This window comes from Desulfocurvus sp. DL1XJH-121 (genome assembly GCF_054819825.1).
Map to the genome: position 1 here is coordinate 54,678 of NZ_JBTVWW010000008.1, position 54,461 is coordinate 109,138.

Genomic DNA, 54,461 nt, shown 5'->3' on the forward strand with positions numbered 1-54,461 from the left:
GCTGTCGAAGGCCAAGAGGCCCACGGGCTCCCGGCCCTCGGACTCGGAGAACAGGAACCAGGCCTGGTCCGGGCGGCGCAGGCCCGCGGCCACCAGTCCGGGATTCAGCGCCACTCCCCGCAGGTTGGAGGTCAGGAGCCGGTTGATTTCCGGGGTGTTCAGCCAGGCGCAGATGCGCTCGGCGTCGTCCAGGGTCGCCCTGCGGAAGTGCGGGCTCAGCCCCGGGCTTAGCCCTGGAGCGGGTCGCCGCTGCGCCATGCCTCGTAGTCCTCGCGCAGTCCCCGGGGCCAGGCCGCGGGGTCCATGCCGTGCTGGGCCAGGATGGCCAGGGCCAGACGCTCCAGGCCGAAGCCCAGGCAGCCCGTGTTGATCAGCCGTCCGCCCATGGTGATGTTGAAGGCCTTGGAGAACGTCGGTCCGTGCAGGTTGGAGGACATGATGGCCAGCCTCTTGTCCTTGCCCGGGATGAGCATCCGGTATTCCATCTTCATTGCCAGGCGGTGCTGCTGGGCGCTTTTGGCCTTGTAGTCGTTGGTGAAGAAGGGATCGTTGGAGGCCGTGAGCTCGCCGTACAGGGTCCAGTCCTCGGCCAGGGCCTGCACCAGATCGAGAGTCTTGGCGCGGCAGTCGCGGATGTAGTCCGGCTCGCCCAAAAAGACCACCTCGCGCATGGAGAACTCCAGCAGCCGGCCGTATTCCTTGTGGTTGGCGGCCTCGAAGCGGTGGCATTTGGTGATCACGGTCAGGGCGGTGTTGGCCTCAAGCGTGGTGTTCTCTCGCGCGGCGTAGCAGTGGTAGCAGGTGGAGGGGTTGTTCACCAGCCTGGCCTGCGCCGGGGCCGGGATGTCCACCTTGTTCCAGCTGGTCACGCCCTTGGCGTTCTCGGCGAACTCGTCCAGGATTTCCAGGTCCTGGGGCAGGTGCGCCAGGAAGTGCAGGTGCTCGGGAAAGGAGGAGAAATGGTTGGCGCGGCCCAGGCCGTCCACGGGGATGCAGTTGGGGTAGATCTCCTCGCTGGCCCCGAAGAATCTGGCGAAGCGCCTGAGCACCATGTCGTCCAGGAATCGCAGCAGTACGCTCACGGGCTCGCGCCAGATGAACAGGCCCGGGTGGATCTCCTGGATGGGGGCCGTGCCGCCGCCCGACGCCGGGCGCGCGGGCCAGACCGCGTCCTCGGGCGGGGTCACGGCGAACACCGGGGTCACGGTGTCCGGCACCACGTCCTGGTAGCGTCCCACAAGGGTTTCCAGGCCCCCCAGCAGCTTTTCCTCGGCCACCGGGGCGTCCAGGGTGAAGATCCAGGTCCCGTCCTCGTAGGCCACGTCCGTCACGGCCGGGTCGATGAACGAGGCGGAGTAGATGACCTGCCCCAGGCCGTGGCCGGCAAAGGGGCGCTGGACCCGCACGGTGATGGCGTCAGGCATTGTCGGCGTGCTCCTCGATATACGCGGCAAGCTCCTGCATGGTGCGGAAGCCGTCGGAATAGAAGTCCACGGAATCCATGTTCAGGCCCCAGGTCTCCTTGACCATCAGGGTGAAGCCCACGATGCCGAAGGAGTCCAGATAGCCGTAGTCGAACAGGTCCACGTCGGGGGTGAAATACTTGTCGCCCGGGTCGACGTTCATGTTCTCGCGCACGAACGTCATCAACTGGTCGAGAATGCTCTGTGGCACGGAAAGGTCCTCATGAGTCTGCCCGGGGCCGCGCGCGCCGGGTCGCGGCGCGGCCAAAACCCCCGGTGTTTACAAGCCTCATCCTGTAGCCGCTTTACCCCAGGGTGACAATACCCCAGTGTTTCTTGCCTTTTTTGACAAGCAGAATCTCGCCGTGCAGGAAGTCGCCGTCCGTGGGCGCGAATCCCTGGTCCGTGACCGGGGCCATGTTCACGCGCACGGCCCCGGCTTCGATGTCCTTGCGGGCCTGGCCCTTGGACTTGACCAGCCCCAGGTCGGCCAGAATCTGCGGCAGGGCCGGGACCTCGCCCGGGGCGTAGGCCACGCTGGGCGCGGAGTCCAGGGCCGCGCGCAGGGTGGCGGCGTCGGCCGTGGCCGGGTCGCCGGAGCCGAAGAGCACGTCCACGGCGTTCTGGACCTTGGCCAGCTCGTCCGCCCCGTGCACCAGGATGGTCATGTCCTCGGCCAGGACCTTCTGGGCCTCGCGCAGGTGCGGGGCCTCGGCCACGCGCGCCTCCAGGGCCTCGATCTCCTCCTCGCTGCGGAAGGTGAAGAACTTGAGGAGCTTGACCACGTCGCGGTCGTCCGCATTGACCCAGTACTGGTAGAACTCCCAGACCGGGGTCAGGGACGGGTCCAGATAGATGGCGCCCTTCTCGGACTTGCCGAACTTGGCCCCGCTGGCCGTGGTCAACAGCGGGAAGGTCAGGGCGTAGGCCTGCCCGGCCGAGCGTTTACGGATCAGCTCCGTGCCCGCGGTGATGTTGCCCCACTGGTCCGAGCCGCCGATCTGCAGGCGGCAGTCGTATTCGCGGTAGAGGTGCTCGAAGTCCATGCCCTGGAGCACCTGGTAGCTGAATTCGGTAAACGAGATGCCCACCTCGTCGCGCTCGATGCGCTGGCGCACGCTCTCCTTGCCCATCATGGCGTTGACCGTGAAGTGCTTGCCCACGTCGCGCAGGAATTCGATGACCGTCATTTCCCGCGTCCAGTCGTAGTTGTTGACCACGCGGGTGCCCTCGCCGAACAGGGTCTGGACCTGGGAACGGATGTTGTCGATGTTGGACTCGATGGTTTCGTAGGCCAGGAGCTGGCGCTCGGCGTCCTTGCCCGAGGGGTCGCCGATGCGGCCCGTGGCCCCGCCCATGAGCACGAGGGGGTCGTGCCCGGCGCGCTTGAACCTGAGCAGGGCGAGGAGCGGCACCATGTTGCCGATGTGCAGGCTCTTGGCCGTGGGGTCGAAGCCGCAGTAGAGGGTGCGGCCCGGGGTGGAGAACCAGTCGCGAAGGCCGTCCTCGTCGGAGGTCTGGAAGATCAGGCCGCGCCATTTGAGTTCGTCGATGATATTCACGAAATATTCCTTTTATGGGGCTTGGCGCCACCCAAGGCGCGCCGTGGATGCGATGCGGGTCCGGATACGGGGGGACGAGGGGGCTTGCCCGGCGCCGGTCCCCAGGGGAGCGCCGGGCTAGCGATACGCCGCGCCGCGCGCGAGGGCGCGGGGCAAGGAAGTGGTGCGTGTGCGGATCGTCGTCATCGGTTCCCCCGGATTGGTCGCTCTGCGAAGGCCGTTTGTAGCCCCGCCCGTCGCCGGAGTCAAACCGTGGGGCCTTGCGGCGGGCCGGGGTCGCCCCAGGGCGGTTCCACGTCCTTCCTCGCGTCCGCATGCGGATTTTCCATGATGCGCGGGCCTTGGCGTGATACACTGTCTGATCATGGGGAAAGCATGGGAATGCAGTATTGGCAGCTGTTTTCCATAATGATATGGATCGGTAATCTCGTGCTCGAAAGAGCATGCCCACAACGGAGGCTTCGGATGCAGGGTCGCAACACCAGGATGCGGATCAAGATTTGGCTGGAGCAGGAGGGGCGGATGGCCTTCGGGCCGGGCTGCGCCATGCTCCTGCGCGCCATCGAGAACCAAGGGTCGCTGGCCGCGGCCGTGAAGGGCATGGGCATGTCCTACCGGGCGGCCTGGGGCCACATCAAGAAGGTCGAGGAGACCCTGGGCCTGAGCCTGGTTGCCAAGGAAGGGGGCAACAGGAAGGGCTACAGCCTGACGGACGAGGGCCGCCAGCTCATGGAGGCCTACGAGAAGTGGCTGGCGGCAGTGGAGGCCGAGTCCGTGCGCCTTGCGGACGAGCTGTTCCCCTGGCCCGTGTCGGGCTGAGATCCGCCCTCGTTTCCGTTCCCGCCGCTGCAGTTCTGATCCCACCATCCCGGGCAGATGCGCCCCTCGTCCAGGGCCACCACCCTGTCGCCCAGCTGCCTGGCCTCGTCCAGGTCGTGGGTCACGTGCAGGATGGGGATGTCCAGGGCGGTCTTCAGGTCGGCCAGCTCCGCGCGCAGGGCCTTGCGCGTGGACGCGTCCAGGGCCGAGAAGGGCTCGTCCAGGAGCAGCAGGGCCGGGCCGCTGGCCAGGGCCTGGCAAAAGGCCGCGCGCTGGCGCTCGCCCCCGGAGATGGCCGCGGGCTTCTTGTCCGCCAGCCGGGCGATGCCGAACATCTCCAGCAGTTCGCGCACCCGCGCCTTGTCCCTGGCCGCCACGCCCACGTTGGCCGCCACGGTGAGGTGCGGGAACAGGGGATAGTCCTGGAACACGAAGCCCAGGCCGCGCTTGCGCGTGGGCACGAAGGCGCCCTTTGCCGTGTCCACCCACACCGCGTCGTCCAGGGTCACGGTGCCCGTGTCCGGGCGCGTGAGGCCAGCGGCGATGCGCATCAGCGTCGTCTTGCCCGCGCCCGATGGGCCCACCAGGGCGGTGAGGCTGCCGGGCGGGCAGTGCAGCTCGGCTTCCAGGGTGAAGTGGGGCAGGCGCTTGGCCACGTTGAGTCTCAGGCCGGGCATCTAGCGCCTCCCGTTGACATGGTTGATGACCATCAGCGCGGCGAAGCTGACCGGGATGAGCGCCAGGCACATCATCAGGGCGTCGTCGTAGCGCAGGGCCTCCACGGCCTCGAAGATGGCCACCGAGGCCACCTTGGTCTTGCCGGGGATGCTGCCGCCCACCATGAGGATCACGCCGAACTCGCCCAGGCTGTGGGCGAAGACCAGCACCGAGGCCGCGCAGATGCCGGGGATGGAATTGGGCAGCACCACCTGGAAGAAGGCCCGCGTGCGGCTCATGCCCAGGACCTCGGCGGCCTCCAGGAGCCGACGGTCCAGCTTCTCGAAGGAGGCGCGCAGGGGCTGCACGGCGAACGGCAGGTTGTAGACCAGCGAGGCGATGAGGATGCCCGCGAAGTTGAACACCAGCCGTTCGCCGAACAGCGCCTCCCACCCCCGGCCAATGGGCGCGCGGGGTCCCATGGCCACCAGCAGGGCGAAGCCCAGAACCGTGGGCGGCAGCACCATGGGCAGGGACGCGAGCGCGTCCACCAGGGTCTTGCCGGGGAAGCGGAAGAAGGCCAGGACGTAGGCCAACGGTGCCGCCGCCACGGGAATGAGCAGTGTCGTCGCCAGGGCCAGCTTGGCCGAGAGCAGGAGCGGTTCGGTCATGATCTATTTGTATCCGTACTTGGCCTTGATGGCGGCCACTTCGGGGCCGGCCAGGAATTTAGCGAATTTGGCGGCGGCGTCCTTGTGCTCGGCGTTTTTCAGCACGCAGGCGGCCTGGACCACGTTGGGGGCCTCGGGCACCACGGTGTAGCAGCCCTTCTTGCCCTCGTCGGTGAAGACCGAGGAGTAGGCGCAGAATCCGGCGTCAGCCGACCCGGTGTGCGCGTACTGGAAGGCCTGGGCGATGCTCTGGCCGAACACCAGCTTGTCCTGCACCTTGTCCCAGATGCCCACGGTCTGCATGGCCTTCATGGAGGAGGTGCCGTAGGGCGCGGTCTCGGTGTTGGCGATGGCGACCTTGGTGGCGGTCTTGCTCAGCACGGCCTCGGGCCAGGGCATCTTGCACAGCTCGGGCTTGCTGGACCACAGGACCACCTGGCCCAGGGCGTAGACGAACGGCTTCTCGCACTGGCCGTCCTTGAACAGCTTGGCCGGACGCTTTTCGTCGGCGGCCAGGAAGATGTCGAAGGGCGCGCCGTTGACGATCTGGCCGTAGAGTTTGCCCGTGGAGGTGTAGGTGGCCTCGGCCTTGATGCCCGAAGCCTTTTCAAAGGCCGGGATGATCTCCTGCATGGCGGGCATGAAGTTGGCGGCCTGCGCGATGAGCAGGTCGGCCGCCAGGACCGGGGCCGGCAGGGCCAGTACCAGGACGACGAGTAAGGTGGCAAAGCGTTTCATGAAATGCTCCGGGTGTTGCGGTTGTGAGCACGATGCGGCACGTTGCTTTTTCCGAGTGAGTAGCATTACGTTCTCCGGACGGCAGGGGCAAAGGTATCACGCTTATGGTCGAAACCGTGACTTCTGGAGGCCGCATGGGTGTTGAGGACGCTGGTCAGGGCGCTGGCGGGAAACTGGACCCGTGCCAGGTGTTCACCGTGCCCGACGGGGTGCGGCACATGGACGGCGCGCAGCTGGCGCGCATGGAGACCTCCTTCCGCCATTGGTGCGAGGCCACGCCCCGGGCGGACGTGCGCCGTTCGCGCGAGCGCATGCGTTTGTTCTTCCTTCTGGTGCGCTACAGCGGCGCGCGCCTGGGGGAGGTCGTGGGCCTGGACGACGCCCGCGACCTGGACCTGGAGAGGAGGGAGGCCGTGTTCGGCGCGCCCGGGCACGAGCGCACGGTGCCCCTGCCCCAGGGGTTGTGCCGCGAGCTGAGAATCTTTTTGGAGGGGCCCATGGGCGCGAGCCTGCGCGGCAAGGCTTTCGTCATGGATTCCGGATACGTGCGGCGCGTGTTTTACGCCCGGGCCGAGGACTGCGGCGTGCCCCGGGAGCTGGCCTCGCCCCGGATCCTGCGCGCCTCGCGCGCGGTGGAGCTCCTCAGGAGCGGCGTGCCGCTGACCGTGGTGCGCGATGTGCTCGGCCAGTCGTCCACGGACCTCACGGCCGTGTTCCAGGCCTATACCAGCGAGGACGCGCAACACATCGTGCGCCGCCTGGCCCCCGACGACCTGCCCCTGCGCACCAGCGCGCGCAACACCTTCCCCTGCCGTGTGGAATCGGTGCTGCGCGACGGGGTCATGGCCGAGGTGCGCCTGGCCACCTACGGCGGGCTGCCGCTCTACGCCATCATCACGGCGGAGAGCGCCCTGAACCTGGGCCTCGGGCCAGGGGTGCCCGTGGCGGCCACGATCAAGGCCCCGCTGGTGGAGGTGGTCTGCGCGGACCGGAACACGGGCTCGGCGCGCAACAGCTTCGCCGCGGTGCTCACGGATGTGCGGCGCACCGAGATCGTGGCCGAGGTCGTGGGCGAATCCGCCGAGGGCGTGTCCCTGTGCGCCCTGGTTTCATCCGCGTCCCTGGACGAGTTGGGCGTGGGCCCGGGCGATCTGGTCCAGTTTCGGTTCAAGGCCATGGCCGTGGTTCTCAACGCCCTCTAGCAGACCGTCCCAGCGGCGCGATCTGCTTCGTCAGCGGGAAAATCCAGACCGCTCATGTATATTTAATACACAGCGCGCCCTGGATTTTCCCGTTTCCTCGCATCTCACACCTCTGGAACGGCCTGCGGGATGGGACTGGAATTTTTGTGCGGCCGGCCTAGTCCGCCCGGTGTTCCTCCAGGCATTTTTCCACGGCCAGGTTCCATTCCGTGTTGTAGCGGCCCTTGTGGAACTGGTCGGCCTGGGCCCTGCAGCGGATGAGCAGGTCCTCGTCGTCTCGGGGGCCGCTTCCGGCGGCGCAGCCCGTCAGGAGCAGGGCGGCCAGCACGGCGGCCATGCAGATAGTCTTCATCGTGTCCTCCCCGGCCATCAGTCGATGCGGTTCCAGAAGGTGCGCGCCACGGGCTGGAACCCGTCGCGCTGCATGAGGATGTCCAGGGGCAGCAGCCCCAGGGCCGTGACCTCGGCCACGGGATCCTCGTCGGCCTGCGTGGCGTCGTAGGTCGTCAGATAGCGGCCGCAGGCGCGGCAGAGGTCCGCGCGATGGCGCTCGTTGTTCTCCAGGCGGAAGTATTCCAGGGTGCCGTGCTTCTCGTTGCCGCAGTGCGGGCAGGCGTGGCGCTTGAAGCGCCATTCGGCCGCGCAGCGCGAGCAGCTCAGCCAGCGCTGTCCGCCGTGGCTCTTGAGGTAGGCGTCGTCCTGCCCGGCCTTGCGCAGGACGGCCACGCTGGGCCCGCCCCCGCACAGGGGACAGTAGCCCTTGCCCCAGGAACCCATGTCTGCGGAGGCCAGGACGTCGCGCCCGGCCGCAAGCAGCACGGGGCGCATGACCAGGGTGGCCACCAGGGAGGCCGTGGCCGGGGCGATGCCCGCCCGCAAGGCCTGGGCCTCGATCCCGGGCTCGTTGCCCACGATGTTGTCCTCCATGAGCGGGGCCGGGTCCAGGGCGTCGGATTCCAGGGCGTACATGGCCTTGCGCAGCTCCTCGGACAGGCCGGGGAAGGCCTGGGCCATGGCCGGGACGATCTTGCGCGACGCCGCCAGGAAGGCCTGGGCGTAATCCCCCATGGGCGTGTCCACGTACAGGGGCATGCCCCGCGCCATTCTGCCGTCTCCGTCCCCGGTGGGCCGCAGGCCGGCGGCCAGGAGCGCCGCGTGCATGCGCACCAGTTCCTTGTACAGCGGCTCCAGGGATTTGAGGATCGGCGTCAGGGTGGCGTCGCGGTTGCCCACTTGTGTTGTCCAGGCGTGCAAGCGCTTGAATTCTTCCGTATTCTTCATGTTTCGCTCCTCGTGGGGGGGGGCGGGGGCGCGAACGCCCCCGCCGCCGGGTTGGGGTGGAGGTGTCTACCCCAGTCTGGCCAAAGGCCTAGCCAGCCTGGCGAAGAGCGATTTGCGGGTCATGGGCCCCATGGCCGCGGCCACGGCGTTCTTGTGCAGACGCTCGGGCTTGTCGGCCAACAGGTAGATCACGGCCACGTCGTCGGGATCGGCCAGGGAGGCGTTGGGAAAGTCCGGCTTGACCTTGGCCAGGCGCTTTTCCGCCAGGGCCAGCATGTCGTCGCGCTCCCCGAACTGCATGGCGCCCATGGCGCAGGTATGCACGCAGGAGGGCAGGCGGCCGTTCTTCACTCGGTCGATGCACATGTCGCACTTGGACACCAGGCCCGTGCCGCTCTCGCGCCGGGGGATGTCGTAGGGGCACGCTTGGCGGACCTCCTCGAACTCCTCCTTGCTCAGGTGGCGGGTCAGTTCGGTGTACAGCACCGCCCCGGTGTCCTCGTCCTTGACGATGGCGCCGGGAACATAGTCCTCGGCCGTCATCAGGCAGGGGGGCTGGATGCAGTGGCGGCACTGGTCCGGGAAGAAGTACCAGCGCACCACGCCGTCGATGAGGTGCTCCGAGAAGCGCACCAGCTTGTAGTTGTAGGGATTCAGGTCCGGGGGATTCTGGTGCGTCCCCCGCTGCTTGGTCTTGACCACGGGCAGGTTGTGCCACTCTTTGCAGGCCACCTGGCAGCCGCGGCAGGCCGTGCAGCGCGTCGTGTCTATGAGGAATGCCTTGGGCATGGTTTCAACTCCTTGTCATGCCCGGCCATGGGCCGGGCCGTTGGCTACAGCTCCGTGACCTTGTGGGCCTTGCGGACGTTGACCAGGGACGCCTTGAATTCCGGGATGGTGGTGTTGGGGTCGCCCACCGAGGGAGTCAGCCGGTTCACGGCGTCGCCGCATCTGGGCGTGGTCCAGCCGAAGCAGTAGGGCATGCCCACCTCGTGGATGATGCGGCCTTGGACCTTCATGGGGCGCATGCGCACCGTGACCATGGCCACGGCCTCCACCTGGCCGCGCGCGCTCTCCACGATGACCACGTCTCCGTTTTCGATGCCCTTTTCCTTGGCCAGCTCGTGGCTCATCTCCACGTATTGCTGGGGCTCGGCCTCAAGCAGCACCGGGGTGTTGCGGGTTTCGCCGCCGCCGCACCAGTGCTCCGTCAGCGAGTAGGTGGTGAGCACGATGGGGTAGCGCTTGTCGCCGTTCCTGGCCAGGACATCGGCGTCGCTGTAGGCCACCTTGGCGCAGGGGTTGTTCATCTGCGAGGAGAACGGGTTGCTGGTCAGCGGCGTCTCCATGGGCTCGTAGTGCTCGGGGAAGGGGCCGTCCTCGCGGCCCGGGCCGAACAGTTGGCCGTGGCCCTCGGTGTGCATGATGAACGGGTAGCGGCCCTTGCCCGAGGCCAGGGGCGGCCAGCCGCCGTCGGGGATGTCGCCCACCCATTTGCCGTCCTGCCAGTCGATGATGGGCAGTTCCTTGTTCCAGGGCTTGCCGTTGGCGTCCACGGAGGCGCGATTGTAGAGCATGCGCCGGTTCATGGGCCAGCACCAGGCGAAGTTCGGGAACAGGCTGACGTTCTTCTGCATGGGGGTCTGGCTGTGGTCGCGGCGTTTGGCCAGGTTTTCGCCGGCTTCGGTGAAGGAGCCGGAATACAGCCAGTTGGCGCAGGCCGTGGAGCCGTCGTCCGCGAGTTTGGCGAAGCCGGGCACCAGTTGGCCCTTTTTGAAGGCCTTGTCGCCGATGGTCACGTCCCTGGTGAACCAGCCGTTGATGCGCTTGGCCATATCGTCCGGGTCGAAGGCCCGGGGCCAGTCCATGTTCAGGATGGGCTCGGGGAAGACCCCGTCCTCCTCGCGATAGAGCGTGCGCACGGCGTTGAAGATGTCCACGGCCATGTGGCCCAGGGAGATGGACTGGCCGTAGGGCTGCTGGGCTATGTAGTGCCACATCAGCCAGCGGCCGGAGTTGGTCACGCTGCCCGCCTTTTCGCCGCGCTGGCAGCTGGGCAGCAGGAAGACCTCGGTCTTCACGTCGCTGGGGTTCACGCCCGGGCCGTGCCAGAAGTCGCTGGTCTCGGTGTGGTGCAGTTCGCCCACCACCATCCAGTCGAGATTCTGCAGGGCCTTGCGGGCCTTGTTGGTGTTGGGCACGCTCTGGGCCGGGTTGGTGCCAAGCACGAACCCGCCCTTGATCTCGCCCTTGTACATGCGGTCGAACAGGAAGATGTAGGAGTAGTCGCCCCGGTGGTCGCCGCGCGGCAGCCAGTCGTAGCCGAAGCCGTTCTCCGCCGTGCCCTTGTCGCCGAACCAGTTCTTCAGCAGGCTGGCCATGTACTTGGGCTTGTGCTGCCACCAGTTGGCGCTCTGCGGGTCGTGGCTGACCGGGGTGTTGGCCTTGTTGTACTCCGTAAGGGAGGGCCACTGGGCCCTGGGCAGGGGCAGGTAGCCCGGCAGGATGTGGTAGAGCAGACAGTGGTCAGTGGACCCCTGCACGTTGGGCTCGCCGCGCAGGGCGCTGATGCCGCCGCCGGCCACGCCGATGTTGCCGAGCAGCAGCTGGACCATGGCCGAGAGGCGGATGTTCTGCACGCCCACGGTGTGCTGGGTCCAGCCCAGGGCGTACATGATGGTCCCGGCCTGGTCGGGCTTGCCCGTGACCGTGTAGGCCTTGTACACGCGCAGGAGGTCCTTCTTGGCCACGCCCGTGGTGCTGGACACGCGGTCCAGGGTGTAGCGGGAGTAGTGCTTCTTGAGCAGGCTCATGACGCAACGCGGGTGCTTGAGGGTCTTGTCCCGCACGGGCACGCCGTTCTTGTCCTTCTCGAAGGCCCATTTGGTCTTGTCGTATTTCTTGCCCTTCCTGTCGTAGCCCGCGAACAGGCCGCTGTTGAAGGAGAAGTCCTCGCCCACCACGAAGGCGGCGTTGGTGTATTCGACGACGTACTCCTTGAAGTACAGCTCGTTGTCCAGGATGTACTTGAGCATGCCGCCCAAAAACGCGATGTCCGTGCCCGAGCGCAGGGGCACGTGGAAGTCGCAGCGCGCCGAGGTGCGCGAGAACTTGGGATCCACGTGCATGACCGTGGCGCCCTTGTCCTTGGCCTTGAGCACCCATTTGAAGGAGATGGGATGGTGCTCGGCGGCGTTGCTGCCCATGATCAGGATGGACTTGGCGTACTGGATGTCCTGCCAGTGGTTGGTCATGGCGCCGCGGCCGAAGGACTCGGCCAGGGCCGACACCGTGGAGCTGTGGCAGACGCGCGCCTGGTGGTCCATGTGCACCACGCCCAGGCCCCGGAGCATCTGGTGGGACACGGCGAGCTCCTCGTTGTCCATCTGCGAGGAGCCGAGCTGGAAGATGGCCTCCAGGCGGTTGACCACCTGGCCCTTGTCGTTGACGCGCTTGAAGTTCTGGTCGCGGGTGTCCTTGACGCGGCGGGCGATGCGTTCAAGCATCCAGTCCCAGTCCTTCTCCTCCCAGTGGTCCGAGCCCGGGGCGCGGTACAGGGGCCTGTCCAGGCGGTGCTCGTTGACGTGCATGGACAGCAGCGCCGCGCCCTTGGCGCACAGCCCGCCCTCGCTCACCGGATAGTCCGGGTCGCCTTCCACGTTCACGATGGCGCCGTCTTTCACGTGCATCAGCACGTTGCAGCAGCAGGCGCAGAAGGGACAGATGGAGATGACCTCTTGTGCGCCTTCGATCTTCATCTCAAAGGCGTGCGCCTTGACCGGGCTGAGATCGAAGCCGAGTTGGCCCAGGGACAGGCCCACGGCCCCGGCTCCTGTGACCTTCAGGAAACCTCTTCGCGTGATCGTCATACAGCCTCCTCCGTAGTTGCCGCGCCGCCTTTCAAGGCATCTGCGTGCGCGGGTTCGCGGCCGTTCCGCATGGACCGCGAGGTCCCCCGGGACGGTCATTTTCCTGGCGGGCCGTTATTATGCTCCTTGGAGCATAGTAACGGCCGCGCAGCACGACCTGGACGGAGCGGCCACCCGGACGACCCGTCCTGTTATATAAAAATCTGATAGTGTTCTATGGATGCTGTCTATGGACGTCAAGCAACACGGGAGGTAGGCAGATTTTTACACAGGGAAAACTGAAAAATCGTTGAACAACAGGCTGGATATTAACAGGGAAAGGTTTGGGGGCGTGTGTTGGGAAAAGAGGGAAAAATGAGGAGCGGCCGGATTTTTTTACAAAGAATCAGGGGCCCGGCCGCTCCGTGTGGGGGCTTGAGAGGGCGTGGTCAGCGCGTCCGGCTCTCCCGGAGGCACTGGTCCACGGCCCGGTTCCATTTGTCGGTGTAGCGGGCCTTGTATTGCCGGTCCGCCTCGGCTTGGCACCTGACAAGGGCCTCGTCGTCGCCGCCGCCGCCCATCAGGGCGCATCCGCCCAGGAGCAGCGCCGCCAACGCCGTGGCCAGCAAGAGTCTGTTCATATCGTCCTCCCGCGGCGGGGCCGCCGGTCAGTCGACGCGGTTCCAGAGGGTCTGCGCCACGGGCTGGAACCCGTCGCGCTGCATGAGGATGTCCAGGGGCAGCAGCCCCAGGGCCGTGACCTCGGGAACGGGGTCCTCCTCGGCCTGCGCGGCGTCGTAGGTCGCCAGGTAGCGGCCGCAGGCGCGGCAGAGGTCCGCGCGCTTGTGGCGCTGCCCTTCCAGGTGGAAGTATTCCAGGGTGTCGTGCTCCTCGTTGCCGCAATGCGGGCAGGCGTGGCGCTTGAACCGCCACTGGGACGAGCAGCGCGAGCAGACCAGCCAGCGCTGGCCTCCGTGGCTCTTCAGGTAGGGGTCGTCCTCCCCGGACTTGCGCAGGATGGCCAGCCCGGGAGCGGCCCCGCACAGGGGGCAGTAGCCCCGGCCCCAGGAGCCCAGGTCCAGGTTTTCGACTATGTCCCGGCCCGCCGTCTGCAGCACGGGCCGCATGGCCAGGGCCACGGCCAGTTCCAGAGCGGCCCGCCCCGCGTCCGTGGCGCGGGCCAGCTTCTTCAGGGCCTGGGCGTCGCCGGACATGGCGGCCTCCATGAGGGCGGCCGGGTCCAGGGTCTCGTTTTCCAGGGCGTAGAGGATCTTGCGCAGGTCGTCGGCGATGCGCACGAAGGCCCGGCCCGTGACGGGCAGGACCGTGCGCGCGGCCGACACGAAGGCCCCGGCGTGGCCGCCCAGGGGGGCGTCCACGAACAGGGGCACGCCCCGGCCGAGTTTCTCGCGGTCCATGGGCGCGGGATCGGCGCCCTGGTCCAGGAGCCGCGCCCTGGCCCGGGCCAATTCCATGAGCAGGGGTTCGAAGGCGCCGAGGATGGGCGCCAGGCTGCGGTCCTTTTCGCGCAGCCGCCTGGCCCCGTCCTGAATGCGTTGGGCGTCCCGTGTCTGTTCCATGTGCGTCACCATGCTGGTATGCGGCGGCGGGGGCCTCGGCCCCCGCCGCCCGATTCGGATGGAGGTGTCCGTTGCGGTCGTCTAGCCGAGCTTGGCCAGCGGACGCCCCAGCTTGGCGAACAACGCCTTGCGGCTCATGGGCGGCAAGGCCTGGGCCACGGCGCGCTCATGCAGGCGCTGGGGTTCGTCGGCCAGCAGGTAGATGACCGCCACGTCGTCCGGATCGGCCAGGGAGGCCCTGGGGAACTCTCCCTTGACCTTGGCCAGGCGTTCCCGGGCCAGGGCCAGCATGTCGTCGCGCTCTCCGAAGTTCATGGCCCCCATGGCGCAGGTGGCCACGCACATGGGCAACTTGTCGTTCTTCACGCGGTCGATGCACATGTCGCATTTGCTCATCAGGCCGGAGGCGGTGTCGCGCCGCGGGATGTCGTAGGGGCACGACTCGCGGACCTCCTGGAACTCCTCGGCGGACAGCCGCTTGCTGAGGTCCGTGTAGATCACCGCTCCGGTGTCCGAATCCTGGATCACGGCCCCCTCCACATAGTCCGAAGCCACGGACATGCAGGGCGGAGCCAGGCAGTGGCGGCACTGGTCCGGGAAGAAGTACCAGCGCACCACGCCGTCGATGAGGTGCTCGGAGAAGCGCACCAGTTTGTAGTTGTAGGGGTTCAGGTCCGGGGGATTCTGATGCGTCCCCCGCTGCCTGGTCTTCACGGCTGGCAGGTTGTGCCATTCCTTGCAGGCGACTTGGCAACCGCGGCAAGCCGTGCAGCGCGTGGTGTCGATAAGGAATGCCTTGGGCATGGTTCGACTCCTTTTGGCTTTGCCGACGGGTCAGGGGCCCGCCGGCCTGTGGTTGCTACAGTTCCGTCACCTTGTCGGCCTTGCGGATGTTCACCAGTGACGCCTTGTATTCCGGTATGGTGGTGTTGGGGTCGCCCACGGACGGGGTCAGCCGGTTCACGGCGTCGCCGCATTTGGGCGTGGTCCAGCCGAAGCAGAAGGGCATGCCCACCTCGTGGATGGTCCTGCCCTGGACCTTCAGGGGCCGCATGCGCACCGTGACCATGGCCACGGCCTCCACGCTGCCCCGGATGCTCTCCACCACGACCACGTCGCCGTTCTTGATGCCCCTCTCCTTGGCCAGCTCGTGGCTCATCTCCACGTACTGCTGGGGCTCGGCCTCAAGCAGCGCCGGGGTGTTGCGGGTTTCGCCGCCGCCGCACCAGTGCTCCGTGAGGCAGTAGGTGGTCAGCACGATGGGGAAGCGCTTGTCCCCGGGCTTGGCCAGGGCGTCGGCGTCGCTGTAGGCAATCTTGGCGCAGGGGTTGTTGAGCTGCCCGGAGAACGGGTTGCTCGTAAGCGGCGTCTCCATGGGCTCGTAGTGCTCGGGGAAGGGGCCTTCCTGCCGGCCGGGGCCGAACAGCTGGGCGTGGCCTTCGGTGTGCATGATGAACGGGTAGCGGCCCTTGCCCGTGGCCAGGGGCGGCCAGCCCCCGTCGGGGATGTCGCCCACCCACTTGCCGTCCTGCCATTCGATGACGGCCTTGGCCGGGTTCCAGGGCTTGCCGTTCTTGTCCACGGACGCGCGGTTGTAGAGCACGCGCCGGTTCACGGGCCAGGCCCAGGAGAAGTTCGGGAACAGCCCGATGTTCTCCTGCATGGGGGTCTGGGAGTGGTCGCGGCGCTTGGCCAGGTTGCCGGAGTCGGGGTACGAGCCGCATTGCAGCCAGTTGGTGCTCACGGTGGACCCGTCGTCGGCGAGCCTGGTGAAGCTCGGCACCTGCTGGCCCTTCTTGTACGCCTTGCCGCCGATCTCCACGTCCCGGGTGAACCAGCCGTTGTTGCGCTTGGCCAGCATGTCCGGGTCGTAGGCGACGGGCCAGTCCATGTTCACGATGGGCTCGGGGAAGACCCCGGTCTCCTCGCGGTACAGCTTGCGGACGGCGTTCATGATGTCCACCACCATGGCGCCCATGGGCTTGGACTGCACGATGGGCTTCTGGGCCATGTAGTGCCACATCATCCAGCGGCCGGAGTTGGTCACGCTGCCTTCCTTTTCCCCGCGCTGGGCGCTGGGCAGCAGGAAGACCTCGGTGCCCACGGACGCGGGATCCACGCCCGGGCCGCGCCAGAAGTCGCTGGTCTCGGTGTGGTGCAGTTCGCCCACCACCAGCCAGTCGAGGTTCTGCATGGCGCGGCGCACCTTGTGGCTGTTGGGCGCGCTCTGGGCCGGGTTGGTGCCGAACACGAAGCCGCCCTTGACCTTGCCCTTGTACATCCTGTCGAACAGGAAGATGTACGAGTAGTCGCCGTCGTCGTCGCAACGCGGCAGCCAGTCGTAGCCGAAGCCGTTCTCCGGCGTGGCGTAGTCGCCGTACCAGCCCTTCAGGAGGCTGGCCATGTACTTGGGCTTGTGCTGCCACCAGTTGGCGCTCTGCGGGTCGTGGCTCACCGGGGTGTTGGCCTTGTTGTAGGCCTCGAGGCTGTCCCACTTGGCCCTGGGCACGGGCAGGTAGCCCGGCAGGATGTGGTACAGGATGCAGTGGTCCGTGGACCCCTGCACGTTGGGCTCGCCGCGCAGGGCGTTGATGCCGCCGCCGGCCACGCCGATGTTGCCGAGGAGCAGCTGCACGATGGCCGAGAGGCGGATGTTCTGCACGCCCACGGTGTGCTGGGTCCAGCCCAGGGCGTACATCACGGTGCCGGCCTTGTCGGCCTTGCCCGTGGCCGCGAAGGTCTCGTAGACTCTCTGCAGGTCCTTCTTGGCCACGCCCGTGGTGCTGGATACGCGGTCCAGGGTGTAGCGGGCGTAGTGCTTGCGCATCAGGTTCAGGACGCAGCGGTCGTTCGCGAGGGTCTTGTCCCTGACGGGCACGCCGTCTTCGTCCTTCTCGAAGGCCCATTTGGACTTGTCGTACTTCCTGCCCTTCTTGTCGTAGCCCGCGAACAGGCCGCTGTTGAAGGAGAAGTCCTTGCTGACCACAAAGGCCGCGTTGGTGTAGTCCACCACGTAGTCTTTGAAGTACTTCTCGTTGTCCAGGATGTACTTCACCATACCGCCCAGGAAGGCGATATCGGTGCCCGAACGCAGGGGGACGTGGAAGTCGCTGCGCGCGGAGGTTCTGGAGAATTTGGGATCGACGTGCATCACCTTGGCGCCCTTGTCCTTGGCCTTGAGCACCCACTTGAAGGAGATGGGATGGTGCTCAGCCGCGTTGCTCCCCATGATGAGGATGGCGTCAGCGTTGGCGATGTCGGTCCAGTGGTTGGTCATCGCGCCGCGTCCGAACGACTCTGCCAGAGCCGCAACAGTGGCGCTGTGTCAGATACGGGCCTGGTGGTCCATGTGGACGACGCCCAGGCCTCTCAGCATTTGATGCGAAACAGTGCATTCCTCGTTGTCCATCTGGGACGTGCCCAGTTGGAAGATGGACTCCACGCGGTTGACCACCTGGCCCTTGGCGTTGAGCTTCCTGAAGTCGCTGTCGCGGGTGTCCTTGACCTTGCGGGCGATGCGCTCAAGGGTCCAGTCCCAGTCCTTCTCCACCCACTCGCTGGAATGGGGGGCGCGGTACAGGGGCTTTTCCAGGCGGTGTTTGCCCGTGTGCATGGACAGAAGCGCCGCGCCCTTGGCGCACAGCGCGCCCTCGCTCACGGGGTAGTCGGGATCGCCTTCCACGCTCACGACCTTGCCGTCCTTGACGTGCATCAGCACGTTGCAGCAGCAGGCGCAGAAGGGACAGATGGAGATGACCTCCTTGGCCCCCTCGATCTTCATCCCGTAGGCGTGGGCCTTGACCGGACTGAGATCAAGCCCCAGTTGTCCCAGGGACAGGCCTACAGCTCCGGCCCCCGTGACTTTGAGAAACCCTCGTCGAGTGATCGTCATAAGCCTCCTCCGTTGTTGCCGCGGGTCCGGGGAAATCCCCTCGGGACCGCGCGGATGAACTGCGGGCGTCCGCCCGGGTTGTGTTCTGCGCCGGGCCCCGGTCTTGTTATGCTTGCGTAAGCATAACACAGGGCGGACCGGGCCGATGTCGAGGCCGCAGGGCCGCCCGAGGCGTTTAGCCCTGGCGGCCGGTCCTGGCCGGACTGCGCGGAAAACGCCGCCGGGCCTGTGGCGCAGAGTCTTTTCCCAACTCGATCCTAGTCTATGGGATAGGAGGAAGAACGAGTCAACAAATCCGTAACTAGGCAGTGTTTTACACTGCGAGAAGCCGGAAAAATTGAATAACCATCCGATATCGAAATGGAAAATATGGAATCGTGATGTTGGGGCTGATACTTTGGGGTGCTATATAGGGGACGGAATATGCCGGAATCATGTCTGAAAGGTTTCCCGCGCCGCATGCCGGAACATGCGGCGCGGGGAAAAGAGGTCGTCCGTTATTTGCCGAAGGGGCATTTGGGGAACGTGCAGGTCTTGCATTCCATGCACAGGCCGCCGTGGCCCAAGGCCGACAGCAGCTTGCGGTCGAGGGTCTGCCCGGCCAGGAGCCTGGGCAGGATCAGGTCCAGGCTGGTGGTCTTGTAGAACAGGGCGCAGGCCGGGACTCCCAGTATCTGGGCCGTGCCGATGCGCGCGGTCAGCGTCATGGCCCCGGGCAGGATGGGCGCGCCGTGCACCAGGTCCTCGGCCCCGGCGTCCATGATGGCCTGGCGGGTCACGTCGTCGGGGTCTACGGACAGGCCCGCCGTGGTCACGATGAGGTCGCAGCCCTCGTCCAGGAGCGCCCTGATGCCCCGGCTTACGGCCTCGCGGTCGTCGGGCGCGACGATGGTCCGGAGCACCTCGCAGTCCAGGGCCTTGAGCTTGCCCGTGATCACGGGCTCGAATTTGTCCTCGATGAGGCCCTGGAAGACCTCGGTGCCGGTGATCAGGATGCCCGCCCTGGCCTTGCGCATGGGGCGCACGTGCAGGACGGGCTTGTCCCCCAGGACGTTCACGGCCTTGTGGAACACGTTCTCGGGCAGGAACAGGGGGATGGAGCGCGTGGCCGCCACCCGGGTCCCGGCCTTGAGCACGCTGCCGTCGTGGCGCGTGGTCGCAATGACCCCGGTGAGGCTGTTGAAGGCCGTGAGCGCTTCCGTGTCCACGGTGAGCAGGCCGTCGCGCGTGGCCACGAGGTTGGCCTTGCCCTCGCGGATGTCTCCGGCGATGGCCACGCCGCCGCCGCACAGGGCGTCGGCGAAGGCCTGGGCCGCCGCGTCCTCGTGCACCCAGCCCGGGGGAATCTCCTGGCCGTCCTCTACGTAGACCCGGTTGCGGCCCATGGACTGCAGGCGGCAGATGTCTCCGCCCGTGATGACCTGGCCCCGGGTGAAGGCCGGGCCCTTGTCCTCGCCGGGCACGATGCGCGTCATGTCGTGCAGGGCCGTACGGCCCTCGGCGTCGGTGACGGCCACGGCCTTGAGGTTCTGGGGCCCGTCCAGGAATTCCTGGCGGGAATTGTTCTCGTAGGGAGTCTCCCCCTGGCAGAGGCGGCAGATGCGGCCGTGGATCTTGGGGTAGGGCTGGCCGCACAGGGGACAGACCGCGATGGCGCCCTTGGACTTGCGCGCCACCTTGGGGATGTGCACCAGCACCGGCTCCACGCGGCAGATGCTCGCCCCGGCCGTGCGGATGTCCTGGCGCAGCTGCACGTCGTCCTGCTCGCGCTTGGGTTTTTCCTTCATCAGCCAGACGCGGTATTCCGGGTAGTTGCAGAGCAGTTCGTAGTCCACGCTGACGCGCACGCCCACGCCGTTGGACTTGTCGTACAGGGTCACGGCGTAGAGCCCCAGGTTCAGGACCTTGAGCCAGCCGTTGCCCACAGTGCAGGGGGTCAGCATCTGCACGGCGTCGGGCAGGCACCAGGGCGTCTCGGAAATGGCGTCGAAAAGGATGCCCTTGGGCAGGCGGGCCTTGGCCGCCTCGACCATGAATCCCCCCAGGAGCAGACCGGGAGCGGGGTAGCCGTGAAATCGGCGGGCTCGCTCCACGAATTCGTCGAAGGTCTCGTTGCCGATGCAGTCGCTCAAGAAGATATCCTCCGTGCAATGGGTGCGTGGATTCATCACAGGTAGAGGAAGGAAAATACCCCGTCAAACAGAAAAAGACTAGGCAGGGTTTGACACTGGCGGGGCCGTGGGGAGCCGCGTCGGGTGGGGATTGCGGGGGGATGCGTGGAAGGCGTCCCCGGCCCGGGGCGAACCCGGGCCGGGGAGCCGGAACGATGTCGTCGGGCCTAGCGCTGCAGGCTCGGGCCGTCCGTGCCGAAGGTGCCCTTCCAGGCGGCGGTGAGCGCCTCCACGGGCTGGTCCAGCACCGGGGCCCCGTCCCTGGTCAGGATCAGGGCCTGGTTCGCGGTGACCTCGCCGATGCGGGCCATGTGCTGGCCGGCGAAGCGGGCCTCGAAGGCCTCGCGGTTCTCGGGGCGCACGCTGACCAGAATCCGCGAGTTGGACTCGGAATAGAGCAGGTCCGTGGTCTCCATGGCCGGGCAGGTGGGCACCTTGGCCAGGTCCGCGCCCGCGCCCAGGCGGCCGCCGATGCACATCTCGGCCAGGGCCACGCCCAGGCCGCCGTCGGACAGGTCGTGGGCCGCGCTGATCAGGCCGTCCTGGATGGCGCCGTGCAGGGCCAGGTAGCGCTCGCGCGCGCTGACCACGTCCACCTGGGGCACGTCGGAGAACGGGGCCTTGAACAGTTCCGAGACCTCGCTGCCGCCCAGCTCGGGGCGGGTCAGGCCCAGGATGTAGACCAGGTCGCCCGGGGCCTTGAAGTCCGAGGTCACGCACTTGTTCACGTCCTGGACCACGCCGAGGACCGAGAAGAGCACCGTGGGCGGGATGGATATCTTGGTCTCGCCGCCGGTGTAGTCGTTCTTCATGGAGTCCTTGCCGGAGATGCAGGGCACGCCGAAGGCCTGGCAGAAATGGGCCAGGGCCTGGTTGGCGCGCACCAGCTGGGCCAGCTTGTAGTGGCCGTCCGGGGTCTTCTCGGACTGCACCGGGTCGCACCAGCAGAAGTTGTCCGTGCCCGCCATGTGGCGCGGGTCCGCGCCCGTGGCCACGGCGTTGCGCACGGCCTCGTCGATGGCCGAGGCCATCATCCAGTAGGTGTCCAGGGCCGAGAACTTGGGGCAGATGCCGTGGGAGACCACGATGCCCCGGTCGGAGGACAGCACGGGCCGCAGCGCCCCGGCGTCGGCCGGTCCGTCGGCCTTGGCGCCGGTGAGGGGCTTCACGGCGCTGCCGCCCTGGACCTCGTGGTCGTACTGGCGGACGATGTATTCCTTGGAGCAGACGTTCAGGCGGCCGAGCATCTTCTTCAGCAGGTCGCCCTGGTCGGCAACGAACAGGGGCATGTAGGGCTCGTCCTCGCCCGGGCGCTCCCACACGGCCTTGAGTTCCATCTGGGGCACGCCGTCGTGCAGGAATTCCATGGGCAGGTAGGCCACGGGCTTGTCCCCGTAGGTCACATGGAAGTAGCCGGAATCCGTGAACTCGCCCAGGTGCGAGGCCTCCACGTCCATTTCCTCGGCCAGGGCCATGAACTCGGGGAGCTTGTCCTGGGGCACCGCCAGGGTCATGCGCTCCTGGGCCTCGGAAAGCAGGATCTCCCAGGGCCTGAGGCCGTCGTACTTCAGCGGGGCCTTGGAGATGTCCATGCGGCAGCCGCCGGACATCTCGGCCATCTCGCCCACGGAGGAGGACAGGCCGCCCGCGCCGTTGTCCGTGATGGCGTTGTACAGGCCCATGTCCCGGGCGCGCATCAGGAAATCGTACATCTTGCGCTGGGTGATGGGGTCGCCGATCTGCACGGCCGTGGCCGGGGAGCCCTCGTGCAGCTCCTCGGAGGAGAAGGTGGCCCCGTGGATGCCGTCCTTGCCGATGCGCCCGCCGGTCATGACGATGGCGTCGCCGGGCAGGGCGGCCTTCTCGTGGCTGGGCTTGCCCGCCACCTCGGCGGGCAACAGGCCGATGGTGCCGCAGAACACCAGGGGCTTGCCCAGGTACTGGTCGTGGAAGACCAGGGAGCCGTTCACCGTGGGGATGCCGGACTTGTTGCCGCCGTGCTCCACGCCCTCGCGTACGCCCTCCAGCACCCGGCGGGGGTGCAACAGACGCGGGGGCAGCTCCTGGGACCAGAAGGGCGAGGCGAAGCAGAAGACATCGGTGTTGCAGACCAGGTTCGCGCCCATGCCCGTGCCCATGGGGTCGCGGTTCACGCCCACGATGCCCGTGAGGGCCCCGCCGTAGGGGTCCAGCGCCGAGGGGCTGTTGTGGGTCTCGACCTTGATGCACACGCTGTGGTCGTCGTCGAACTTGATGACGCCCGCGTTGTCCTTGAACACGGAGAGGCAGAAGTCGTCCTCGCCCTTGGCCTGGCGGATGGCCTTGGTGCTGCCCGCGATATAGGTGGAGAACAGGCTGTCCACCACGCTGCGCGTACCGGTCTCCTTGTTCTCGTAGTCGATCTTGGCGTTGAATATTTTGTGCTTGCAGTGCTCGGACCAGGTCTGGGCCAGGCTCTCCACCTCGGCGTCGGTGGGGTTCTGGGGCAGGCCGGCCTTGGCGCGGGCCGCGCGCACGTCCGCGCCCCTGTAGTGCTCGCGGATCATCCGCATCTCGGTCAGCGACAGGGCCAGGGTGTTCTCGCGGGAGAAGGCCATCAGGCCCTCGTCGTCCATGGCCTCCAGGTCGATCTCGCGCACCTCGTCCATGGCCTCGCCCGTGACCTGGGCCGCGCGGGCCGTAAAGCCCGGGGCCGCGGCCCAGTCCGCCGCGCTCTTGACTTCGAAGCGTTGGATCAGCTCGTTGGCCAGGTAGTCACGGCCGATGCGCTCGGCGTCCGCTGCCGAGAGGTCGCCGGAGAGCAGGTACTGGGTGGAGGTGTACACGGCGATGGACTCGGCCTTGGCCTTGCCCAGGCCCAGGACCAGGGCCACGGATTCGCGGGCCGTGCGGCCCTCGTTGTCCGTGACGCCGGGGCGGAAGCCCACCTCGATGATCCAGTCGAAATCCCTGGCCGCGGGCGTGAGCGACGCCTCGTGCAGCACCGGGTCGTGCAGGGCCCCGTTGTCCAGGATGGCCTGGATGCCCGCGTCGTCCACTCCCTGGACCGTGAAGACCTTGACGATCCGGCAGCTGTCCACGCCCAGGGCCAGGGCGTGGCCGATGCCTTTCGCCACCTTGCGCCCCACGCTGTCCGTGACGTGGTCCTTGAGCCCCAGTTCGATACGCCGCAACATGTCCCAGCTCCTGTGTTCTCGGATGCGGAAAAAAAGGAAGGCGGCAAAGCCGCGCCCGCGCGACTGTACCCCAGTACGCTGAAAATACAAAGACCTCTTGCCTCGATATAAATATGCTTTTATTTCAGTGAATTAGTGAATGTTTTGACCCTGCGGCCGCAGCCTTTCGCGGCCGCGCCGGGGCCGTCAGAAGGAGTGGACGATGTCGTCCCCGCCGCCGGTCTTGGCTTGGTAGCAGGCGTTGTCCGCGCGCTTGAGCAGGGATTCCGGGCTCTCGCCCTGCTTGAGCATGGCCACGCCCATGCTCAGCCGGACCTTGCCCAGCAGCGAGCTGTCCACCGCGGCCTTGATGCGCGAGGCCAGGGAGCCCAGCCCGCCGGGGTCCACCTCCGTGGCGATGACCGCGAACTCGTCCCCGCCGTAGCGGCAGGGGAAGTCCGTGCCCTGACGGACCTGTTCGCGCAGGGCCGCGGCCACCTTGCGCAGTACCGCGTCGCCCATCTGGTGGCCCTGGGTGTCGTTGACTTCCTTGAACTTGTCCAGATCGAAGAAGATCAGCCCCACGGGCCGGGTCGTGCGCAGGGCCCGGCGGGTCTCGCGTTCCAGGAGCATGTGGAACTGGTGATGGTTCAGGAGGTTGGTAAGCCCGTCGTACACGGCCTGGCGCCTGACCTTTTCCTCCAGCCTGCGGACCACGCTCAGGTCGCGCCCCACCACCAGGAAGGCCGGGGGCTCGCTGCGCCTGCCGTGCAGGGGCGAGATGATGCATTCCATGGGTTTGTGGGAGCCGTCCGGCCCCAGGATGGAGATTTCCAGGGGCGCGTCCGTGGAACCGAGCATGTCCGGGCCCCAGGAGCGGGCCGCGTCCTTGGTGGGCCGGGAGACCTCGAAGAGGTTCGCGTCCTGCAGGCGGTCGCGGTGCGAGGGGGAGACGAAGGTGATGTTGCCCTTGGCGTCCACGGTGAGCACTAGGTCGCGCATGGAGTCCACCAGGCGCTCCAGGAATTCGCTGTGCCTGAAGGCCTGCATCTCCAACTCCGTGACGTCGGAGAGGTCCTCGGCCAGGAACAGGATGGAGTCGTCGCCCGGGGCGGACTCCTTGTGCGCGGACACGAACAGGCATTGCCCCGGCTCCTCGGGGCCCGGGGTCAGGCAGGCGATTTTGTTGAAGGCGGGCTTTTCCGTGTCCGCCAGGAACAGTCGCCATTCCGCGTCGGTGCCGCTGCCCGCGTCCACGTGCAGGCACTGCATGGCGTCGCGCCCCTTGGGCGCGGCCGGGGCCCCGAGCATGCGGAACAGGGAGGCGTTGAGCTCCTGGATGCGGCCCTCGCCGTCCAGGCGGGCCACGCCCACGGGCAGCAGGTCCAGGGTCCGGGCCTTGGACTCCATGACCGCCTGGCGCAGGCTGTATTCCTCGAAGGCCCGGGACAGGAAACGCACGTACATGGCCACCTGGGAGGCCTGCTGGTCGCTGAGGCCCGAGGGCAGCCGCAGCTCGCCCCACTTGTCCCCGGAGGCCAGGAGCAGCAGGCGCAGCTTCTTGAGGCGCCAGGGCAGGTCCGTGTCCACTTCAGCGGAGCCCTTTTCCTCCACCGGGCCGCCCGTGGACCGGAACAGGGCCCAGGTCCCGTTGAGGGGCGAGCGCAGGGACAGCTCCCAGCCCGAAAGCTCGAAATTCCAGCCCAGGTGCCTGGCCACGGCCCGGGCCACGGCGGCTAGCCCCCCGGAGGTGGAGGGGATGTCCAGGCACTGGAAATGATACTGCTGCATGGTCTGTACGGAATGCTCGTACAGGCGCTGGTTGGGCGCGGCCTCGTCCAGGTTGAGGATGGCCAGCAGGGACCGGAACTTCTGTACGCAGGTCTGGCGCAGTTCCTCCACTTCCTCGGGGCCGATGCCCAGGCGGCCGCGCAGGGTGTGGTCGAACTGCATGTACAGCAGGGGGTCGCGGTCGCAGCCGCCCGTGAGCTCGGACCAGTGCGTGGCCAGGATCACGGCCTGGGTCAGGGCCGGATGGTTCTCCAGCTCGGCCATCGCGTGGTGGTGGGCGATGCAGCCGCAGCCCAGGTCCGGGATGTCCCACTGCTCCAGGGCCAGGAGGGTCAGCTCCGGATGGGTCCTGCCCCAGGCCTCGGCCTCGGCGTTCAGCTGGCCGGGCTGCAGGCAGATCAGCTGTTCCGGGTTCAAGGGCGCGAGGGCGTCGGGCTCCGTGCGCGTCAACAGCAGCAGGGAAAGGTCCTTGAGGAGCGTGCAGAGATAGGCCAGGTCGGCCTGGTCCGGGCAGATGCGCTCGGCGATGAGCTCGGCGGCGATGGCCGCCCAGACGATGGTCCGCCAGGTGGCGAAGGAATTTTCGTCGCCCTTGTCCGTGGTGTCCTGGCGCAGGTAGGACACGGACAGGGCGATCTTGAGGATTTCCTTGGTGCCCAGGACCACGGCGGCGCGCTCCAGGGAGGTGACGCGTTGGGTCAGGCCGTAGAAGGGCGAGTTCACCAGGTTCAGGACCGCGGCGGACATGATGGGGTCCATGCCGATGACCTGGGCGATGTCCGTGAAGTCCGGCGCGGGCTTGACCAGTTCGCGCAGGAGCTGGGCCATGACCGGGGGGAAGGCCTGCTCAAGGCCCTGTCGAACCGAGGAGAGGAGGCGCGCCTCCCAGGAATTGCCCATGGCGTCCGCCCTTGGTGGGAAGAATTACCTGTCGCGTCGGACCACGTAATCCAGCACGGAGTCCAGTATACCTTTTTCCGGACACTCGGGAAAGAGCGCCAGGGCCTCGCGAGCCGCGTCCACGTGGCGCCGGGCCTCGTCCAGGGCGTCGGAAACCAGCCCGCCCCGCTCCACGCCGGCGGTGACGCGGGCGATTTCCTCGTCGTCCAGGGTTCCGGCGGCGAATCGGGCGCGCAGGGATTCGCGGCTGTCGGCGTCCAGGCTCTGGAGGTAGGAGATGAGCGGCATGGTGACCTTGCCTTCGCGCAGGTCGCCCCCCGAGGGCTTGCCCGTGACCTCGGCCGGGGACACGTAGTCCAGGGCGTCGTCCACCAGCTGGAAGGCGATGCCCAGGCTCAGGCCGTAGTCGTGGGCGGCCTGCTCGATCCCGGTTTCGGCCTCCGCCAGGATGGCCCCGCACTGGCAGGCCCCCTGGAACAGGTAGGCGGTCTTGCCGGTGATGATGTCCATGTATTCCTGGTGGCTGAGGGCGGTGTTGCGCACGTTGGCGATTTCCATGACCTCGCCGGTCACCGTGCGCATGATGGCCTCGGAGAGCACGGCCGTGAGCCGGGGCTTGCCGTAGTCGGCCACCAGGCGGTTGGCCAGGGCCAGGAGCACGTCCCCGGCCAGGATGGTGGTGGACTTGCCGAAGGCCAGGTGCGCGGCCTGGCGGCCCCGCCTGAGCTGGGCGTCGTCCAGGATGTCGTCGTGCAAGAGCGTGGCCGAGTGCAGGAGCTCCAGGGAGCAGGCCAGGGGGTAGACCTCGTCCCCCGCGCCCAAGGCGCGGGCCGTGAGGATGGTCAACAGCGGCCTGAGGCGTTTGCCCCCGGCGGCCAGGACGTGCTCCACGGACGGGCGCACCACCGGATCCAGCGCGGCGGCCTGCTCGTCGAGGAAGGCGTTGATCCTTGGCAACTCGCCCTGCAGGTATCGCATGATGTCTTGCATGAGGGGTCTGTATCCGGTTTTTGCCCGGGAGGGCAAGTGGTTGAGCCAATTCTTAACATGAAATCATGCGCCGCGGACCATGGCCTCCAGGTGTTTCAGGGCCTCGCGTCCGCGCCCGCCCATGTCCAGGCTGAGGTCGTTGACGTAGGCCTCGATGTGCGCGGCGAGGATGGCCTCGTCCAGCTCCTGGGCCAGGATGCGCACCAGGGGCAGGATGGATTCCGGGGCCGTGCGGGCCTGCTCCATGCTGGCCCGGATGGCGCGGGCCGCCCCCTGGCGCACGTCGCCGGGCAGGTCGCGCCGGGCCGCGATGACCCCCAGGGGCAGGGGCGCGCCGTTCGTCGCGTCGGCCCACCACGCTCCCAGGTCCAGGCGGATTTCCAGGCCGTGGCGCTCCGGGGCCAGGGCTGTCTCGTGGATCAGCAGCCCGGCGTCGGCCCGGCCCGCCTGCACGGCGGCCACGATGTCCGAGAAGAGCATGGGCTTGGCCTCGAAGGGCTCGTCCATGGCCGCGCGCAGCACGGCCAGGGCCGTGGTGCGCAGCCCGGGCACGGCCACCACCCTGGGGCGCGCGGGGGCGTCGGGCCGGGCCACGAGCTTGGGGCCCGCGCCCAGGCCGAAGGCCGCGCCCGAGGGCAGGATCTCGTAGCTGTCCGTGAGGCCCAGGGCCGCGGCCGCGCTCAACTTGACCACGTCGAAGCGCCGGGCCTCGGCGGCCTGGTTGAGTTCCTCCACGTCGGCCCAGGTGAAGCGCGCGGGAATCCGGGCCGCTTCCGGGGCTAGGCCCAGGATCCAGGCCGCGAAGATGAAGGAGTCGTTGGGGCAGGGGGATATGGCCACGCTCAAAGAGCCGTTCATGATTTATTCTCCGTCAGCAGGGCGCGCGCGGCGCGGCCCAGGGCCGCCAGGGCGCCGGGCAGGTCCCAGCCCCCGGCCTCGCGCGGGCCCACGATGTTGGACACGGTGCGCACCTCCAGGAAGGGCAAGCCCGCCCGCAGGCAGCCCAGGGCCAGGGCGAAGCCCTCCATGTTCTCCATGTCCGGGTCGTAGGTCCGGGCCATGGACCGGGCCACGGCCGCGTCGGCGCTTACGCCGGACACGGTGAGGCTCGCCGCCAGGGGCCAGTCCCCGGGCAGGGCCAGGCCCAGCTCGCGGGCCGCGCCCCCGGGGTCCAGGCCGATGCGTTTGTACACCGGGCCCCCGGGCGTCTCGGCCAGGGGGAAGCCCAGGCCGCGCGCGTCCACGCCTTCCTGCGTGCGCAGTCCGTATTCCGGCCAGATCTCCTCGCGTACCACGGCCGTCGTTCCCAGGGCCAGGCGGCCGGAAAACGCCCCGGCCACGCCGAGGTTCACGACCCCGCGCGGGGATTGTTCGCCCAGCAGCCGTCCCAGGGCCAGGGCCGCGCTCAGCGGGCCGACCCCGGTGACCAGGACCAGCGCCTCGCGCCCGGCCACGGCCGCGCGCGCCCAGCCTCCCGGCTCGGGGGGGGCGGTGTCTAGGGCGGCGGCGCATTCCCGCGCGGTGGCGAAGGCCAGGACCAGCATGAGGGTGCTCGATTCGCTGTCAGTTTTGTTCGGATTCGGTTTTTTCCAGGGTCAGGAGCACATGGCCGGAGGGGGCTGTTTCGCGCGCGGCGATGCGCGCCGAATGGTGCCGGGCCAGGATCTCGATCTTGAACACGGAATCCCCGTCCACTTCGGCTTCGATGCGCCCTCCGGGGGCCAGGGCGGCGAGGTGCGAACTCACCTCGCGGAACCCGCTTCAGCAGTCGCGCCAGCAGACGACGCGCGCAACGTCCTCGGCCATGCCTTCTCCTACAGCCGCCAGTAGTCCACGCCCAGGTTCCTGAGGCTGGTCCCGTCGAGGAAGCCCTTGATGTCCAGGACCACCGCGCCCCGGGGCCGGGCGAAGAACCGGGCCAGTCCCGCGAAGCTCATGTCCAGGCCGCGGTAGGCCTCGTGGCCCACGGCCAGGATCAGGCCGTCCAGGTTGGTCATGCGCTCCAGGGGGGTCAGGTCGATGCCGTATTCGGCCTTGGCCTCGGCCGGGTCGGCCATGGGGTCGTGCACCAGGACCTCCACCCCGTACTCCTCGAGCTCGGAGATCACGTCCACCACCTTGGTGTTGCGCAGGTCCGGGACGTTCTCCTTGAAGGTCAGGCCGAGGACGCCCACGCGCGCGCCCTTGACCAGGCATTCCTTGTGGATCAGGCGCTTGACCGTCTTCTCGGCCACGTGCTTGGCCATGGAGTCGTTGGTGCTGCGCCCCGCCAGGATGACCTGGGGGTGGAAGCCCATGGCCTCGGCCTTGAAGGTCAGGTAGTAGGGGTCCACGCCGATGCAGTGGCCGCCCACCAAGCCGGGCCTAAAGGGCAGGAAATTCCACTTGGTGCCCGCGGCCTCCAGGACCTCCTGAGTGTCGATGTCCATGCGGTCGAAGATCAGGGCCAGCTCGTTCATCAGGGCGATGTTCAGGTCGCGCTGGGTGTTCTCGATGACCTTGGCGGCCTCGGCCACCTTGATGCTGGTCACGCGGTGCACCCCGGCCCGGACCACCGAGCCGTAGACCTGGGCCAGGAGGTCGGCCGTGGCCTTGTCCTGCCCGGCCACCACCTTGACGATGGTCTCCAGGGTGTGGACCTTGTCCCCGGGGTTGATGCGCTCGGGCGAGTAGCCCACGAAGAAGTCCCTGCCGCAGGCCAGCCCGGAGTTCTGCTCCAGGAGCGGTACGCAGACCTCCTCGGTGAGCCCGGGATAGACCGTGGATTCGTAGCAGACCACCGTGTCCGGCGAGAGGTGCTTGCCCACGGTGGCGGACGCCCCGCGCACGGGGCCGAGGTCCGGGCTGCGGTAGGCGTCGATGGGCGTGGGCACGGCCACGATGACCAAGCCCGCCTTTTCGAGTTCCGCCGGGTCGCAGGCATAGGCGGCCGTCGACGCCGTCAGGGCGGCGGCGTCCACTTCGCCGGTGCGGTCCCGCCCCTCGGCGAGCTCCTTGACGCGGCTTTCGGAGATGTCGAATCCGATGACCTGGAAATGGTGCGACAGGGCCACGGCCAAGGGCAGCCCCACGTATCCGAGTCCCACCACGGCCACGGGCTTGCGGCCGCTTGCAAGGTCCTCAAAACTGATCATTTCTTCTTTGCTCCTTTGCGCGGCACTCCGGGGTGGACACAGGCCCGCGCCTGCGGGTAGGAGTGTCGCATGTTCGATTGGAAAACCTTTCTCGCGGCCCTGGGCCTGGCTTTCGTCCTGGAGGGGGCCGCGTATTTTCTCGCTGCGGACAAGCTGCCCGCCATGCTCAGGCTGCTGGCCGAGCGCCCGGCCCGTGAAATCCGCTTCATGGGCGGCGCGGCCGTGCTGGCCGGGCTGTTCCTCGTCTGGCTGGCCAGATCCTGAAACCTTCGCTAGCTACTTCGTCGTTTTCTTCGCCGCTGTCTTCTTCGGGGTAGCGGGCTTTTTCGCCGTGGCCTTGGGGGCGGCCTTTTTGGTCGTCGCCTTGGCCGTCCCGGCCTTTGCGGCCGTCTTTTTTGCTGTCGCCTTTTTCGCCGCCCCGGGCGCGGCGGGCTTCTTGGCCGCCTTGGCGGCCGGGGCCTTTTTCGCGGGGGCCTTTTCCGTCCCGGCAGCGGCGGTCTTGGTTTTCGCCTTGGCCTTCGGGGCCTTCGCCGCAGGGACTAGGGCGGCCTCCATGGCCTTCAGCCCGGCCGCCGTGTTGGCCGCGCAGCGCGCGGTGATGCCCACGGGGTCCTCCTCGGGTTCGGGTCGCGGCGCGGCCTGGGCGTCCCGGGGCGCGCCCATAACGTAGAGCCCGTTGCTCAGGGGGCGCTCCGCCACGTGGATGTTCACGATGCCCGAGAGCAGGGACTCGTGGTCCACGCGCACGAAGCCCGCGTCGCGCAGTTCCCGCTCCAGGTCCGGGGCCGTGGGAAAGTCGGCGATGGTCTCGGCCAGGTAGGAGTAGGCTTTGCGGTCCCCGGAGATCAGGCGTCCCACCAGGGGCAGGATACCGTTGAGGTAGAAATTGTACAGGCCCTTCCAGATGGGCCGCCGCGAGGAGCCGAACTCCAGGATGGCCAGGCGGCCGCCCGGCGCGAGCACGCGCAGGATCTCGGCGTAGGCCGCCTGGCGGGGGCGGATGTTGCGGATGCCGAAGGCGATGGTCACGCCGTCCACGCAGGATTCGGGCAGGGGCAGGGACCGGCCGTCGGCCAGCACGGGCAGCACGTCCCGGGCCTGATGGCTGACCTTGGGCAGGCCGCGCTCCAGCATGGGCCGGGCGAAGTCCATGGCCAGCACGCGCGCGCCCGGATGGGCGTCGAGCAGGGCGCGCGTCACGTCCATGGTCCCGGCGGCCAGGTCCAGGATGCGGCCCGTGCGGCCTGGGCGCACCGCGCGCACCAGCCGCCGCCGCCAGACGATGTCCAGGCCCAGGCTCAGGAAATGGTTCAGGAAATCGTACCAGCCGGCGATGCGCCCGAACATCTGGCGCACGCGGCCCGCCTGTTCGCGGGGATCGTTTTCAAGCATCTGTCGCGGGCCTTATTCGGCGTCTTGCGAAGCCGCGTTGCGCGGGTCCGCGCTGATGGTGCGCAGGACCTCGTTGTAGATGCTGGAAAAGATTTCCGGGAAGTTGCCGGGCGAGATGCGGCCGATCTCGATGAACTTGACGGTGATTTCCTTGGCCACCTGCAGGGCTTCTTTCTGGACCTTGTCCACGGGCATCTCCGCTTTGAACAGCCTGGGAGGGGGTTTTTCACCCTGTTGCGTCGGGGAAAACCCGCCCGGGGGGAAACGGCCTGGACCCCATGGTCTGGCGTACCGGGCGGGAAACGGGAAAAACCTGTCAAGCCCTCCCCGTTTTTCGCTTCGTGTAGCATGGGCCGGGGGTGGAGTCGAGAGGCCTGAAACGGCGAAAGGTCCGCGGACCCCCGCGAACCTTTCGGAAAGATTGATGTCTCCCGGGCCTATTCGCCCGAGCCCATGAGCGCGGCGATCTCCTCGCGGATGACCCGCGCCGCGGCAGCCGCGATTTCCTTCTCCAGGTCGGCCATGATCTCAGCCTTGATCTCGGCCTTGAGGGCTTCGATGTCCGGCCCGGCCTGCGCGTCGCCCGGGCCCATCTTGGCCAGGATGTCCTTGACGTGGTCCTGGAGTTCCTTGGACACGGTCTTCTCCACCTTGTCCAGGCGCGCGACCAGTTCCTCCACGGCCTGCTGGGGCAGCACGGCCGGAGGCCCGTCGGCCACCCGGGCGGAAGCCGGCTCTTGGGCGGCGGGCTCCTCGGCGGGCTCGGCCGCTTCGGCCTCCTCGGGTTCGTCCAGGTCTTCCAGGCCGTCCAGGGTGTCGTCCAGGTCCTGGATGGAGGCCTCCAGATCGTCCAGGCCATCCAGATCGTCGTCCAGGTCCGGGAAGGCCTCTTCCTCGCTGGGGGCCTCGGCGCTCTCGTCGGGCTCGTCGGCTACAGCGTCCGTGGCGTCCGCGGCCTCTCCGTCCCCCGCCTCCAGGAGGTCGTCGAGGTCCGAGAGGTCGTCCAGGTCGCCCAGATCGTCGTCGCCGGAGTCCTCGGCCTGGGCCGTTTCGGCCGCGTCGTCTCCGTCGTCGCCGAGCAGGTCGTCGAGATCCGAGAGGTCGTCCAGGTCGTCGTCGCCCCCGGCGTCGGGCGCGGGCGCATCGTCCTCGTCGTCGCCCAGCAGGTCGTCAAGGTCGGAAAGGTCGGCTTCCTCGGCGCTGTCTTCGGCGTCATCGCCGCCCAGGGCGTCGAGTTCCTCGTCCAGGCTGGAGAGGTCCAATTCGTCGTCGTCCTTGCCGCCGTCCTCGTCGTCGCTGTCCGCGAAGAGTTCCTCGAGTTCCTGCTCGAAGCCCAGGTCGACGTCGTCGTCCCCGCCGTCCTCGCCGCCGGAGGCAAGATCGCCCTTTTTGATGATGTCGGTGAGTTCGAGGACTTCATCGTTGGGGTTGTCAGGGACCATGGAACACCTCGCGGTTGTGTGAAGGAAAGGGGCCGCTTACGCGGCCCCGGAATGCCATTTGGGGCCTACGGATGGCAGGCGGACTTGTTGCAGCCGGTGAGCAGCTTCTTCTTGTCCTTGTCCGCACCGGCGACGTCCTTGTGGCAGGACACGCAGGTGGGCTTGGAGGCCTTCTTGCTGTGGATGGCCTGGTAGTAGCTGTTCTTGCTCTTGTCCTTCTTGTCGAACTTGTCGTGGCAGCCGGCGTCGGAGCACTTCTTGATGGGCGCGGCTCCGTCCCAGGTGTGGTGACAGACCTTGCAGTCCTCGCCCTTGTGGGTGGAGTGGTTGAAGGTGACCGGTTTCTTGGTGTTAGCCATTTTCAGACCGTCGGCGGGCGCATCGGCGGCGTTCAGGGCGGGCAGCGCGCAGAAACAGACGAGTGCCGCGCAGACCAGACCCATGGTCAGGAATCTCTTCATCTCAGACTTACCTCCTCATAAGGTATGATAAAGTATTCATTGAGCACCACTATTGTAGCTTGCCCATCGTGTCAAGACGTGCGGGCGGGCGCGAACGGGTGCCGGGCCTGGAAATACGCGCTGTTTTCGCCTCTTGCCGGAGCTTTCGCGAACCGGGGACGCATCTGACCTATCGGCGCGGCGCGTTGAAATGTTTAGCTTGTGCCGTAACGCTCCAGATAGCCCCGGGGCGTGACCATGCGCCCGCCGGACAGGCGCGTGGCCGAGTTGCCCACGAACACGATGGACAGCATGTCCGCCTCGCCGGGGTCGAAATCCGCCAGGGCGGCGGCCGAGACCTCCTGCCCCTGGCGGTAGGCCGAGCGCACCAGGCCCACGGGGGTTTCGGGCGCGCGGTGCGCGGCGATGATCTCCAGGGCCCGGGGCAGCTGCCAGTCCCGGCGCTTGGAGCGCGGGTTGTAGAGCACGATGACGAAGTCGGCGGCCGCCGCGTGGTCCAGGCGTTTCTCGATGGCCTCCCAGGGCGTGAGCAGGTCCGAGAGGCTGACGACCGCGAAGTCGTGGGTCAGGGGCGCGCCGAGCAGCGCGGCTCCGGCGGCCAGGGCCGGGATGCCCGGGACCACGGTGAAGTCCGGGTCCGGCAATCCGTCCCCCGCGGTTTGCTCCAGGATTTCCAGGGCCAGCCCGGCCATGCCGTAGACCCCGGCGTCCCCCGAGGAGATGAGCGCCACGTCCTCGCCCGCGCGCGCCCGGTCCACGGCCTCGGCCACGCGCCGCATCTCCTGCTTCATGCCCGTGACCACCACATCGCGGCCCTCGCGCAGGACCGGGTCCAGGAGGTCCATGTACGTGCCGTAGCCCACCAGCACCCGGGCGCGCGTGAGCGCCGCCAGGGCCATGGGCGCCAGCAGGGACGCGTCCCCCGGGCCAAGGCCGACCACGGTCAGGGAACCAGGGCCACCGCCACCGTCACACCGTTGCATCTGGTCTTCTCCACCAGGAGCGCCTCGGCTCCCGCGCATGCCAGGGCCGCCGCCTCGCTCACCGAGGGCGTGCCCATTGTCTGAAGCACCTTGTCCGAAGGGTTGGGCGTATCAAATCCGGCCAATTCCCCGGCGTCGTAGAAAAACAGTCCCCGGCCCAGGCGCGCCGCGGCCTCCAGCAGGCCTTGCTCATTGCGCTTGGCCTCGATGCTGGCCAGGGCCAGCACGGCCTGCGGGGCCAGCCCGGCGGCGGCCAGGGTCTCGTGCACCGCCGCGAGGATGGCCTCCGCGTCCATGCCCCGGCGGCAGCCCACGCCCACGGCCAGGCAGGGCGGGTGCAGCAGCAGCATGTTCTCCTCTGGCTCCCTGGCCAGGTGCGTGACCCAGACCCCCGGGGCCCCGGGAATCCAGCCCGCCGCGTCGGCCACGGGCCGGAAATGCGCGCTCCACGGATGCTCAACGCCCGCCTCCGGGGCCAGGCGCAGCCAGCCGTCCGGGTCGTGGACCTGCACGGTCTCGCCCGCGAGCAGGGCCACGTTCACCGCCTTCACCGCGTCCAGATTGAATATGGCCAGGCCGCGCTCCTGGGCCAGCACGTCCAGGCTGGGCAGGTCCTCGGTGTCCGTGGCCGTGGTCACCACGGCCTGCCCGGCGGTGATCCCCGCGATCCTGCGGGCCAGATCGTTGGCTCCGCCCAGGTGCCCGGAGACCAGGCTCACGGCGAAGCGCCCGCGCTGGTCCAGGGCCACCACGGCCGGGTCCCGGTCCTTGCCCAGGAGCAGCGGCGCGACGCAGCGCACCGCGATGCCCGCCGCGGCCACGAACACGTGCGCCGCATAACTCGCGAACACCGCGCCCACAAAGGGCGGCAGGCTGTCGAAGGTCCCGGCCTGGCCGAAGCCTCCGTCCGCCAGCCGCGCGCTCACGAACAGATCGCCGCCCAACTCCCGCGCCAACACGCGCCCCAACCGCGCCCCCTGGGGCGTGAGCGCGTACACGGCAGCGTCCTTGCGCTGGCCCGGGCGGGCTGTGGAACCGGGATCGGGTTCGAACATGGAGGCCTCCGGCGGCCGGGGGTCGCTGTCCCCCGGGCCCCCTGGCAAGGGGGTAACCCCCTTGCATCCTTCTATTGGGGTAGGCGGTTTACCTCCCACACCAAATAGGGATTCCCAAGGGGATTATCCCCTTGGGCGGGGGCGTGGGGGCAGCGCCCCCACATTGCCTTTACAGTTCCGCCTTGCGCACGGCGGAGAGGAAGCGGTCGTAGTCGTCCTCGGTGTGGGCGAAGGAGGTGAAGGCGCATTCGAAGGCGCTGGGCGCGAGGTTCACGTGGGCCTCGCGCATCTGGCCGTAGAACCGGGCGTAGCGCCCGGTGTCGCCCTTTTTGGCGTCCTCGAAGTTGTTCACCGGGCCCTCGCAGAAGAAGACGGTGAAGATGGAGGCGATGGTGTTGATGCAGGCGGGCACGCCCTTTTCCTTGAAGATGGCTGCCAGCTCCCCGGTCAGGGCCTTGGTGCGCGCGGCCAGGGCCTTGTAGTCCGACGCGGCCAGGATCTGCAGGGTCTTGAGGCCCGCGGCCATGGCCACGGGGTTTCCGGACAGGGTTCCGGCCTGGTACACGTCGCCGCTGGGGGCCACGCGTTCCATGAATTTGCGTTTGCCGCCGTACGCGCCCACGGGGTAGCCGCCGCCCAGGATCTTGCCCAGGGTGGTCAGGTCCGGCTGTATGCCGAAGGCCTTCTGGGCCCCGCCGCGCGCCACGCGGAAGCCGGTGATGACCTCGTCGAAGATGAGCAGCGCGCCGTATTCGTCGCACAGGACGCGCAGGCCCTCCAGGAATCCGGCCGCGGGCAGCACGCAGCCCATGTTCCCGGCCACGGGCTCCACGATGACGGCGGCGATGTCCTGGCCCTGGGCCTGGAACAGGGCCTTCACCGCCTCCAGGTCGTTGTAGGGCGCGAGCAGGGTGTGGGCCACGGTCTCGGCGGGCACGCCCGGGGTGCCGGGGATGGACAGGGTGGCCACGCCCGAGCCCGCGCTGGCCAGGAAGCTGTCCGCGTGCCCGTGGTAGCAGCCCTCGAACTTCACGACCTTGGAGCGGCCGGTGCAGCCGCGCGCGAGGCGCAGCGCGCTCATGGTGGCCTCGGTGCCGGAATTGACCATGCGCACCATGTCCACGGAGGGCACCATGTCCACGACCATCTCGGCCATTTCCACCTCAAGGGCGCAGGGCGCGCCGAAGCTCGCGCCGCGCGCGGCGGCCTTGGCCGCGGCCGCGGCCACCTCGGGGTGGGCGTAGCCCAGGAGCATGGGCCCCCAGCTCATGACGAAGTCCACGAATTCGATGCCTTCCACGGAGGTCAGGCGCGACCCGGAGGCCCGGCCGATGAACATGGGGTCCGCGCCAACGCTTTTGCAGGCGCGAACCGGGCTGTTCACGCCGCCGGGAATGACCTTCTGGGCCCGCTCGAATAGCTGCTTGGAATGGATCATGCGTCGTTCTCCTGAAAATAGACCATGGAGGTTTTCTTGAGTTCGCGGACGCTCTCCAGGACGTCGTAGTCCGTGAGGCCCGTGGCCTCGGACAGTTCGGCCACCACGCGCGCGTGGTCCCCGGGGCTCTGCCCGTGGATCATGGTGTAGAGATTGTAGGTCCACTCGGGGGTGGTCCGCCGGATGTAGCAGTGGGAAATTTCCGGGCGAGCGGCCATGGTTTGGCCCACGGCGTCCACGTCCGCGCCCTCGGGCACGCGCCAGGCAACCATGGCGTTGTGCGCGTAGCCCGCCTTCTGGTGCCGCAGCGTCGCGCCGAAGCGGCGGATTTCGCCCGAGGCCTTCATGCCCCGCAACAGCTCCAGGACCTCGTCCTCGGTGGCGCCCGTCCGGCGGGCGATCTCGGCGAAGGGCTCGGGGCCGTCGGGCAGGTCGGCCTGCACGATGGCGAGGATCCTTTGCTGTGTGGGACTGAACTGCTTGGCCATGGCTGCTCCGGTGGGCTTGGGGTCTGGTTTTGCGCGGACCCATGAGAGATACCCGAGGCCGGGCCGCGATGCAACCGGTGCGGGGCTTTGGCGGCCTTGCCATGGGCCGGGGCGCGGGGTACACAGCGGGGGCGAAACGACACCAACCAGGAGACGATCCATGAAGATAGCGGTCATCGGCGGGGGCGCGTGGGGCACGGCCCTGGCCAACGCCTGGGCCACCAAGGGCCTGGACGTGCGCCTCTGGGTGCGCGAGGCCGAAGTGCTCGAGGCCGTGAACCAGCGCCACGAGAACGAATGGTATCTGCCGGGCTCGGCCCTCGATCCGGGGCTCGTGGCCACCACGGACATGGCCGAGGCCGTGGCCGGGGCGGCGTACCACGTGTTCGTGGTGCCCAGCCAGTTTTTCCGGGCCGCGCTCAGGGAATTCAAGCCGCTGTTGCCCGGGTCCCCGGTGATAGTCTGCGCCAACAAGGGCGTGGAGATGGACACCCTGGCCACCATGAGCCAGATCGTGGCCCAGGAGCTGGCGGACATGGGCCCGCGCTTCGCCATGATCTCGGGCCCGTCCTTCGCCAAGGAGGTGGCCGCCGGGGTGCCCACGGCCGTGGCGCTCGGCTGCGCCGACGCCGCCCTTTCCGAGGAGTTGCGCGCCGCGTTGTCCTCGGAGGCGCTGCGGGTCTATTCCAACCCGGACTACAAGGGCGTGGAGCTGGGCGGGGCGCTGAAGAACATCATCGCCCTGGCCGCGGGCTGCGCCGACGGCCTGGAGTTCGGGCACAACGCCCGCGCCGCGCTCATCACGCGCGGCTTGGCCGAGATGGCCCGCCTGGGTGTGGCGCTGGGCGCGGACGCGGCCACCTTCCAGGGCCTGGCCGGGCTGGGCGACCTGGTGCTGACCTGCACGGGCGACCTGTCGCGCAACCGCCAGGTGGGCTTGGCGCTGGGGCGCGGCAAGAAGCTTCCCGAGATCCTGGCGGGCATGAAGTCCGTGGCCGAGGGCGTGAAGACCACCCAGTCCGTGCACCTGCTGGCCAAGAAGCTGGGCGTGTCCATGCCCATCACCGAGCAGCTGTACGCGGTGCTCTACGAGGACAAGGACCCGCGCGAGGCCGTGCGCGAGCTCATGACCCGCGAGCTCAAGGACGAGTAGGCCGCCCTACAGTTCTTCCAGAATCCGTGCCGTGGCGCGTCGGCGGCAGTAGCCGGACAGGGCGCGCAGCGAGCTTTCGTGGCCCAGGGCCGTGCGCGCGGCGCAGGCGTCCGTGGCCAGCGTCACCAGATAGCCCCGGTCGCAAGCCTCGCGCACCGTGGACTCCACGCACTGGTCCGTGAACACGCCGGCGACCACCAACTGGCGTACGCCCAGGTTGCGCAGCACATAGTCCAGGCTGGTGGAGGCGAACACGCCAGAGGATGTCTTGGGCAGGCGGATATCGTCGGGGCCCGGGGCGAGCTGGTCCAGCATCTGCGCGTCCCAGGAGCCCCGGGGCACGTCGATGCCCGAGATCTTGTAGTCCAGGCCGCGGTCGCGGCCGTCCAGGGTCAGGTTTTCGATGACCGCGTAGAGCACCTCGCAGCCGCGCCCGCGAAAGCCCGTTTGCAGGGCCCGCATGTTGGGCAGCACCGACGCCTCGAACCCACGGAAGAATTCCCCCCAGCGCTCCTCCTTGTATTCCGGCGCGAGCCCCCTGAAGGCGCCCCCGTCCGGGTGGCAGCAGTAGTTCTGCGCGTCCACGAAGAGCAGGGCCGAGGCGGCCGGGGCCAGGGGAATCTCGCGGGATGTCGGGGTGGTGGTCGGCATGGCTAGGTGGGTGGGTTGGATCAAGAGGCTCAACCGGTCGTCGCCGAGAGAGGCGCGTCAGTCCTCGACCGTCTCGCGGTGCTGGAGCCAGTGTTCGTAGGTCGGCAGGCAGTAGGCCGTGATGGCCATGTTTTCCTGCCTGGTCAGCTCTTGCTTCCAGCGCTGCAGATGCGTTTTCGTTGATTCCACCCGTTTCGCGCACTGGGCGACGTTGGCCTCGTCGTGGTCGAGACCGGAGAACCGGAAGAGCTTCTCCGTCATCTTGCGGGGATTCGCGGCGAGGTCGGCCAGATCGAAAGAAAAATAGCATTCTGCGGGAACCTGGGCCCGGCTCGCCCACGCGTTTTGCATGGTGGTCGTGTACCAGGGGATGAATTCCTCCACCGTGTTCGGCCCCCAGTCCATGGGGCGCACGGAACAGAATATGTCGCGGGGGTCGCGGAAGCTGTGGATGTATTTCATGTCCGGGAAGATATCGAGCAGGACGTGGCAGACTTCGACCGTGTTGGGGGTCTTTTCGACCCATTTCGTCAAGTTTTTGGCCGCCACGGCCTTACCGAAGATGAAGGAGATGAACGCCTTCGCGTCCGCCATTCTGTCGGCGTGCGTGAAGCAGTCCCGGAAGGCCTTGTCCATGAACTCCTGGTTGTAGAACTCCGTCCAGAATTCGATCTGGACGGGATGGACGCCCCTGATCAGGTATTGAAGGAATTTGGTTCTGAATTCGGCCCGCAACGCGGCGAGGTCGCATTTGCCCGAGATATAGTCGGTCAAACCATTCTTATCGTTGATGAAGCGCGGCTCCATGAACATCAGGACATCGGGGTGCTGGGTGAAGATATGGCAGGTGACGGTCGTGCCGCTCCGTCCGGTGCCTCCGATGAAAATCCTCATTGTTGGTGCTCCTGCGTCCGCAATGGAATGAATGACTGCACGGTAGTGGATGTCATCCGTCTTGTATATGAAATTTGATTGGTTGCGGCCAAGGCCGCCGCGCTAGGCCGGCAGGAACTGGACCCACAGCCTGCGCGAGCGCGGGCCGTCGAATTCGCAAAAATAGATCTTCTGCCAGGCGCCCAGCTGCACCTGCCCGCCTTCGACTATCACCATCTGGCCGCAGCCGAACAGGGACGATTTGATGTGCGCGTCGGAGTTGCCCTCGGCGTGGCGGTAGTCGCCCCTGTGGGGCACCAGGGTGCGCATGTTGACCACGATGTCGCGCACCACGTCCGGGTCCGCGCCCTCGTTGATGGTCACGGCCCCGGTGGTGTGTGGGCAATAAAGCAGCAGCGCGCCGTCGGACCAGCCCTCGGCGCGGACCAGGGCCTGCACCTCGCCTGTGATGTCCACCAGCTCTTCGCGGGTGCGGGTGCTGACGTTCAGCGTTTCCATGTGTGTCGTCCTTGTTGGCTGGCGTGAACCGGGGGAGGGAAAGGGAACCTTTTCTTGAGGAGAAAAGGTTCCCTTTCCCTCCCCCGGACCCCCTCCCATCCCCTCCAAAAGACCTTTTTATATGGGGGAAAGTCCCTCTATAGGGATTCTCAGCCTCCAGCCCTTGGGCGGTGTGGAACGAAGTGAACATAGCGCCTTAGGGATGGGGACAGCAGTGCTAGGGGATTATCCCCTTGAGCCGCCGGAGGCGAATTTCTTCCTACTTCGCGGGCTTGTCCGCGATGATCACGAACACGGGGTTGTCTCCGGCCAGGCGCAGGCGTCCAGCCAGGGGTTTGGTTTCGGCGGCCTGCACCAGGGTGATGGAGAATTCCCAGTCCAGGGCCTCGAAGGTGGTGCGCGCCTTGGTGAGGGTGTCCAGGAGGATGGCGTTGCACACCAGCCGTCCGCCCGGCGCCAGCCTCTCGCAGGCCGTGTCCAGGACCTTTTCCTCGGGCAGCCCGCCGCCGATGAAGACGCGGTCCGGGTCGGGCAGCTCCGCGAGGCAGGTGGGCATGTGGCCGTGCACGGTCTCCACGGGATAGGCCCCGGCGCGGCGGATGTTCTCGCGGATCATGGCCACGCGGTCGGCGTTTTTTTCCACGCTGAACACGCGGCCCTGGTGGCAGATGCTGGAGGCCTCGATGCCCACGGACCCGCAGCCCGCGCCCAGGTCCCAGAGCACGGAGTCCTTGCGCAGCCTGAGCGCGGCCACGCTCACGGCGCGCACTGGGCCCTTGGTGATGAGGTCCTTCTCGCGCATGAACAGGTCGTCGGGCGTGCCCAGGGCCAGGGGGATTTCCGGGTCCCGGCGGCGCTCCAGGAGCACGAGGTTCTTCTTGGAGAAGGACTTGCGCCGGGCCTCGTCCAGGGCGAAGCGGCCCACGCGCTCGTTTTCCGTCTCCAGATTCTCCAGCACCCACATGCAGTGGGTCTCGCCGCCCTTGTCGAAGAGGTCCTGGGCGATGGCCGAGGGGATGGATTTGGCGTCGGTGAACACGGCCACCCACTGGTTGCTGATCAGCGCGGAATACAGGGGCGCGTAGTCGCTGCGGCCGTGCAGGGACACGGCGGCCACGTCCTGCCAGGGGATCTTCACGCGCGCGGCGGCCTGCTGCAGGGTGGTCACGTTGGGGTAGATGTGGATGTCCTCGGGCCCCAGGCGGTCGATGAGGATCGCGCCGATGCCGTAGAACAGCGGGTCCCCGTCGGCCAGGACCACCACCATCTTTTTGTCCGCGTAGGCCTCGGCGATGCGCTCGATGACCCCGTCCAGGGGCACGGTGATGGGGATCTTCTCGGCCGGATGGTCCTCGAAGTGCGCCAGCTGTTCGTGGCCGCCGAACAGGCATTCGGCGTGCTCCACGACGCTTTCGGAATAGTCGGGCAGGTTGCCCGGATCCTGGCCCAGGCCGACCACGTGGATGGGCATGGCTAGTCTCCCTTGCGGTGGATGAGCGGGGAGCCGTCGAACCCGTAGACCCTGTAGTCGAGCCTCGGGCCGGGCCCCGCGAAATTCCTGGCCGATTTCAGTGCCTTGTCCGTTACCAGCTCCAGCATAACATCCTTTGCCGGGTCGTCCCAAGCGATTTCCAGGGCGTGGCGCGCGGTGTTGGCCTCGGCGGCCCGAGCCGCGCAGGACGGGGCCAGACCCGCGTCCGCGAACCAGCGGGCCAGGAGCGCGAAGTCGATGCGCGTGTCCTTGGCGTGGGTATAGGGAAAGCTCTGGGCCATCTTCACCAGCTTGCCGAAGTAGCAGCCCACGGTCAGGGACTCGAAGCCGCGCGCGGCGGCCTCGGAGAGCGCCAGGGAGAAGAAGTCCGCGAACTGGGTGAAGGCGACGGGGGGCAGGTGCGGCATGTCCGCGCGCAGGAGGGCCTCGGTGCGTCCGCCCGTGGCCAGGCCCATTTCCGCGAGGCCCTGGGCCCGGGCCACGTCCAGGGCCTGACGGATGGACGCGGCGTAGGACTCATGGCTGAAGGGCTTCACCGTGCCGCGCGTGCCCAGGATGGACAGGCCGCCCTTGATGCCCAGGCGCGGGTTCATGGTGCGCTCGGCCAGGGCCTCGCCGTCGGGGATCTCCACGGTGACGCGCGCCGCGCCCGCGTAGTTCTCCCGGGCCAGGGCCTCGGCCACGGCGGCGCGGATCTGCTGGCGCGGGGCCGGGTTGATGGCCGCCTCGCCCGGGGGCACGGGCAGGCCCGGCAGGGTCACGCGGCCCACGCCCCGGCCTCCCCGCACGATGATCTCCCCAGGCGCGCCGTGCGGGTCCAGCTCCACCAAGGCCTCCACGGCGTGGCCGTGGGTCACGTCCGGATCGTCGCCCGCGTCCTTGACCACCCGACCGCGCGCGGCCCGCGGGCCTTTAAGCTCGGCCCGGTCCAGGGGTACGGGGAGCCGCCCGCCCGGGGGCAGGGGCGTGTCCACGTGCTCCGGGGCTGAGCCTGCCAGGAGCAGGAGGGTTGCGGCCTTGGCCGCTGCCGCTGCGGCCGTGCCCGTGGTGAAGCCTTCGCGCAGGGGGGCGGCCATCAGCGCGCCTCGGCGCAGGCGGCCACGAAGGCGGCGGCCGCGTCGGGGTTGGAGGTGAAATGCGCGTGCACGTAGGTGCCCAGGGTCTTGTTAGCGAGCCAGCCTTCGCGCTGCCCGGTCCAGCCCGTGCGGTCCATGACCTTGTACACGCAGGGCGCGTCCTCGCCGCCGCTGACGGACGAGTAGTGGAATTCGTGGCCGCGCAGCATGGTCCAGGCCGGGCCCAGGGGGCAGGGCTCCTGCGTGACCACCTCGCGGTAGCCCAGGGCGCGGAAGCGGTCGTTCATGGCCGCGCGCAGGGGGAAGACCCCGGCCATGGGGTGCTCCGCGCCCGCCTGGTCCGCCAGGGACTCCATGAGATACATGAACCCGCCGCATTCCGCGTACACCGGGCGGCCGGCCAGGGAAAAGGCGCGCACGGCGCCGCGCATGGAGGCGTTGGCCGCGAGCTTCGTTGCGAACAGTTCGGGGTAGCCGCCGCCCAGGTACAGGCCCGCGAGATCCGGGGGAAGGTCCGCGTCCGCAAGGGGCGAGAAGGGCACCAGCTCGGCCCCGGCCGCCTCCAGGAGGCGCAGGTTCTCGCGGTAGTAGAAGCAGAAGGCCGCGTCCCGGGCCAGGCCGATGCGCACCGAGGGCGGCTTGGGTGTGCGGCCGTAGGGCGGCGCGCAGGGCATGACACACGACATTTCTGGGGCCAGTGAGAGAACTCGGCCCACCTCGGCCCCGGCCTCCAGCCAGGCGGCAAGCCGGTCTGCGGCTTCGCGGCCCAGGGGATGGTCCTCGGCCGTGACCAGGCCCAGGTGCCGCGAGGGCAGGGCCAGGGCCTCGTCGCGCGGGAGATACCCCAGGGCCGGGACGTGGGGCAGGGCGAGCATGGCGTCGGCGATGAGGGCGCGGTGGTTGTCGCTGCCCGTGCGGTTGAACAGCGCGCCCGCCACGGCGAGGTCCGGGTCGAACTCGGCGTAGCCCTTGACCAGGGCGGCGGCCGAGCGGGCCATGGAGCGCGCGTCGACCACCAGCACCACGGACGCGCCGAGCCACTTGGCCAGCTGCGCGGTGGAGCCGTCTTCGGTCGTGCCCGAGAACCCGTCGAACAGGCCCATGACCCCTTCCACCACGGCCACGTCCGCGTCGGCCGCGTAGCGCGCGAAGACCTCGCGCACCCCGGCCTCGCCCATCATCCAGCCGTCCAGGTTGTGGGAGGGGCGGCCCGTGACTGCCTCGTGGTGCCCGGGGTCGATGAAGTCCGGCCCGGCCTTGAAGGGCTGCACGGTGAGGCCCCGGCGCACCAGGGCGGCCATCAGGGCCAGGGCCGCGGTGGTCTTGCCGCATCCGCTGTGGGTCCCGGCTATGACGATGGTTCTGGGCATGGCCGGACCTTAGCGGATGCCCCGGGGAAAGAGAAGGCCCGGACGCGCGGGGCGGGCGGGCGCAAAAAAGCCCCGGCAAGGGGGCTTGCCGGGGCTTGGCTATTCGCTGGGAAAATGCGGCTAGTGCATGGCCTGGCTGCCCTTGCAGGCGCAACCCTTCTGGCCCACGTCCGTGAGCCGGGAGAGGTAGTCCTTGACCTCGTCGGTGCCCTTCCAGGACTCGTAGCCCTCGATCCACTGCACGAATTCCATGAACTCCTCGTCCAGCACGGACTCGTGGCCCTGCATCCAAAGGCCGAAGAGATACATCTCGACCTTGAGGTCCTTGGAATCCCAGACCTCGGCCACCATGCCCGAGGGGTATTTGGTGCCGTCGTAGAGATGGGCCACGTGGGCGCAGGTGTCGTTGCAGGACTTGTGGTAGTCGATGAGCTCGCCGTCGTACTTTTCGGCCAGGGGGTAGAGGTGCTCCTGGGTCTTTTTCAGGTAGGCCAGCTGCTCTTCGGGGATTTGGATGCGCAGGGCCTCGTTCTCCTGTGCGCCCTCTTCCTCCACGACGAAGTAGAAGCGCAGCCAGTTCTCGAACTTCATGACCTCGGCCACGTCGGCCACGGCCTTCTGCAGGGTGGTGCTCATGGTCTCGCTCCTCGGGTTTCGGCCGCGGGCGCGGCCCTGGGGTCCCCACAACTAGGCATCCCCGGCCCCGGCGTCAAGTGCGGGCTTTGTTCACAGCCTGGGGATGTCGGATTCCGGGGACCCGTGGCGCGCGAGCATCTCGTCCAGCCGGGCCTTGGCCGCATGGCAGTCGCCCTGGATGAAGACGCCGCGCACGGTGATCCGCTTGTGCGCGCCGGGCATCCCGGCCCCGTGCGCGTCCGTGACGCGGGCCCCGGGCCTGGGGGCATCCTTGAGGATGATGCGCAGGCTCTGCACCCCGCGCCTGGTCCAGGTGGGGCTGGCGCATTCCAGGCGCGCCACGGCGGCCCAGGGGATGCGCACCTCTTGCCGCCAGCAGCCCAGGCAGATGCCCCGCTGGTCCGCGCGCAGGCAGTAGCGCGTGCGCAGGGCCGTGGCCAGCTCCGGCCCGGCGAAATAGCCCACCCCGGCCAAGAGGGCCAGCAGCAGGCCGGATTCGGCGTCCAGCCCGCCCTGGCGGACGAGGAGAACGCCGATGCCCGCGACCAGGGCGGCAAGGCCCAGGATGTAGGCCAGCACCCCGCTGCGGTTCAGGGGGATGATCAGGGGAGTGGTGAGGGGCGCGTGCTCGTCGTGTTCGGGCATGGGGCCGTCCTCGGCGTTCGGGCGTTATTCCGGGCGCAGGCCCAGGGCGTGCAAGTCCTCCAGGTCCGAGGCCGCGTCCTCGCCCGGGGTGGTCAGGTAGTCGCCGATCATCAGCCCGCTGGCCCCGCAGGCCAGCAATTCGGCCTTGCGCGCGCCGAACACAGCGGGCCTGCCCCCGCAGATGCGCAGGTGCGCCGCGGGCAGGATGAAGCGCATGAGCGCCACGATCTTCAGGGCCTCTTCCGGGGCCATGACCGGGCGGTCCGCCAGGCGCGTGCCCGGGATGGGGGTCAGGAAGTTCACGGGCACGGAGCCCACGCCCAGGCTGCGGAGCTCCAGGGCCAGCTCCACGCGGTGGGCCCAGGTCTCGCCCATGCCGAACAGGCAGCCGCAGCAGACGTCCAGCCCGGCGGTGAGCGCCGCGCGCACCGTGTCCACGTCCTCGTCGTAGGCGTGGGTGGTGCAGATCCGCGGGAAGAAGCTGCGCGCGGTCTCCAGGTTGTGGTGGTAGATGGCCAGCCCGGCGTCGGCCAGGGCCTTGAATTGTTCCGGCTTGAGGATGCCCACCGAGGCGTCGGCGGCCAGGCCCAGGGCCCGGATGCCGCGCACGGCCGCAAGCAGCTCTTCGAAATCCCTGCCCGTGAGGGCCTTGCCGCTGGTGACCACGGAAAAGCGCGCGGCCCCGGCCTCGCGCATCCTGCGCGCGGCCTCCAGGATGCGCGCGGCGCCCAGGAAGGGATATTCCGCGCAGCCCGTCTCGTGGTGCGCGGACTGGGCGCAGAAGGCGCAGTTCTCGGAGCAGCGCCCGCTCTTGGCGTTGACGATGGCGCAGAGGCTGACGACCCCGGGAAAGGCCGCCTCCTTGATGCGCAGGGCCGCCGCGCAGATCTCCCGGGCTTCGCCGTCTCGGGCGTCGCCCACGCGCCCTCCCAGGTCATAGGCCTCGTCGCGGCTCAGGGGCTCGCCCCCGATGATCCGCGCGGCCAGGTCGTCGTAGGATATGGTCACTTCCCGTCCTTCCAGTTCCACCATTTGAGCTTTTCCGCGTCGCGCCCGCCCTGGGCGAAATACACCGCGCAGCGGAACACGTAGAGCACGCAGCGGTCCACGTGGCGGCCTTCCAGATCCATGAGCGCCCGGTACAGGGCCTCGGGGTCCTGTCCGCGCAGGCTGTCCACGGATGCGTGGCCGAGGCGCAGGAGGTCGCCGGCGATGCTTGGGCCCACGCCGGGGATGCGTTGCAAATCGCTTGAGCCGTCGTCGTGCATGCCGAAGCAGTAGTCCCTTTCCCGGCGGAAGAAAAGGGCGGGGCCGGGGCTAGGCGAGGTGGCAGGCCGCGAAATGCCCGGGGGCGTGCTCGCGCCAGGCCGGGCGCTCGCGGGCGCAGATGTCCAGGGCCCGGGGGCAGCGGGGATGGAAGGCGCAGCCCCGGGGCGGGTCCAGGGGGCTCGGCGGGTCGCCCTGCACGTGGAGCTGGATCCTGCCGCCGTCCGGGTCGGGCACGGGCACGGCCTTGAGGAGCGCCTGGGTGTACGGGTGCAGGGGGCTGGCGTACAGCTCCCCGGCTTTGGCCAGCTCCACCAGCCTGCCCAGGTACATCACCGCCACCCTGTCGCTGACATGGCTGACCACGGCCAGGTCGTGGGAGATGAACAGGTAGGTCAGCCCCAGGCGTTCCTGCAGCTCCCGCAGCAGGTTCAGGACCTGGGCCTGGATGGACACGTCCAGGGCGGACACGGGCTCGTCGCAGATCACGCAGTCCGGGGCCAGGGCCAGGGCCCGGGCGATGGCCACGCGCTGGCGCTGGCCGCCGGAGAATTCGTGGGGGTAGCGCGCGGCCTGCTCGGGCCTGAGGCCCACCCAGTCCAGGAGCTCGTGCAGTTTTTGCTCGCGCTGGGCCTTCCCCACGCCGTGGATGGCCAGGGGCTCGGTGATGGTGGCCCCGATGGTGCGCCGGGGGTTCAGCGACGAGAACGGGTCCTGGAAGACCATCTGCATGGTGGACGGGAAATTCTTCAGAAAGTCGGCGGGCGCGTCCCAGATGTCCGTGCCGCGCACGGAGATGGTGCCCGAGGTGGGCCGCTCCAGCCTCAGGGCCAGGCGCGCCAGGGTGGACTTGCCGCACCCGGACTCGCCCACCAGGCCCACGGTCTCGCCGCGCGCCACGTCCAGGCTGACCCCGTCCAGGGCGTGGACCACGCCGCCGTCCGCGCCCAGGAGCCCCCGGGATACGGCATAGTGCCGGGTCACGTCTCGTATGCTCAGGAAGGTTTCGTTCATGGCCGTCCCTGTATAGCGCAGACCATCGCGGGCTGAAAGAAAATAGCGGACGGGCGGTCCGGTGGGGACCGCCCGTCCAGGGAGGAGGCGCATCATGATTGTATGTGAACCCTTGAGCGGGCCCTTGCCCGCGGGGGGATTGCCGCGTTCGATGCTCATAGAGCAAGGCCCGTGCCTGGACCGGGCCGGGAACGGGGAAAATTTTTTGGGCCTTGAACCATGGGGCCCGAGGCGCGCCGACCCGGGCGAGGGGTCGGGCGCCGGACGAGGCGGGACGCGCGGCTTGTGCAACGGACTGCCCAAATTTGTGCAAAATGATTGCACAAATCTGCACGAGGGCTTGCACAAGACGGGGTTATTTGGGGTTGCGCTCGTGTTCCAGGATGATCACCGGGATGGCGAAAAGCAGGTAGGGCAAAAAATTCAGGCCCATGCGCAGGAGCGAGGGCCCGGCCTCGGGCGCGGGCAGGCCCAGGAGCTCGCCGTGGACCCCGGCCAGCACGTGCAGCGCGCCCAGCCCCAGGCAGCCCAGGTACGCCAGCCGCCATTGCGAAGGCCTGAGGCGCGCTAGGCGCAGGCCCCAGCCCAGCTCCAACGCCCCGGCCAGGCAGAGGGTGAAGAGCACCGTGGCCCCCACTGCGCGCACGGCGAAGAACACATGCTGCGCATAGGCCAGACTCCAGATGTCGCGGAACACGGTCACGGCCCAGAGCACGGCCAGGAGCAGGGAATAGCCTTTCATGCGCTTGTCCCGGGTTGCGGTGGCGGAGGTGGGCTAGAAATACCATCTCCAGCTGCGCCCGGCCAGGTACAAGTCGCGCAGGGTTCTGACGCCCCCGGAGTCCAGCTTCTTGACCAGATACAGGAACAGATAGGCCGTCTGCATGGCGTCGTACAGGGCGTTGTGCTGGTTGAAGGCCGGGAGGTTGTAGCGCCGGGACAGGTCGTACAACTGGTAGGAGACCTGGCCGTCGTATTGGTCGTAGTAGTTCTCCCACAGCTCCTGCTGGTGGATCTGGGCCAGGCGCATGGTGTCCACGCAGGGGATGCGCAGCCTGCCGCCCAGGATGCGCGTGGCCGCCCGGTTCAAAAAGCTCATGTCCAGGCCCACGTTGTGCCCCACGATGAGCGAGTTGCCACAGAAATCCAGGAACCGGGGGAACACCGCGCGCAGCCTGGGGGCCTCCACGAGCATCTGGGGGGTGATGCGGTGGATCATGGTCGAGACCTTGGGCAGGCCCCGGCGCGGGGCCACCAGGGAATAGAAGGATTCCGCCGTGATGGACAGGTTGCTCACGCGCACCGCGCCCAGGGACACGATCTCGTCCCGGCGCGGGTTGAGCCCCGTGAGCTCCGTGTCCAGCACGCAGAATTCGTAGTCCGTGAGGGGCCGGTCCTGGTCCAGGCGGGAGAACACGGCCCGCTGGCGCTTGAGGTACAGGTTCCCGGGCGCGCCTCCCAGCAGGCCCAGGAGCCATCCGAGCGGCCCCCCCGTGAGCCCCGCGTGCGTGGCGATCATCATTCCCGTCCTTTTTAATACCTGGCTGTTTTATTATGATATTTTGTTGTCCACCGCTTTCGCAGACCGCTCAGAAATGTGCGAGTGCAAGGCGCAAGGGAAATTCAAGACCGATGCGTATTTGAAATACGTGAGGGTTTGAATTTTCCGCAGCAACGCAGCAATCGTGCGTTTATGGGCGGTCTGCCTATCCGACGTTCAGGCTGAAAACATCCTTGATAAACGCCTGTAATCCATTGACCACCCCGAAGGCCTCCTTGAGGGTCTGCTTTTCCAGGTCCGAGAGGTGGGCCGGGTTCATGCGGTTGTCCGGGGCCTGGCCCCGGTTGATCTGCCCCATCTGGTGCACCAGGCGCAGCTGCATCAGGAATTCGTAGGCCTCCACCGCCTCCACGGCCAGGTCCGGGGCCACGTGGCGCTGTTCCCTCAATATTTCCAGGCGGTCCAGGGTGTTGGTCTCGCGTATCCCGTGGCGCAGGGCGAAGAGCCGCGCGAAGTCCACGAAGGGCGTCAGCCCCTGGCCCTTGATGTCCAGGGTGTCCTTGTGCTCGCCGTCCTTCTCCACGATGAAGCCCCGGAAAAAGGACAGGGGCGGCCGCACCGTGAGGCAGTCCCGCGCCAGGAGCCGCAGGAAGACCTCCTCGCGCGCCGCGTGCGCGGTGACGTGGTTGCGCAGGGCGTCGCCCAGGCTCGCGGCCCCGTACCCGGGGCGGAAGTCGAAGAAGATGGTGGAATGCAGCACCTCCCGGGGCTCGGGCCTCATGATCATCAGTTCGAACTTGTCGCGGAACACGGAAAAGGGCTGCCGCCACTGCGGGTTGGAGGCCATCATCCCGCCCGGGCACGGGGGGTAGCCGCACTGGGCCAGATGCTCCATGGCCGCCTCGGTGAAGGCCTGGAAATACTCCCTGGCGCGCGCGGCCTCGTCCTCGCCCGTGGGGTCGCGGTAGACCAGGGCGTTGTCCTGGTCCGTGTGGAAGGTCTGTTCCTTGCGGCCCTCGGAGCCCATGAGAATCCAGCAGAAGGCCACGGGCGGCGGGCCCATTTGCTCCTGGAGCATGTTCAGGAGCTTCTCCAGGATCAAATCGTTCAAGACCGTGATCATGCGCGTGATGTTCCCGGCCTTGGCCCCCTCCTCGATGAGCCCGCCCACGGTGAGCGGCACCTTGCGCGACAGGGGGTGCAGCTCCTCCAGGCTGCGCACGGACAAAATTTCGCGGAACAGGGACACGGGCGAGCGGCCCGAGAGGAGCATGATGTCGTGGGACGTGACCATGCCCGTGACCCGGCCTTCGCGGGTCACGGCCAGGTGGTGGATCTGCGCGTCCATCATCTTCAGGAGCGCGTCGAAGCAGGACTCGCGCCCGCTCACCGAGGCCAGTGGCGAGCTCATGACGTGCTCCACCGGGGCCTCGTAGGGTTCGCCCTCGGCCACGGCGCGCCTGAGATCCTTGTCCGTGACGATGCCCTCCTCGCTGCCGTCCGGGGCCGTGACCAGGATGGAGCCGATGCCCTCGTCCTCCATGAGCCGCGCGGCGTCGCGGATGCTCTTGCCGCTCTGTATGCTCACGGGCGCGCGCTTGACCACCTCGCCCACGCGCGTGGAAAACAGATACAGGGGGCTCGCCGCGCAGAGGTCCGCGTGCTGCCGCCGCAGCTCCGAAAAGGCCTTGGAAATGTAGTCCTCGGAAAAGCTGTGCAAATAGAACTGGGCCACGGCCGGGTGGTCCTTGATCAGCTCGCGGAATTCCGGGGCCGGGATGCGGAAGAAGAAGCTGTCCTCGATGGTCACCGCAGACAGGCTGGCCGGGGCGTCGCGGATGGCCCCGAGCGCCCCCACGGCCTGTCCCTCGCCCCGGTAGTCGATGGGCTTGTCCTCGCCCTGGCCTCGGGACAGATACAGCTTCACCGCGCCGCTGCGGATGACCAGCACATGGCTGATGACCGTTTCCCCCTGCACAAGCAGCCGTGTGCCCCCGGGCTGGAAATCGATGCTGCACGTCCCGGCCAGGCGCATCAGCACCGCATCCGGCAAATCCGAAAACGGCAGCGTGCGCTTCAAAAACGGCACCAACTCCGAAGCCTGAGCCGTGAACACGTCGTTGTGCGTCATTTGGCCTCCGGCGGGCAGGGGCGCTGCCCCTGCACCCCGCCCAAGGGGGTAACCCCCTTGGGAATCCCTGTATGGTGTGTTTTTTTTCGTCTGCTTCCCGGCCAGGGGCCGGGAAGCAGACGATGAGTTTTATTGTCTCAAGGTCGTTCCACAACGCACGATTGCTGCGTTGTGGGGCGGCCGTTAATGGTCCACCGCCATGCCTGCGCCTCTGGGGAAGCGCACGCTTTCGACCATGTCCTGGACTTCCTGGGGCGGCGCGGGGGTCAGGTACGAGACGGTGATGGTGACGGCGAAGTTCAGGAGCATGCCCACGAACCCGATGCCTTCGGGACTGATGCCCGCCAGCCACCAGCCCATGCCCAGGAATTTGGTCTGCACGATGTAGAGCATGGTGAAGCCGATGCCCGCGATCATACCGCAGATGGCACCTTCGCGGGAGGTCCGTTTCCAGAAGATGCCCAGCACCAGGATGGGGAAGAAGCTGGACGCGCCGAGGCCGAAGGCCAGGGCCACGACCTGGGCCACGAACCCGGGCGGGTTGATGCCGAAGTATCCTGCCACGCACACGGCCACGCCGATCATGGCCCGGCCCACGGCCAGGCGCGATTTCTCCGAGGCGTTGCGGTTGATGAGCCGGTAGTAGAGGTCGTGGGAGATGGAGGAGGCGATGACCAGCATCAGCCCCGAGGCCGTGGACAGGGCCGCGGCCAGGCCTCCGGCGGCCACCAGGGCCACGACCCAGGCGGGCAGCCCGGCGATCTCCGGGTTGGCCAGGACCATGATGTCGCGGTCCACGTAGAGCTCGTTTTCCGAATCCGTGAGGGCGTTGGTGATCAGGCGCTGGCCCAGCGGGCCCTGCTCGCCGGTGAAGGAGGGCTTGCCCGCGAAGGGCGCGCCCGCGCGGTACTGGATGATGCCGTCGTTGTTCTTGTCGGCCCAGGCGATGAGCCCGGTGCCCTCCCAGTTGGAGAACCAGGACGGGGCCTCGGCGTAGGGCTTGTCGTTGATGGTGCCGATCATGTTGTAGCGCGCGAAGCTGGCGACCGCCGGGGCCGTGGTATAGAGGATGGCGATGAACAAGAGCGCGTAGCCCGCGGAAAGGCGCGCGGCGCGCACGCTGGGCACGGTGTAGAAGCGGATGATCACGTGGGGCAGCCCGGCGGTGCCCACCATCAGGCTCATGGTCAGGGCGAAGACGTCGAGCATGGACTTGTTGCCCGCGCCGAAGGCGGAGGTGTATTCGCGGAACCCCAGGTCCGTGCCGATCTTGTCCAGGGTCTCCAGGAGGTAGGCCCCGGCGTCCGGGCCGGAGACGATGGTGCTGCCGAACCCCAGCTGCGGGATGGGCAGGCCCGTGATCTTCAGGGAGATGGCCACGGCCGGGATGAGGAAGGCCACGATGAGCACGCAGTACTGGGCCACCTGGGTCCAGGTGATGCCCTTCATGCCGCCGAGGCCCGCGTACACGAAGACGATGACCATGCCGATGACGACCCCGGTGTTCACGTCCACCTCAAGGAAGCGCGAGAACACGATGCCCACCCCGCGCATCTGCCCGGCCACGTAGGTCAGGGACACGAAGATGGCGCAGATGAGCGCCACCAGCCGCGCGGTGCGCGAGTAGTAGCGGTCGCCCACGAAGTCCGGGACCGTGAACTTGCCGAACTTGCGCAGGTACGGGGCCAGCAAGAGGGCCAGGAGCACGTAGCCCCCGGTCCAGCCCATGAGGTACACGGCCCCGGTGTAGCCCAGAAACGAGATCAGCCCGGCCATGGAGATGAAGGACGCCGCGCTCATCCAGTCTGCGGCCGTGGCCATGCCGTTGGCCAGGGGCGGCACCCCGCCGCCCGCCACGTAGAAGCCCTTGGTGTCCTTGACCCGCGAGAGCCAGGCGATGGTGATGTATATGCCGAAGGTCAGACCCACCATGATGTAGGTCCAGGTGGTTATGCTCATGACTGGTATCCCCTATTCGTGCACGTCGTGTTTACGGTCCAGCCTGCGCATCAGGAAGTGGTAGACGAAGATGAGCAGGACGAAGACGTAGATGGAGCCTTGCTGCGCGAACCAGAATCCCAGGGGGAAGCCCCCCAGGCGTACTGCGTTTAGGGGCTCGACGAAGAGGATGCCGCAGCCGTAGGAGACCGTTGCCCAGATGGACAGCAGCACGACCATGTAGCCGAGGTTGGTTTTCCAGTAGATCCGTTTTGATTCCTGCATGCCTCTACCCCCTTGTCTGTTGGTGGGCCCGTCCCGGCCGCAGGCTGCGGCGGCGGAAACCCGTGACTTGGAGCCGTTGTAAGCCCCGGGCGCAAGGCGCGCATCTTCTTTTCGGTGAACGGCGGAAGGGTGGAAACCCGAATGCGGGGCCGCCGTTTGGCGGGTCTTGGCCGCCGCTCACTTGTATCTGCAACCGTTCGACTGGTTTTGCCGGTGCGGGGCCGGATTTCGTCCCGGGCGGCGGGCGCGGGGGGCGGGCTGCCTTGCGGGCTGTTCACCTTTGTTCTGCAATCTGCTACACCTCTGTGGAACAGTCGCGCAGAGCAGTCTTGCAACCATTTCCCAAGTTCGGCGAAAGCCGACGGCCGAGGATGTGCCTGATGTTCAATTTTCTCGACATCGTTTTCGCCGCGATCGCCTTGTTTTTCCTTATTCGCGGGGTGTTCCGGGGGCTGTTCAAGGAGGTTGCCTCCACCGTGGGCGTGGTGGCCGCGTACGTGGTGGCCAGCAACTACAACGAGGTCCTGGTCCCGTTCTACCAGACCTGGTTCAAGAACCCGGGTTTGTTGCATTTTTTGGCCTACGTGACCCTGTTCGCCGGGGTCATGGTGGGGGTCATGTTCCTGGCCTGGCTGCTGGCGCGCATTCTGCATATCACGCCCGTGTTCTGGTTGGACATCCCCGGGGGCGCGGCCGTGGGCCTGGTCAAGGCCTGGCTGATGTGCTGCGTGATCCTGGTGGGGCTCAATTCCTTCATGCCCGACGCCAAATTCCTTGAGGAGTCGGCCACGGTGCCGT

At 67.7% G+C, this 54,461-nt stretch carries 52 protein-coding genes (2 of these 52 cut by a window edge); 5 read left to right on the plus strand and 47 right to left on the minus strand.

Annotation, left to right across the window (positions count from 1 at the left end):
* The 4 genes from ACYYG1_RS07480 to tyrS form a co-directional block, all read right to left on the minus strand.
* Positions 1-258, minus strand: the 5' portion of a protein-coding gene (locus ACYYG1_RS07480) for a GNAT family N-acetyltransferase (protein WP_461209670.1). It extends 279 nt beyond the left edge of the window; the window shows 258 of its 537 coding nt (coding positions 1-258); it begins with the start codon at positions 256-258; the stop codon falls past the left edge of the window.
* Positions 228-1,424 (minus strand): class-II aminoacyl-tRNA synthetase family protein, encoded by a 1,197-nt coding sequence (locus ACYYG1_RS07485; protein WP_461209671.1) that lies wholly within the window; start codon positions 1,422-1,424, stop codon positions 228-230. The genes ACYYG1_RS07480 and ACYYG1_RS07485 overlap by 31 nt, the downstream gene beginning before the upstream one ends.
* Entirely contained in the window at positions 1,417-1,674 is a 258-nt protein-coding gene (locus ACYYG1_RS07490; protein WP_461209672.1) for an acyl carrier protein, read from the minus strand. Before ACYYG1_RS07490 ends, ACYYG1_RS07485 begins: the two co-directional genes overlap by 8 nt.
* A gap of 94 nt (positions 1,675-1,768) precedes the next feature.
* On the minus strand, positions 1,769-3,025 hold the full coding sequence (gene tyrS / locus ACYYG1_RS07495; protein WP_461209673.1) for a tyrosine--tRNA ligase: 1,257 nt from the start codon (positions 3,023-3,025) through the stop codon (positions 1,769-1,771).
* 465 nt (positions 3,026-3,490) lie between these two features.
* Here tyrS and ACYYG1_RS07500 point away from each other — a divergent pair, with 465 nt between their 5' ends.
* A complete protein-coding gene (locus tag ACYYG1_RS07500) occupies positions 3,491-3,844 on the plus strand; it encodes a winged helix-turn-helix domain-containing protein (protein WP_461209674.1) in 354 nt (117 codons plus the stop codon).
* Here ACYYG1_RS07500 and ACYYG1_RS07505 read toward each other — a convergent pair.
* The 3 genes from ACYYG1_RS07505 to modA are packed head-to-tail and all read right to left on the minus strand — an operon-like array spanning position 3,763 to position 5,910.
* On the minus strand, positions 3,763-4,521 hold the full coding sequence (locus ACYYG1_RS07505) for an ATP-binding cassette domain-containing protein (protein ID WP_461209675.1): 759 nt from the start codon (positions 4,519-4,521) through the stop codon (positions 3,763-3,765). The two genes, ACYYG1_RS07500 and ACYYG1_RS07505, sit on opposite strands and share 82 nt — an antisense overlap.
* Positions 4,522-5,172: a molybdate ABC transporter permease subunit gene (gene modB / locus ACYYG1_RS07510; protein ID WP_461209676.1), complete on the minus strand. Its 651-nt coding sequence runs from the start codon at positions 5,170-5,172 to the stop codon at positions 4,522-4,524. It abuts the gene before it with no gap.
* Between the two features lie 3 nt (positions 5,173-5,175).
* Positions 5,176-5,910 carry a molybdate ABC transporter substrate-binding protein gene (gene modA, locus ACYYG1_RS07515; RefSeq protein ID WP_461209677.1) on the minus strand — a complete coding sequence of 245 codons (735 nt, stop codon included), beginning with the start codon at positions 5,908-5,910 and terminating at the stop codon, positions 5,176-5,178.
* Between the two features lie 134 nt (positions 5,911-6,044).
* Here modA and ACYYG1_RS07520 point away from each other — a divergent pair, with 134 nt between their 5' ends.
* The gene (locus ACYYG1_RS07520) at positions 6,045-7,112 is read left to right on the plus strand and encodes a TOBE domain-containing protein (protein ID WP_461209678.1); all 1,068 of its coding nucleotides are present in this window, start codon (positions 6,045-6,047) and stop codon (positions 7,110-7,112) included.
* 157 nt (positions 7,113-7,269) lie between these two features.
* Here the strand turns inward: ACYYG1_RS07520 and ACYYG1_RS07525 are convergent, their stop codons facing one another.
* From ACYYG1_RS07525 to ACYYG1_RS07600, 16 genes are all read right to left on the minus strand, one after another.
* Entirely contained in the window at positions 7,270-7,464 is a 195-nt protein-coding gene (locus tag ACYYG1_RS07525; protein WP_461209679.1) for a hypothetical protein, read from the minus strand.
* Positions 7,465-7,481: 17 nt separating this feature from the next.
* Entirely contained in the window at positions 7,482-8,393 is a 912-nt protein-coding gene (locus ACYYG1_RS07530; RefSeq protein WP_461209680.1) for a formate dehydrogenase accessory protein FdhE, read from the minus strand.
* Positions 8,394-8,459: 66 nt separating this feature from the next.
* Entirely contained in the window at positions 8,460-9,182 is a 723-nt protein-coding gene (locus tag ACYYG1_RS07535; RefSeq protein ID WP_461209681.1) for a 4Fe-4S dicluster domain-containing protein, read from the minus strand.
* Between the two features lie 44 nt (positions 9,183-9,226).
* Positions 9,227-12,262: a formate dehydrogenase-N subunit alpha gene (gene fdnG / locus ACYYG1_RS07540; RefSeq protein WP_461209682.1), complete on the minus strand. Its 3,036-nt coding sequence runs from the start codon at positions 12,260-12,262 to the stop codon at positions 9,227-9,229.
* Between the two features lie 428 nt (positions 12,263-12,690).
* Entirely contained in the window at positions 12,691-12,882 is a 192-nt protein-coding gene (locus tag ACYYG1_RS07545; RefSeq protein WP_461209683.1) for a hypothetical protein, read from the minus strand.
* Between the two features lie 27 nt (positions 12,883-12,909).
* Positions 12,910-13,821 carry a formate dehydrogenase accessory protein FdhE gene (locus ACYYG1_RS07550; RefSeq protein ID WP_461209684.1) on the minus strand — a complete coding sequence of 304 codons (912 nt, stop codon included), beginning with the start codon at positions 13,819-13,821 and terminating at the stop codon, positions 12,910-12,912.
* Positions 13,822-13,902: 81 nt separating this feature from the next.
* A complete protein-coding gene (locus ACYYG1_RS07555) occupies positions 13,903-14,625 on the minus strand; it encodes a 4Fe-4S dicluster domain-containing protein (RefSeq protein WP_461209685.1) in 723 nt (240 codons plus the stop codon).
* 55 nt (positions 14,626-14,680) lie between these two features.
* On the minus strand, positions 14,681-17,713 hold the full coding sequence (gene fdnG / locus ACYYG1_RS07560) for a formate dehydrogenase-N subunit alpha (protein ID WP_461209686.1): 3,033 nt from the start codon (positions 17,711-17,713) through the stop codon (positions 14,681-14,683).
* Positions 17,714-18,210: 497 nt separating this feature from the next.
* Positions 18,211-19,881, minus strand: coding sequence for an FmdE family protein (locus tag ACYYG1_RS07565; protein ID WP_461209687.1), 1,671 nt, complete (start codon positions 19,879-19,881; stop codon positions 18,211-18,213).
* Between the two features lie 170 nt (positions 19,882-20,051).
* Entirely contained in the window at positions 20,052-23,060 is a 3,009-nt protein-coding gene (locus tag ACYYG1_RS07570) for an AIR synthase-related protein (protein ID WP_461209688.1), read from the minus strand.
* A 186-nt stretch (positions 23,061-23,246) separates the two neighbouring features.
* Positions 23,247-25,730, minus strand: a complete 2,484-nt coding sequence (locus tag ACYYG1_RS07575) for a diguanylate cyclase (RefSeq protein WP_461209689.1) — start codon at positions 25,728-25,730, stop codon at positions 23,247-23,249.
* Between the two features lie 24 nt (positions 25,731-25,754).
* The gene (locus tag ACYYG1_RS07580) at positions 25,755-26,720 is read right to left on the minus strand and encodes a polyprenyl synthetase family protein (protein ID WP_461209690.1); all 966 of its coding nucleotides are present in this window, start codon (positions 26,718-26,720) and stop codon (positions 25,755-25,757) included.
* Positions 26,721-26,783: 63 nt separating this feature from the next.
* Complete coding sequence (locus ACYYG1_RS07585) at positions 26,784-27,578, minus strand: 1,4-dihydroxy-6-naphtoate synthase (protein ID WP_461209691.1); 795 nt, start codon at positions 27,576-27,578, stop codon at positions 26,784-26,786.
* The gene (gene mqnB / locus ACYYG1_RS07590) at positions 27,575-28,264 is read right to left on the minus strand and encodes a futalosine hydrolase (RefSeq protein ID WP_461209692.1); all 690 of its coding nucleotides are present in this window, start codon (positions 28,262-28,264) and stop codon (positions 27,575-27,577) included. Before mqnB ends, ACYYG1_RS07585 begins: the two co-directional genes overlap by 4 nt.
* Before the next feature lie 19 nt (positions 28,265-28,283).
* Positions 28,284-28,466, minus strand: coding sequence for a hypothetical protein (locus ACYYG1_RS07595; RefSeq protein ID WP_461209693.1), 183 nt, complete (start codon positions 28,464-28,466; stop codon positions 28,284-28,286).
* 68 nt (positions 28,467-28,534) lie between these two features.
* The gene (locus ACYYG1_RS07600; RefSeq protein WP_461209694.1) at positions 28,535-29,854 is read right to left on the minus strand and encodes a nucleotide sugar dehydrogenase; all 1,320 of its coding nucleotides are present in this window, start codon (positions 29,852-29,854) and stop codon (positions 28,535-28,537) included.
* A gap of 69 nt (positions 29,855-29,923) precedes the next feature.
* On the opposite strand from ACYYG1_RS07600, the gene ACYYG1_RS07605 reads away from it, so the two are divergent.
* The gene (locus tag ACYYG1_RS07605) at positions 29,924-30,118 is read left to right on the plus strand and encodes a DUF2065 domain-containing protein (RefSeq protein WP_461209695.1); all 195 of its coding nucleotides are present in this window, start codon (positions 29,924-29,926) and stop codon (positions 30,116-30,118) included.
* Positions 30,119-30,130: 12 nt separating this feature from the next.
* On the opposite strand, the gene ACYYG1_RS07610 is transcribed toward ACYYG1_RS07605, so the two are convergent.
* From ACYYG1_RS07610 to ahbB, 8 genes are all read right to left on the minus strand, one after another.
* Positions 30,131-31,246, minus strand: coding sequence for a ubiquinone/menaquinone biosynthesis methyltransferase (locus ACYYG1_RS07610; RefSeq protein WP_461209696.1), 1,116 nt, complete (start codon positions 31,244-31,246; stop codon positions 30,131-30,133).
* 12 nt (positions 31,247-31,258) lie between these two features.
* A complete protein-coding gene (locus ACYYG1_RS07615) occupies positions 31,259-31,435 on the minus strand; it encodes a hypothetical protein (protein WP_461209697.1) in 177 nt (58 codons plus the stop codon).
* Positions 31,436-31,683: 248 nt separating this feature from the next.
* Positions 31,684-32,688, minus strand: a complete 1,005-nt coding sequence (locus ACYYG1_RS07620; RefSeq protein WP_461209698.1) for a hypothetical protein — start codon at positions 32,686-32,688, stop codon at positions 31,684-31,686.
* A 65-nt stretch (positions 32,689-32,753) separates the two neighbouring features.
* On the minus strand, positions 32,754-33,149 hold the full coding sequence (locus ACYYG1_RS07625) for a cytochrome c3 family protein (protein WP_461209699.1): 396 nt from the start codon (positions 33,147-33,149) through the stop codon (positions 32,754-32,756).
* 194 nt (positions 33,150-33,343) lie between these two features.
* Complete coding sequence (cobJ, locus tag ACYYG1_RS07630; protein ID WP_461209700.1) at positions 33,344-34,132, minus strand: precorrin-3B C(17)-methyltransferase; 789 nt, start codon at positions 34,130-34,132, stop codon at positions 33,344-33,346.
* Positions 34,093-35,187, minus strand: coding sequence for a cobalt-precorrin 5A hydrolase (locus tag ACYYG1_RS07635; RefSeq protein WP_461209701.1), 1,095 nt, complete (start codon positions 35,185-35,187; stop codon positions 34,093-34,095). Before ACYYG1_RS07635 ends, cobJ begins: the two co-directional genes overlap by 40 nt.
* Before the next feature lie 169 nt (positions 35,188-35,356).
* Positions 35,357-36,625, minus strand: coding sequence for a glutamate-1-semialdehyde 2,1-aminomutase (gene hemL, locus ACYYG1_RS07640; RefSeq protein WP_461209702.1), 1,269 nt, complete (start codon positions 36,623-36,625; stop codon positions 35,357-35,359).
* Positions 36,622-37,113 carry a siroheme decarboxylase subunit beta gene (ahbB, locus tag ACYYG1_RS07645; RefSeq protein WP_461209703.1) on the minus strand — a complete coding sequence of 164 codons (492 nt, stop codon included), beginning with the start codon at positions 37,111-37,113 and terminating at the stop codon, positions 36,622-36,624. The genes hemL and ahbB overlap by 4 nt, the downstream gene beginning before the upstream one ends.
* A 160-nt stretch (positions 37,114-37,273) precedes the next feature.
* Here ahbB and ACYYG1_RS07650 point away from each other — a divergent pair, with 160 nt between their 5' ends.
* Positions 37,274-38,266 (plus strand): NAD(P)H-dependent glycerol-3-phosphate dehydrogenase, encoded by a 993-nt coding sequence (locus ACYYG1_RS07650; RefSeq protein ID WP_461209704.1) that lies wholly within the window; start codon positions 37,274-37,276, stop codon positions 38,264-38,266.
* A 6-nt stretch (positions 38,267-38,272) separates the two neighbouring features.
* Here ACYYG1_RS07650 and ACYYG1_RS07655 read toward each other — a convergent pair whose 3' ends face one another.
* From ACYYG1_RS07655 to ACYYG1_RS07730, 16 genes are all read right to left on the minus strand, one after another.
* On the minus strand, positions 38,273-38,941 hold the full coding sequence (locus ACYYG1_RS07655) for a cysteine hydrolase family protein (protein WP_461209705.1): 669 nt from the start codon (positions 38,939-38,941) through the stop codon (positions 38,273-38,275).
* 33 nt (positions 38,942-38,974) lie between these two features.
* The gene (locus ACYYG1_RS07660; protein ID WP_461209706.1) at positions 38,975-39,811 is read right to left on the minus strand and encodes a sulfotransferase family protein; all 837 of its coding nucleotides are present in this window, start codon (positions 39,809-39,811) and stop codon (positions 38,975-38,977) included.
* A 102-nt stretch (positions 39,812-39,913) separates the two neighbouring features.
* The gene (locus ACYYG1_RS07665; protein ID WP_461209707.1) at positions 39,914-40,309 is read right to left on the minus strand and encodes a secondary thiamine-phosphate synthase enzyme YjbQ; all 396 of its coding nucleotides are present in this window, start codon (positions 40,307-40,309) and stop codon (positions 39,914-39,916) included.
* Positions 40,310-40,568: 259 nt separating this feature from the next.
* Entirely contained in the window at positions 40,569-41,780 is a 1,212-nt protein-coding gene (cbiE, locus tag ACYYG1_RS07670) for a precorrin-6y C5,15-methyltransferase (decarboxylating) subunit CbiE (protein ID WP_461209708.1), read from the minus strand.
* A 2-nt stretch (positions 41,781-41,782) separates the two neighbouring features.
* Positions 41,783-42,877 carry a cobalt-precorrin-5B (C(1))-methyltransferase gene (locus tag ACYYG1_RS07675; RefSeq protein WP_461209709.1) on the minus strand — a complete coding sequence of 365 codons (1,095 nt, stop codon included), beginning with the start codon at positions 42,875-42,877 and terminating at the stop codon, positions 41,783-41,785.
* A complete protein-coding gene (locus tag ACYYG1_RS07680) occupies positions 42,877-44,247 on the minus strand; it encodes a cobyrinic acid a,c-diamide synthase CobB (protein ID WP_461209710.1) in 1,371 nt (456 codons plus the stop codon). The genes ACYYG1_RS07675 and ACYYG1_RS07680 overlap by 1 nt, the downstream gene beginning before the upstream one ends.
* 120 nt (positions 44,248-44,367) lie before the next feature.
* Complete coding sequence (locus ACYYG1_RS07685; protein WP_461209711.1) at positions 44,368-44,883, minus strand: hypothetical protein; 516 nt, start codon at positions 44,881-44,883, stop codon at positions 44,368-44,370.
* Positions 44,884-44,973: 90 nt separating this feature from the next.
* The gene (locus ACYYG1_RS07690) at positions 44,974-45,528 is read right to left on the minus strand and encodes a hypothetical protein (protein WP_461209712.1); all 555 of its coding nucleotides are present in this window, start codon (positions 45,526-45,528) and stop codon (positions 44,974-44,976) included.
* 24 nt (positions 45,529-45,552) lie between these two features.
* Entirely contained in the window at positions 45,553-46,560 is a 1,008-nt protein-coding gene (gene bioB / locus ACYYG1_RS07695; protein ID WP_461209713.1) for a biotin synthase BioB, read from the minus strand.
* Positions 46,533-46,796, minus strand: a complete 264-nt coding sequence (locus ACYYG1_RS07700) for a helix-hairpin-helix domain-containing protein (RefSeq protein WP_461209714.1) — start codon at positions 46,794-46,796, stop codon at positions 46,533-46,535. The genes bioB and ACYYG1_RS07700 overlap by 28 nt, the downstream gene beginning before the upstream one ends.
* Positions 46,797-46,845: 49 nt before the next feature.
* A complete protein-coding gene (locus ACYYG1_RS07705; protein ID WP_461209715.1) occupies positions 46,846-47,808 on the minus strand; it encodes an ABC transporter ATP-binding protein in 963 nt (320 codons plus the stop codon).
* A gap of 355 nt (positions 47,809-48,163) precedes the next feature.
* Positions 48,164-48,550, minus strand: a complete 387-nt coding sequence (locus tag ACYYG1_RS07710) for a hypothetical protein (protein ID WP_461209716.1) — start codon at positions 48,548-48,550, stop codon at positions 48,164-48,166.
* A gap of 33 nt (positions 48,551-48,583) precedes the next feature.
* The gene (locus tag ACYYG1_RS07715) at positions 48,584-49,330 is read right to left on the minus strand and encodes a 3'-5' exonuclease (protein WP_461209717.1); all 747 of its coding nucleotides are present in this window, start codon (positions 49,328-49,330) and stop codon (positions 48,584-48,586) included.
* A 184-nt stretch (positions 49,331-49,514) separates the two neighbouring features.
* Complete coding sequence (locus tag ACYYG1_RS07720; protein ID WP_461209718.1) at positions 49,515-51,440, minus strand: putative nucleotidyltransferase substrate binding domain-containing protein; 1,926 nt, start codon at positions 51,438-51,440, stop codon at positions 49,515-49,517.
* Between the two features lie 183 nt (positions 51,441-51,623).
* Entirely contained in the window at positions 51,624-53,399 is a 1,776-nt protein-coding gene (locus ACYYG1_RS07725) for a sodium:solute symporter family protein (protein WP_461209719.1), read from the minus strand.
* Between the two features lie 12 nt (positions 53,400-53,411).
* Positions 53,412-53,663, minus strand: coding sequence for a DUF4212 domain-containing protein (locus tag ACYYG1_RS07730; protein WP_461209720.1), 252 nt, complete (start codon positions 53,661-53,663; stop codon positions 53,412-53,414).
* A gap of 380 nt (positions 53,664-54,043) precedes the next feature.
* On the opposite strand from ACYYG1_RS07730, the gene ACYYG1_RS07735 reads away from it, so the two are divergent.
* On the plus strand, positions 54,044-54,461 hold the 5' portion of the coding sequence (locus tag ACYYG1_RS07735) for a CvpA family protein (protein ID WP_461209721.1). The gene runs 242 nt beyond the window's last position; 418 of the gene's 660 nt are visible here — the first part of the coding sequence; it begins with the start codon at positions 54,044-54,046; its stop codon lies off the right edge, out of view.

What these genes read in the sequence shown, in the direction of transcription:
- ACYYG1_RS07565 (WP_461209687.1), bottom strand. Translation starts at nt 19,881, where the DNA reads ATGAATCCACGCACCCATTGCACGGAGGATATCTTCTTGAGCGACTGC.
- hemL (WP_461209702.1), bottom strand. Translation starts at nt 36,625, where the DNA reads ATGATCCATTCCAAGCAGCTATTCGAGCGGGCCCAGAAGGTCATTCCC.
- ACYYG1_RS07575 (WP_461209689.1), bottom strand. Translation starts at nt 25,730, where the DNA reads ATGGGCAATTCCTGGGAGGCGCGCCTCCTCTCCTCGGTTCGACAGGGC.
- ACYYG1_RS07660 (WP_461209706.1), bottom strand. Translation starts at nt 39,811, where the DNA reads ATGAGGATTTTCATCGGAGGCACCGGACGGAGCGGCACGACCGTCACC.
- ACYYG1_RS07675 (WP_461209709.1), bottom strand. Translation starts at nt 42,877, where the DNA reads ATGGCCGCCCCCCTGCGCGAAGGCTTCACCACGGGCACGGCCGCAGCG.
- ACYYG1_RS07635 (WP_461209701.1), bottom strand. Translation starts at nt 35,187, where the DNA reads ATGTTCGAACCCGATCCCGGTTCCACAGCCCGCCCGGGCCAGCGCAAG.
- ACYYG1_RS07555 (WP_461209685.1), bottom strand. Translation starts at nt 14,625, where the DNA reads ATGCCCAAGGCATTCCTTATCGACACCACGCGCTGCACGGCTTGCCGC.
- ACYYG1_RS07725 (WP_461209719.1), bottom strand. Translation starts at nt 53,399, where the DNA reads ATGAGCATAACCACCTGGACCTACATCATGGTGGGTCTGACCTTCGGC.
- ACYYG1_RS07485 (WP_461209671.1), bottom strand. Translation starts at nt 1,424, where the DNA reads ATGCCTGACGCCATCACCGTGCGGGTCCAGCGCCCCTTTGCCGGCCAC.
- ACYYG1_RS07620 (WP_461209698.1), bottom strand. Translation starts at nt 32,688, where the DNA reads ATGGTCCCTGACAACCCCAACGATGAAGTCCTCGAACTCACCGACATC.
- fdnG (WP_461209682.1), bottom strand. Translation starts at nt 12,262, where the DNA reads ATGACGATCACGCGAAGAGGTTTCCTGAAGGTCACAGGAGCCGGGGCC.
- ACYYG1_RS07680 (WP_461209710.1), bottom strand. Translation starts at nt 44,247, where the DNA reads ATGCCCAGAACCATCGTCATAGCCGGGACCCACAGCGGATGCGGCAAG.
- ACYYG1_RS07545 (WP_461209683.1), bottom strand. Translation starts at nt 12,882, where the DNA reads ATGAACAGACTCTTGCTGGCCACGGCGTTGGCGGCGCTGCTCCTGGGC.
- mqnB (WP_461209692.1), bottom strand. Translation starts at nt 28,264, where the DNA reads ATGCTGGTCCTGGCCTTCGCCACCGCGCGGGAATGCGCCGCCGCCCTA.
- ACYYG1_RS07700 (WP_461209714.1), bottom strand. Translation starts at nt 46,796, where the DNA reads ATGCACGACGACGGCTCAAGCGATTTGCAACGCATCCCCGGCGTGGGC.
- ahbB (WP_461209703.1), bottom strand. Translation starts at nt 37,113, where the DNA reads ATGGCCAAGCAGTTCAGTCCCACACAGCAAAGGATCCTCGCCATCGTG.
- ACYYG1_RS07625 (WP_461209699.1), bottom strand. Translation starts at nt 33,149, where the DNA reads ATGAAGAGATTCCTGACCATGGGTCTGGTCTGCGCGGCACTCGTCTGT.
- ACYYG1_RS07570 (WP_461209688.1), bottom strand. Translation starts at nt 23,060, where the DNA reads ATGTTGCGGCGTATCGAACTGGGGCTCAAGGACCACGTCACGGACAGC.
- ACYYG1_RS07730 (WP_461209720.1), bottom strand. Translation starts at nt 53,663, where the DNA reads ATGCAGGAATCAAAACGGATCTACTGGAAAACCAACCTCGGCTACATG.
- ACYYG1_RS07715 (WP_461209717.1), bottom strand. Translation starts at nt 49,330, where the DNA reads ATGATGATCGCCACGCACGCGGGGCTCACGGGGGGGCCGCTCGGATGG.
- ACYYG1_RS07580 (WP_461209690.1), bottom strand. Translation starts at nt 26,720, where the DNA reads ATGCAAGACATCATGCGATACCTGCAGGGCGAGTTGCCAAGGATCAAC.
- ACYYG1_RS07530 (WP_461209680.1), bottom strand. Translation starts at nt 8,393, where the DNA reads ATGAAGAATACGGAAGAATTCAAGCGCTTGCACGCCTGGACAACACAA.
- modA (WP_461209677.1), bottom strand. Translation starts at nt 5,910, where the DNA reads ATGAAACGCTTTGCCACCTTACTCGTCGTCCTGGTACTGGCCCTGCCG.
- ACYYG1_RS07650 (WP_461209704.1), top strand. Translation starts at nt 37,274, where the DNA reads ATGAAGATAGCGGTCATCGGCGGGGGCGCGTGGGGCACGGCCCTGGCC.
- modB (WP_461209676.1), bottom strand. Translation starts at nt 5,172, where the DNA reads ATGACCGAACCGCTCCTGCTCTCGGCCAAGCTGGCCCTGGCGACGACA.
- ACYYG1_RS07610 (WP_461209696.1), bottom strand. Translation starts at nt 31,246, where the DNA reads ATGCTTGAAAACGATCCCCGCGAACAGGCGGGCCGCGTGCGCCAGATG.
- ACYYG1_RS07535 (WP_461209681.1), bottom strand. Translation starts at nt 9,182, where the DNA reads ATGCCCAAGGCATTCCTCATAGACACGACGCGCTGCACGGCCTGCCGC.
- ACYYG1_RS07710 (WP_461209716.1), bottom strand. Translation starts at nt 48,550, where the DNA reads ATGAAAGGCTATTCCCTGCTCCTGGCCGTGCTCTGGGCCGTGACCGTG.
- ACYYG1_RS07605 (WP_461209695.1), top strand. Translation starts at nt 29,924, where the DNA reads ATGTTCGATTGGAAAACCTTTCTCGCGGCCCTGGGCCTGGCTTTCGTC.
- bioB (WP_461209713.1), bottom strand. Translation starts at nt 46,560, where the DNA reads ATGGTGGAACTGGAAGGACGGGAAGTGACCATATCCTACGACGACCTG.
- ACYYG1_RS07685 (WP_461209711.1), bottom strand. Translation starts at nt 44,883, where the DNA reads ATGAGCACCACCCTGCAGAAGGCCGTGGCCGACGTGGCCGAGGTCATG.
- ACYYG1_RS07690 (WP_461209712.1), bottom strand. Translation starts at nt 45,528, where the DNA reads ATGCCCGAACACGACGAGCACGCGCCCCTCACCACTCCCCTGATCATC.
- ACYYG1_RS07705 (WP_461209715.1), bottom strand. Translation starts at nt 47,808, where the DNA reads ATGAACGAAACCTTCCTGAGCATACGAGACGTGACCCGGCACTATGCC.
- ACYYG1_RS07665 (WP_461209707.1), bottom strand. Translation starts at nt 40,309, where the DNA reads ATGGAAACGCTGAACGTCAGCACCCGCACCCGCGAAGAGCTGGTGGAC.
- ACYYG1_RS07720 (WP_461209718.1), bottom strand. Translation starts at nt 51,440, where the DNA reads ATGACGCACAACGACGTGTTCACGGCTCAGGCTTCGGAGTTGGTGCCG.
- ACYYG1_RS07525 (WP_461209679.1), bottom strand. Translation starts at nt 7,464, where the DNA reads ATGAAGACTATCTGCATGGCCGCCGTGCTGGCCGCCCTGCTCCTGACG.
- cbiE (WP_461209708.1), bottom strand. Translation starts at nt 41,780, where the DNA reads ATGCCCATCCACGTGGTCGGCCTGGGCCAGGATCCGGGCAACCTGCCC.
- cobJ (WP_461209700.1), bottom strand. Translation starts at nt 34,132, where the DNA reads ATGCAACGGTGTGACGGTGGCGGTGGCCCTGGTTCCCTGACCGTGGTC.
- ACYYG1_RS07550 (WP_461209684.1), bottom strand. Translation starts at nt 13,821, where the DNA reads ATGGAACAGACACGGGACGCCCAACGCATTCAGGACGGGGCCAGGCGG.
- ACYYG1_RS07500 (WP_461209674.1), top strand. Translation starts at nt 3,491, where the DNA reads ATGCAGGGTCGCAACACCAGGATGCGGATCAAGATTTGGCTGGAGCAG.
- ACYYG1_RS07600 (WP_461209694.1), bottom strand. Translation starts at nt 29,854, where the DNA reads ATGATCAGTTTTGAGGACCTTGCAAGCGGCCGCAAGCCCGTGGCCGTG.
- ACYYG1_RS07585 (WP_461209691.1), bottom strand. Translation starts at nt 27,578, where the DNA reads ATGAACGGCTCTTTGAGCGTGGCCATATCCCCCTGCCCCAACGACTCC.
- ACYYG1_RS07505 (WP_461209675.1), bottom strand. Translation starts at nt 4,521, where the DNA reads ATGCCCGGCCTGAGACTCAACGTGGCCAAGCGCCTGCCCCACTTCACC.
- ACYYG1_RS07520 (WP_461209678.1), top strand. Translation starts at nt 6,045, where the DNA reads ATGGGTGTTGAGGACGCTGGTCAGGGCGCTGGCGGGAAACTGGACCCG.